Annotated in this window: 56 protein-coding genes (1 of these 56 only partly in view); 37 read left to right on the plus strand and 19 right to left on the minus strand. The window is 44.2% G+C overall.

The annotated features are described in order from the left end of the window. The 4 genes from H7968_RS15055 to H7968_RS15070 all read left to right on the plus strand — a co-directional run. Positions 1 to 541, plus strand: partial view of a sensor histidine kinase gene (locus H7968_RS15055; protein ID WP_227396918.1) — the 3' portion only. 485 nt of this gene lie to the left of the window's left edge; only the last 541 of its 1,026 coding nucleotides appear in the window; its start codon lies off the left edge, out of view; its stop codon occupies positions 539 to 541. Then, positions 538 to 1,170, plus strand: a complete 633-nt coding sequence (locus tag H7968_RS15060) for a response regulator transcription factor (protein ID WP_134373095.1) — start codon at positions 538 to 540, stop codon at positions 1,168 to 1,170. The genes H7968_RS15055 and H7968_RS15060 overlap by 4 nt, the downstream gene beginning before the upstream one ends. Positions 1,171 to 1,241: 71 nt before the next feature. Beyond that, on the plus strand, positions 1,242 to 1,850 hold the full coding sequence (locus tag H7968_RS15065; RefSeq protein WP_227396919.1) for a DUF1349 domain-containing protein: 609 nt from the start codon (positions 1,242 to 1,244) through the stop codon (positions 1,848 to 1,850). Between the two features lie 12 nt (positions 1,851 to 1,862). Continuing rightward, positions 1,863 to 2,342, plus strand: coding sequence for a DinB family protein (locus tag H7968_RS15070; protein WP_227396920.1), 480 nt, complete (start codon positions 1,863 to 1,865; stop codon positions 2,340 to 2,342). A 24-nt stretch (positions 2,343 to 2,366) separates the two neighbouring features. On the opposite strand, the gene H7968_RS15075 is transcribed toward H7968_RS15070, so the two are convergent. Both H7968_RS15075 and msrB read right to left on the minus strand, forming a co-directional pair. Further along, positions 2,367 to 2,933: a beta-class carbonic anhydrase gene (locus H7968_RS15075; protein WP_227396921.1), complete on the minus strand. Its 567-nt coding sequence runs from the start codon at positions 2,931 to 2,933 to the stop codon at positions 2,367 to 2,369. Positions 2,934 to 3,626: 693 nt separating this feature from the next. After that, positions 3,627 to 4,781 carry a peptide-methionine (R)-S-oxide reductase MsrB gene (gene msrB / locus H7968_RS15080; RefSeq protein ID WP_227396922.1) on the minus strand — a complete coding sequence of 385 codons (1,155 nt, stop codon included), beginning with the start codon at positions 4,779 to 4,781 and terminating at the stop codon, positions 3,627 to 3,629. 178 nt (positions 4,782 to 4,959) lie between these two features. Here msrB and H7968_RS15085 point away from each other — a divergent pair, with 178 nt between their 5' ends. The 5 genes from H7968_RS15085 (at position 4,960) to H7968_RS15105 (ending at position 9,939) form a co-directional block, all read left to right on the plus strand. After that, positions 4,960 to 5,442, plus strand: a complete 483-nt coding sequence (locus H7968_RS15085; protein ID WP_134373110.1) for a GyrI-like domain-containing protein — start codon at positions 4,960 to 4,962, stop codon at positions 5,440 to 5,442. Between the two features lie 132 nt (positions 5,443 to 5,574). Continuing rightward, complete coding sequence (gene queF / locus H7968_RS15090) at positions 5,575 to 6,072, plus strand: preQ(1) synthase (RefSeq protein WP_134373113.1); 498 nt, start codon at positions 5,575 to 5,577, stop codon at positions 6,070 to 6,072. A gap of 507 nt (positions 6,073 to 6,579) precedes the next feature. After that, positions 6,580 to 7,272, plus strand: coding sequence for a DUF421 domain-containing protein (locus tag H7968_RS15095; protein ID WP_134373116.1), 693 nt, complete (start codon positions 6,580 to 6,582; stop codon positions 7,270 to 7,272). 198 nt (positions 7,273 to 7,470) lie between these two features. Then, positions 7,471 to 8,316 (plus strand): YitT family protein, encoded by an 846-nt coding sequence (locus H7968_RS15100; protein ID WP_134373119.1) that lies wholly within the window; start codon positions 7,471 to 7,473, stop codon positions 8,314 to 8,316. A 489-nt stretch (positions 8,317 to 8,805) separates the two neighbouring features. Then, a complete protein-coding gene (locus H7968_RS15105) occupies positions 8,806 to 9,939 on the plus strand; it encodes a nitric oxide synthase oxygenase (RefSeq protein WP_227396923.1) in 1,134 nt (377 codons plus the stop codon). Positions 9,940 to 9,965: 26 nt separating this feature from the next. Here the strand turns inward: H7968_RS15105 and H7968_RS15110 are convergent, their stop codons facing one another. The 8 genes from H7968_RS15110 to H7968_RS15140 form a co-directional block, all read right to left on the minus strand. Continuing rightward, positions 9,966 to 10,754, minus strand: a complete 789-nt coding sequence (locus tag H7968_RS15110) for an anti-sigma factor (RefSeq protein WP_227396924.1) — start codon at positions 10,752 to 10,754, stop codon at positions 9,966 to 9,968. Continuing rightward, on the minus strand, positions 10,747 to 11,310 hold the full coding sequence (locus H7968_RS15115) for an RNA polymerase sigma factor (protein ID WP_227396925.1): 564 nt from the start codon (positions 11,308 to 11,310) through the stop codon (positions 10,747 to 10,749). The genes H7968_RS15110 and H7968_RS15115 overlap by 8 nt, the downstream gene beginning before the upstream one ends. Positions 11,311 to 11,774: 464 nt before the next feature. Then, on the minus strand, positions 11,775 to 12,782 hold the full coding sequence (gene mreBH, locus H7968_RS15120; RefSeq protein ID WP_227396926.1) for a rod-share determining protein MreBH: 1,008 nt from the start codon (positions 12,780 to 12,782) through the stop codon (positions 11,775 to 11,777). Positions 12,783 to 13,064: 282 nt separating this feature from the next. Further along, positions 13,065 to 14,735, minus strand: coding sequence for a methyl-accepting chemotaxis protein (locus H7968_RS15125; RefSeq protein ID WP_227396927.1), 1,671 nt, complete (start codon positions 14,733 to 14,735; stop codon positions 13,065 to 13,067). A gap of 11 nt (positions 14,736 to 14,746) precedes the next feature. Then, positions 14,747 to 15,724 carry a BMP family lipoprotein gene (locus H7968_RS15130; protein WP_227396928.1) on the minus strand — a complete coding sequence of 326 codons (978 nt, stop codon included), beginning with the start codon at positions 15,722 to 15,724 and terminating at the stop codon, positions 14,747 to 14,749. Positions 15,725 to 15,857: 133 nt separating this feature from the next. After that, entirely contained in the window at positions 15,858 to 16,385 is a 528-nt protein-coding gene (locus H7968_RS15135; RefSeq protein ID WP_227396929.1) for an acyl-CoA thioesterase, read from the minus strand. Positions 16,386 to 16,489: 104 nt separating this feature from the next. Next, positions 16,490 to 16,618, minus strand: a complete 129-nt coding sequence (locus tag H7968_RS18055) for a hypothetical protein (protein ID WP_264476762.1) — start codon at positions 16,616 to 16,618, stop codon at positions 16,490 to 16,492. Positions 16,619 to 16,718: 100 nt separating this feature from the next. Continuing rightward, complete coding sequence (locus H7968_RS15140; RefSeq protein WP_227396930.1) at positions 16,719 to 17,951, minus strand: aminopeptidase; 1,233 nt, start codon at positions 17,949 to 17,951, stop codon at positions 16,719 to 16,721. Positions 17,952 to 18,155: 204 nt separating this feature from the next. Between H7968_RS15140 and motA the strand changes: the two genes are divergently transcribed. The 6 genes from motA to H7968_RS15170 all read left to right on the plus strand — a co-directional run bounded on the left by motA (position 18,156) and on the right by H7968_RS15170 (position 25,086). Further along, entirely contained in the window at positions 18,156 to 18,956 is an 801-nt protein-coding gene (gene motA / locus H7968_RS15145) for a flagellar motor stator protein MotA (protein WP_227396931.1), read from the plus strand. Then, complete coding sequence (gene motB / locus H7968_RS15150) at positions 18,943 to 19,785, plus strand: flagellar motor protein MotB (RefSeq protein ID WP_227396932.1); 843 nt, start codon at positions 18,943 to 18,945, stop codon at positions 19,783 to 19,785. The genes motA and motB overlap by 14 nt, the downstream gene beginning before the upstream one ends. Before the next feature lie 187 nt (positions 19,786 to 19,972). Beyond that, positions 19,973 to 21,352 (plus strand): alanine/glycine:cation symporter family protein, encoded by a 1,380-nt coding sequence (locus tag H7968_RS15155; RefSeq protein WP_227396933.1) that lies wholly within the window; start codon positions 19,973 to 19,975, stop codon positions 21,350 to 21,352. Between the two features lie 195 nt (positions 21,353 to 21,547). After that, positions 21,548 to 22,546 (plus strand): class I SAM-dependent methyltransferase, encoded by a 999-nt coding sequence (locus tag H7968_RS15160; protein ID WP_227396934.1) that lies wholly within the window; start codon positions 21,548 to 21,550, stop codon positions 22,544 to 22,546. An 87-nt stretch (positions 22,547 to 22,633) separates the two neighbouring features. Further along, positions 22,634 to 23,146, plus strand: a complete 513-nt coding sequence (locus H7968_RS15165; RefSeq protein WP_319799507.1) for a type 1 glutamine amidotransferase domain-containing protein — start codon at positions 22,634 to 22,636, stop codon at positions 23,144 to 23,146. Positions 23,147 to 23,310: 164 nt separating this feature from the next. Continuing rightward, positions 23,311 to 25,086, plus strand: a complete 1,776-nt coding sequence (locus H7968_RS15170) for a methyl-accepting chemotaxis protein (RefSeq protein ID WP_227396936.1) — start codon at positions 23,311 to 23,313, stop codon at positions 25,084 to 25,086. Between the two features lie 60 nt (positions 25,087 to 25,146). Here H7968_RS15170 and H7968_RS15175 read toward each other — a convergent pair whose 3' ends face one another. Both H7968_RS15175 and H7968_RS15180 read right to left on the minus strand, forming a co-directional pair. Then, positions 25,147 to 25,371 carry a DUF1128 domain-containing protein gene (locus H7968_RS15175; protein WP_227396937.1) on the minus strand — a complete coding sequence of 75 codons (225 nt, stop codon included), beginning with the start codon at positions 25,369 to 25,371 and terminating at the stop codon, positions 25,147 to 25,149. A 67-nt stretch (positions 25,372 to 25,438) separates the two neighbouring features. Further along, positions 25,439 to 26,800, minus strand: coding sequence for an alanine/glycine:cation symporter family protein (locus H7968_RS15180; RefSeq protein WP_227396938.1), 1,362 nt, complete (start codon positions 26,798 to 26,800; stop codon positions 25,439 to 25,441). A gap of 185 nt (positions 26,801 to 26,985) precedes the next feature. Between H7968_RS15180 and H7968_RS15185 the strand changes: the two genes are divergently transcribed. From H7968_RS15185 to H7968_RS15195, 3 genes are read left to right on the plus strand one after another with little or no spacing between them, the layout of a single operon-like run. Beyond that, positions 26,986 to 27,459 (plus strand): low molecular weight protein-tyrosine-phosphatase, encoded by a 474-nt coding sequence (locus H7968_RS15185; RefSeq protein ID WP_227396939.1) that lies wholly within the window; start codon positions 26,986 to 26,988, stop codon positions 27,457 to 27,459. Continuing rightward, the gene (locus H7968_RS15190; protein WP_227396940.1) at positions 27,460 to 27,852 is read left to right on the plus strand and encodes a methyl-accepting chemotaxis domain-containing protein; all 393 of its coding nucleotides are present in this window, start codon (positions 27,460 to 27,462) and stop codon (positions 27,850 to 27,852) included. A 23-nt stretch (positions 27,853 to 27,875) separates the two neighbouring features. Next, complete coding sequence (locus tag H7968_RS15195; RefSeq protein WP_227396941.1) at positions 27,876 to 28,823, plus strand: YihY/virulence factor BrkB family protein; 948 nt, start codon at positions 27,876 to 27,878, stop codon at positions 28,821 to 28,823. A 481-nt stretch (positions 28,824 to 29,304) separates the two neighbouring features. Here H7968_RS15195 and H7968_RS15200 read toward each other — a convergent pair whose 3' ends face one another. Together H7968_RS15200 and H7968_RS15205 are read right to left on the minus strand one after the other, a co-directional pair. Further along, a complete protein-coding gene (locus H7968_RS15200) occupies positions 29,305 to 31,224 on the minus strand; it encodes a heavy metal translocating P-type ATPase (RefSeq protein ID WP_227396942.1) in 1,920 nt (639 codons plus the stop codon). Between the two features lie 583 nt (positions 31,225 to 31,807). Beyond that, the gene (locus H7968_RS15205) at positions 31,808 to 32,986 is read right to left on the minus strand and encodes an MFS transporter (protein WP_227396943.1); all 1,179 of its coding nucleotides are present in this window, start codon (positions 32,984 to 32,986) and stop codon (positions 31,808 to 31,810) included. A 115-nt stretch (positions 32,987 to 33,101) separates the two neighbouring features. Between H7968_RS15205 and H7968_RS15210 the strand changes: the two genes are divergently transcribed. Further along, on the plus strand, positions 33,102 to 33,485 hold the full coding sequence (locus H7968_RS15210) for an OsmC family protein (RefSeq protein WP_227396944.1): 384 nt from the start codon (positions 33,102 to 33,104) through the stop codon (positions 33,483 to 33,485). 725 nt (positions 33,486 to 34,210) lie between these two features. On the opposite strand, the gene yfkAB is transcribed toward H7968_RS15210, so the two are convergent. Then, the gene (gene yfkAB, locus H7968_RS15215; protein WP_227396945.1) at positions 34,211 to 35,335 is read right to left on the minus strand and encodes a radical SAM/CxCxxxxC motif protein YfkAB; all 1,125 of its coding nucleotides are present in this window, start codon (positions 35,333 to 35,335) and stop codon (positions 34,211 to 34,213) included. A 133-nt stretch (positions 35,336 to 35,468) separates the two neighbouring features. Here yfkAB and H7968_RS15220 point away from each other — a divergent pair, with 133 nt between their 5' ends. From H7968_RS15220 to H7968_RS15260, 9 genes are all read left to right on the plus strand, one after another. Further along, positions 35,469 to 35,651 carry an SE1561 family protein gene (locus tag H7968_RS15220; protein ID WP_134373240.1) on the plus strand — a complete coding sequence of 61 codons (183 nt, stop codon included), beginning with the start codon at positions 35,469 to 35,471 and terminating at the stop codon, positions 35,649 to 35,651. Positions 35,652 to 36,299: 648 nt separating this feature from the next. Then, a complete protein-coding gene (locus H7968_RS15225; RefSeq protein WP_264476763.1) occupies positions 36,300 to 37,835 on the plus strand; it encodes a fumarate hydratase in 1,536 nt (511 codons plus the stop codon). 92 nt (positions 37,836 to 37,927) lie between these two features. Then, positions 37,928 to 38,695, plus strand: coding sequence for a delta-lactam-biosynthetic de-N-acetylase (gene pdaA, locus H7968_RS15230; protein ID WP_406566418.1), 768 nt, complete (start codon positions 37,928 to 37,930; stop codon positions 38,693 to 38,695). Between the two features lie 303 nt (positions 38,696 to 38,998). Continuing rightward, complete coding sequence (locus H7968_RS15235; RefSeq protein WP_227396946.1) at positions 38,999 to 39,865, plus strand: DNA-3-methyladenine glycosylase family protein; 867 nt, start codon at positions 38,999 to 39,001, stop codon at positions 39,863 to 39,865. Between the two features lie 4 nt (positions 39,866 to 39,869). Further along, complete coding sequence (rlmD, locus tag H7968_RS15240) at positions 39,870 to 41,237, plus strand: 23S rRNA (uracil(1939)-C(5))-methyltransferase RlmD (RefSeq protein ID WP_227396947.1); 1,368 nt, start codon at positions 39,870 to 39,872, stop codon at positions 41,235 to 41,237. A gap of 235 nt (positions 41,238 to 41,472) precedes the next feature. Further along, a complete protein-coding gene (locus tag H7968_RS15245) occupies positions 41,473 to 42,477 on the plus strand; it encodes a macro domain-containing protein (protein ID WP_227396948.1) in 1,005 nt (334 codons plus the stop codon). Positions 42,478 to 42,571: 94 nt separating this feature from the next. Next, the gene (locus H7968_RS15250) at positions 42,572 to 43,225 is read left to right on the plus strand and encodes a vWA domain-containing protein (RefSeq protein WP_227396949.1); all 654 of its coding nucleotides are present in this window, start codon (positions 42,572 to 42,574) and stop codon (positions 43,223 to 43,225) included. Positions 43,226 to 43,474: 249 nt separating this feature from the next. Continuing rightward, positions 43,475 to 44,866: an aldehyde dehydrogenase gene (locus H7968_RS15255; RefSeq protein WP_227396950.1), complete on the plus strand. Its 1,392-nt coding sequence runs from the start codon at positions 43,475 to 43,477 to the stop codon at positions 44,864 to 44,866. A gap of 68 nt (positions 44,867 to 44,934) precedes the next feature. Next, positions 44,935 to 45,876 carry a phosphotransferase enzyme family protein gene (locus tag H7968_RS15260; RefSeq protein ID WP_227396951.1) on the plus strand — a complete coding sequence of 314 codons (942 nt, stop codon included), beginning with the start codon at positions 44,935 to 44,937 and terminating at the stop codon, positions 45,874 to 45,876. A gap of 21 nt (positions 45,877 to 45,897) precedes the next feature. Here the strand turns inward: H7968_RS15260 and H7968_RS15265 are convergent, their stop codons facing one another. Continuing rightward, the gene (locus H7968_RS15265) at positions 45,898 to 46,818 is read right to left on the minus strand and encodes a TIGR01777 family oxidoreductase (RefSeq protein WP_227396952.1); all 921 of its coding nucleotides are present in this window, start codon (positions 46,816 to 46,818) and stop codon (positions 45,898 to 45,900) included. A gap of 97 nt (positions 46,819 to 46,915) precedes the next feature. Here H7968_RS15265 and recX point away from each other — a divergent pair, with 97 nt between their 5' ends. After that, positions 46,916 to 47,728 (plus strand): recombination regulator RecX, encoded by an 813-nt coding sequence (gene recX / locus H7968_RS15270; RefSeq protein ID WP_227396953.1) that lies wholly within the window; start codon positions 46,916 to 46,918, stop codon positions 47,726 to 47,728. Positions 47,729 to 47,953: 225 nt separating this feature from the next. Here recX and H7968_RS15275 read toward each other — a convergent pair whose 3' ends face one another. Beyond that, entirely contained in the window at positions 47,954 to 48,610 is a 657-nt protein-coding gene (locus tag H7968_RS15275; protein WP_227396954.1) for an SDR family NAD(P)-dependent oxidoreductase, read from the minus strand. A 105-nt stretch (positions 48,611 to 48,715) separates the two neighbouring features. On the opposite strand from H7968_RS15275, the gene H7968_RS15280 reads away from it, so the two are divergent. Both H7968_RS15280 and H7968_RS15285 read left to right on the plus strand, forming a co-directional pair. Beyond that, complete coding sequence (locus H7968_RS15280; protein WP_134373295.1) at positions 48,716 to 49,054, plus strand: YfhH family protein; 339 nt, start codon at positions 48,716 to 48,718, stop codon at positions 49,052 to 49,054. Further along, positions 49,054 to 49,323 (plus strand): YfhJ family protein, encoded by a 270-nt coding sequence (locus tag H7968_RS15285; RefSeq protein WP_227396955.1) that lies wholly within the window; start codon positions 49,054 to 49,056, stop codon positions 49,321 to 49,323. The genes H7968_RS15280 and H7968_RS15285 overlap by 1 nt, the downstream gene beginning before the upstream one ends. A 46-nt stretch (positions 49,324 to 49,369) precedes the next feature. On the opposite strand, the gene H7968_RS15290 is transcribed toward H7968_RS15285, so the two are convergent. Then, a complete protein-coding gene (locus H7968_RS15290) occupies positions 49,370 to 50,353 on the minus strand; it encodes a metal-dependent hydrolase (protein ID WP_227396956.1) in 984 nt (327 codons plus the stop codon). A 194-nt stretch (positions 50,354 to 50,547) separates the two neighbouring features. On the opposite strand from H7968_RS15290, the gene mutY reads away from it, so the two are divergent. From mutY to H7968_RS15320, 6 genes are all read left to right on the plus strand, one after another. Beyond that, positions 50,548 to 51,663 carry an A/G-specific adenine glycosylase gene (gene mutY / locus H7968_RS15295; RefSeq protein WP_227396957.1) on the plus strand — a complete coding sequence of 372 codons (1,116 nt, stop codon included), beginning with the start codon at positions 50,548 to 50,550 and terminating at the stop codon, positions 51,661 to 51,663. Further along, positions 51,660 to 52,406, plus strand: coding sequence for an enoyl-[acyl-carrier-protein] reductase FabL (gene fabL / locus H7968_RS15300; RefSeq protein WP_227396958.1), 747 nt, complete (start codon positions 51,660 to 51,662; stop codon positions 52,404 to 52,406). Before mutY ends, fabL begins: the two co-directional genes overlap by 4 nt. A gap of 58 nt (positions 52,407 to 52,464) precedes the next feature. Further along, positions 52,465 to 52,647 carry a gamma-type small acid-soluble spore protein gene (locus tag H7968_RS15305; RefSeq protein ID WP_134373303.1) on the plus strand — a complete coding sequence of 61 codons (183 nt, stop codon included), beginning with the start codon at positions 52,465 to 52,467 and terminating at the stop codon, positions 52,645 to 52,647. A 165-nt stretch (positions 52,648 to 52,812) separates the two neighbouring features. Then, positions 52,813 to 53,061, plus strand: coding sequence for a YgaB family protein (locus H7968_RS15310; RefSeq protein WP_227396959.1), 249 nt, complete (start codon positions 52,813 to 52,815; stop codon positions 53,059 to 53,061). Between the two features lie 925 nt (positions 53,062 to 53,986). Further along, positions 53,987 to 54,532, plus strand: a complete 546-nt coding sequence (gene ntdP, locus H7968_RS15315) for a nucleoside tri-diphosphate phosphatase (protein WP_227396960.1) — start codon at positions 53,987 to 53,989, stop codon at positions 54,530 to 54,532. 61 nt (positions 54,533 to 54,593) lie between these two features. After that, the gene (locus tag H7968_RS15320) at positions 54,594 to 56,339 is read left to right on the plus strand and encodes an ABC transporter ATP-binding protein (protein WP_227396961.1); all 1,746 of its coding nucleotides are present in this window, start codon (positions 54,594 to 54,596) and stop codon (positions 56,337 to 56,339) included. 237 nt (positions 56,340 to 56,576) lie between these two features. Here the strand turns inward: H7968_RS15320 and H7968_RS15325 are convergent, their stop codons facing one another. Next, positions 56,577 to 57,662 carry an FUSC family protein gene (locus H7968_RS15325; RefSeq protein WP_227396962.1) on the minus strand — a complete coding sequence of 362 codons (1,086 nt, stop codon included), beginning with the start codon at positions 57,660 to 57,662 and terminating at the stop codon, positions 56,577 to 56,579. Positions 57,663 to 57,671: the final 9 nt, after the last annotated feature.

Here is a 57,671-nt window from a genome sequence, read left to right on the forward strand (position 1 = left end):
ATCGATGCTGATGTCAGCGATTAATGAGGAGGAAAGCGCGCGGGAAAATCGTCAGCTGCAAATGGTGGAGAAGATGATTCAGCAGTCTCAGATTGAGATGCGTGCGCTGCTTTTACATTTAAGACCGGCTGCTTTAAAAGGTAAAACATTGGCGGAAGGTATTGAAGAACTGCTGACTGAGCTTCAGCTGAAGGTTCCATTGAAGCTGACCTGGAAGGCTGAGCCGCTTGAACTTGAGAGAAGTGTGGAGGATCATCTGTTCCGTATTTTACAGGAATCGATTTCAAATACATTACGTCATGCTGAGGCGGAAATTCTCAGCGTTTTATGCATTTTACGGGATGATTATGTCATTCTGCGAATTACGGACGACGGTAAAGGTTTCACGATTTCAGAGGATAAAGCAGGCTCATATGGTCTTGCCAGCATGCGTGAACGCGCTGCTGAAATTGGCGGGAAGTTAAAAATCGTCTCTCTTCCTGATCAGGGAACGCGTCTTGAAATCAAGGTACCTTTTAAAAGAAGGGAGGAAGCGGAATGATACGGGTATTATTCGTAGACGATCACGAAATGGTCCGGATTGGCGTGGGATCTTATTTAGCGGCTCAGCATGATATTGAAGTGGTGGGCGAATGTGACGACGGAGAACCGGCTGTGAAAATGGCATTAGAGCTGAAGCCGGATATTATTTTAATGGACCTTGTCATGAAAAAGATGGATGGCATCGAGGCGACCTCACAAATCATCAAAAAGTGGCCGGAAGCAAAAATCATCATTGTCACAAGCTTTTTAGACGATGATAAAGTTTATCCTGCACTTGAAGCAGGAGCGGTCAGTTACTTACTTAAAACATCGAAAGCAAAAGACATAGCAGACGCGATCCGGAAAACGCACAACGGAGAAACGGTTTTAGAGCCTGAGGTAACCGGAAAAGTCATGCAGCGTATGAGAGGTGGAGTACCTAAATTGCTGCATCAGGATCTGACGGACCGTGAAAAAGAAATTTTACTGCTCGTTGCAGAAGGAAAAACAAATCAGGAGATTGCTGATGAGTTATACATTGCCTTGAAAACCGTCAAAACCCATGTCAGTAACATTCTTGGGAAGCTTGAAGTTCAGGATCGAACACAGGCTGTTATATATGCATTTAAGCATGATTTGGTAAAATAGGTAAATGATGATGTTAAGGACTTTTGTTTCTGGGTAAACAAATACAAACGCTCTTGAAAGGAGTCCTATGCATGCATTCCTTATTGGAAAATCAGGCGAAAGACTGCTGCTGGTTGAACGAACCGCCGGACTACGCGCTTGAAGATAAAGAATTAATCGTCAAAACAAAAGAAAAAACAGATTTCTGGAGAAAAACGCATTACGGCTTTGATCGCATGGATGGACATGTCTTTTATAAGGAAATCATAGGTGCATTTGAAACAGAAGCCGTATTTACAATGAAGGATCCGAAAAGCCGGTATGATCAGGCGGGCCTTTTTATTATGGTATCAGATGACTGCTGGCTGAAAGCGTCACTTGAATATATTCCGGAAAAGCATTCTTTCCTGGGAGCCGTAGTGACTAATAATGGATTTTCCGACTGGTCATCGTGTAATGTGCCGACACCGGAGAACGGGATTAAGCTCGCGTTCAAAATTTCCCGTGAAGGTGGCAATTACCGGATCTGGTCTAAGCCTGCAGAAGGTGACCATGAATACCAGCAGTTAAGAATTGCCCGTCTCCATGAGGATGACCATAATGGCAAAGTAAAACTCGGCTTATACGCATGCAGTCCATCACCAGGCGGAGGTTTCACCACAGTTTTTCACTCCTGGACCGTTCAATTAGAAGTGAAGTAAAGGAATGATTGGATGATTACAATAGAAGATTGGTTTTCCTATCATAAATGGGGCACGCAGAAACAGCTTGATCATTTGAAAACATTACCTGAAGAGATTTACACAAGAGAAATCCAAAGTGTATTTCCATCCATAAAGGAAGTGTTCGACCACGTCTATGTAGTGGATTATTTGTGGCTGGAGCGGATCAAAGGAGTAGAAAGACCGGAGGCTCCAGCAACATCACTCAGAACTGTCGAGGAAGCATCAGCCGCTTTTAAGGAGCTCCACCAGCAATACGATCAGCTACTGACAAAGATTGACCCTGTTACGGTTCACTCCTTTGTTACGATGAAAGGAATACCGATGACAAATACGATAGAGGAAATGGTGTACACAGTCGTCAATCACGGCTCCTACCATAGAGGAAACGTGACAGCCATGCATCGTCAGCTTGGATATAGCGGGGTTGTATATGATTATATTTATTATTTGAATGAAAAAAGAAGCTGAAATCAGATCAGCTTCTTTTTTTCATTAAGCTTTTACATAACCCTCAGACACCAGATCAAGACGGCCTGTTTCAGGATCGATAACAAGTCCGTGGACAGGAACTTTGGCATCCATCAGCGGATGATTACGAACAAGCTCTGCTGTATGCTTCACGCTTTCAGATACGTCATCAAAACCTTTCAGCCACTCGTGTAAATTGATGCCTGAATATCCTAATGTATCAATTGTTTCATCAGAAATACCACGGTTCTTCATTTTAGAAATCATGGATTCACTGTTTACCGCACCCATACCGCAATCGTAGTGGCCGATAATCAGTACTTCATCTGCCTGAAGCTCATAAACTGCAACAAGAAGGCTTCGCATGACGCTTCCAAACGGGTGAGTAATCACGGCTCCGGCATTGCGGACCATTTTGACGTCACCGTTTTTAAGGTTCATCGATTTAGGTAAAAGCTCTAGAAGACGTGTATCCATGCATGTCAGGATGACAAGCTTTTTGTCAGGGAGCTTTGTCGTGGCGTATGTTTCATATTCTTTTTCTTTAACGAATGTTTCGTTATAGGTAAGCAGTTCGGATAATAGTGTCATGTAAATCCTCCTTGTGTAGATGTGGATTGAGTCGTTGCAGTTGATCTTCCTTCTTTATTGTAAGTAAAGATTTGGGTTCTGTCGAATGTATTTGGAGAACCGGAGCGGATTCTTTCTTCCGTGGCCGGATGTTGAATCCGTCTTTGCTTCAGCTGTTTTTACCTGACCGTTTCCTCAATAGGAGTTGACAGGAGAACAAGGATTTAAAAAGCGGGCAGAAGGCATCCTTCGCTTTCCTTTGTCTAGCTGCGGCGACTAGCCCCTCGAGGTCATAAGTCAAAGATGAACGAGGGCAAAGATCAGCCCTCTTTTCATCTTCGCCTTATGCTTGTCGGGGCTGGACGAGTCGCCTCCGCTTTTCTAAGGCCGCGCGGTGAGCCAGCTATTGCTGCGCAATACGCTGTCTCACCTGTCGCTTCACTGCCGCAGGAGTCTACGGATGCCTTCTGCCCTGGGTTTGTGCAGTAGATTTCGGTTTTTTTGGAAAGATAGTTGGTTAAGTTCAAGAACTGACCCAGATTCTCAGTAGTTTTTGAGAGAGTGGTTATATAGATGGAGAAGGTTGTTAAAAAGATAGAAAGAGTTGTCTAATAATCAGAATAAGTTGTTTGATAATCAGAAAGAGTTGTCAAATAAGTTTCAGTCATAAAAAAACCTGAATGCCGTTTGTCGGGCATTCAGGTTTTTCTGCAATCAGGATTCAAACAGGTATGAAAATTCTCCGTAGCCTTCTGCTTCCAGGTCTTCAGCAGGGATGAATCTCATGGCTGCTGAGTTCATGCAGTAGCGGAGGCCGGTTGGTTCGGGTCCATCTTCAAATACGTGGCCGAGATGAGAGTCGGCGTATTTACTGCGGACTTCGATTCTCATACCGAAAATTCCCGGATCTTCAACTTCTACGATATTTTCAGGGACGAGTGGTTTCGTAAAGGAAGGCCAGCCCGTTCTGGAATCGTATTTGTCTGTAGAACTGAATAATGGTTCCCCTGATACGATGTCTACATAAATGCCGTCTTCGTAAAATCCGTCATACTCGTTATCAAAAGGGGTTTCTGTCCCGTCTTCCTGTGTCACTTCATATTGAATGTCGGTTAGCATTTCACGCAGTTCCTCGTCAGTATAGCTGACATTATAAGGACTGTTTTCTTCCTGTTCTTCTTTTGTTGGCAAATCACCATTTCTTTCATCGGCTGTCCAGTACTGATTTAAGAATTGATCCCGACCGGAGTTTGCACGGTACAGTTCATATCGTCCTTCATTTTTAATGTAATAATCCTGATGATATTCTTCTGCAATATAAAATGTGGAAGCATCTGTAATCGGAACGATGATCTCAGCATCGAATCTGCCGGAATCGATTAATTCCTGTTTGGAAGCTTCAGCCGCAGCTCTTTCTTCATCATTCTTTACAAAGATTTCAGGACGGTATTGCTTTCCACGGTCAATAAACTGACCTTCTGCATCTGTCGGATCAATCTGTTTCCAATAAACATCAAGCAGATCCTCGTAACTGATGACGCTTGGATCATAAATGACCTGCACGGCTTCTGTATGACCGGTTTCGCCACCGGCTACTTCACTGTATTCAGGGTTTTCTTCTTCTCCACCGGTATAACCGGATACCGCATCACGCACACCGGCAAGCTTTTCAAACGGTGGCTCCATACACCAGAAGCATCCGCCGGCAAAAATAGCGACTTCTTCATTAGGTGCAAGGTCCGCGCCTGAGCTTGCTTCACTGCCGTATGACCGGTTCAGCAATTCATCGGAGAAGGCGAAAAAGAGGCCTGCAGCAGCTACAACCAGCCCCACACTGATTAATAGCCAGTTTTTCTTTTTTCTTTTCATTCGCTCACCCCATTAGTTTTAGATGGAAGTGAAATGTCCAACTCTTAAGTAAAACATAACATATTTACAGATTCTTTAATAAAAATAATGCTCAGACCCTATCTTTAAGTATTCAGAATTTGCTAAAATATAAGAAAATAGTTCACGGTACGACTCCCCAGGCGAAAGGAGCGCGAATATGAGTGATTTCGAAATCGTTAGAAAATCAAGCTTTTACTTTGTCGGCATGAAATGGACAGGCACATATGAGGCTGCTGCACACGGAGATATTTTCCCGGTCATTGAAGAATGTCAGAAGAGGATAAAGGAACTTGACCTTGCGAGTGAGGAATCAGATTATATCGGTCTGTCTTATCAGGATCGTCCGGATGGATTTACGTATTACTTTGGAGTGGAGGCACTTCGCACACAGAAAATCCCACCCGATATGCATCGGATCATCGTGCCATCCCATCATTATGCCGTCACAGAGCACAATGGACAGCAGGCATGGAAAAGCTATGAAAAACTATACCGCTGGGCACAGTCACAGGGCATTCAGCTGAATCAGGCAGGTCTCGATCATATCGAAGTCTACTCAGCAGATTACAACCCTTACAAAATGTCACCAACCCTGAAAATCGGACTGCCCGTCAAACAACGAAATCTTGCAAATACATGACAGGATGAGTAAAATAAATGCTGGAATTACTTAAGAAGCATCTGGAACGGGATGTTTCTTTTTTGTCTGTATAAAAGGTGGAGTAAGGGTCTGTCCCTAACGCTGCAATATTATAAAACAGGAGGTACAGCCATGTCAGGCCGTAATGAGAAAGAATTGGAAGGTGTTAATCTTCTTGGAAATCAGGGAGTGGAGTATTCATTTAATTATTCACCGGATGTGCTTGAAGCGTTTGAAAATAAGCATGTGAACCGGGATTATTTTGTGAAGTTCAATTGTCCTGAGTTTACTTCACTTTGCCCTAAAACAAATCAGCCGGACTTTGCGACGATCTATATCAGTTATATTCCTGATCAAAAGATGGTGGAGAGTAAGTCACTGAAGCTATATTTGTTCAGTTTCCGTAATCATGGTGATTTCCACGAGGACTGCATGAATATCATTTTGAATGATCTGGTTGAATTGATGGATCCTCGTTACATTGAGGTGTGGGGTAAGTTTACGCCGCGTGGCGGAATTTCGATTGATCCATATACGAATTACGGGAAGCCGGGTACGAAGTATGAAGAGATGGCGTATCACCGCCTGATGAATCATGATATGTATCCGGAGAAGATTGATAATCGTTAATGAGAGCCGGGCCGTATTCCCCCCTTCGCTTTCAGTTGTCTAGCTACGTCGGGCAGGGACTAGCAAACTTCCCGCCCCCTCGTCCGATAAGTCAACATCAGCTCACTCTGTTCGCTGTGTTTCCTTTATCTCCGTCGGGGCCAGTCCAGTTTGTACGTCCCTAAACGCCCGTCTCCGCTTTTCGTTGGCCGGGCGGTGAGCCAACTCTCGCTTCGCGCTACGTTGTCTCACCTGTCGCTTCTCTGCTGCAGGGAGTCTCCGGATGTGACCCGGCCCTTTGGTTTTTTCGATTTCTTTAATAGAATAAATTGTTGAGCCGGATTCCATTTGCTAACTTAGCAGTGAGATCCGGCTTTTTGTCTGCGTATTTTTATGAACAAAGCAGTTTTTTAGTTGATGAGAAGAATTAAGTCATGAGGGTTTTACTTATTTCACTAATAGATTAAAGAGCTGACTGAATGATAAATATCTTTTTCGGCAACGCTTGTTAGAAAAGGCGGTTAAGCGATGAACGAATATTTGATCGTAATCATAAGAGCGGTTTTGATTGTGTTGGTTTTGTTTGTTTGTACAAAGCTTCTTGGGAAGAAACAGATTTCCCAGCTATCTTTTTTTGAATATGTGACGGGCATTACGATTGGCAGTATCGGTGCGGAGGTGATTACTGGTCTGGATCGAAACTTTTATCATGGGGTTCTCGGAATTCTGGCTTTTATTGCGATTCCGCTGCTTGCTGATTTCGGTTCTTTGAAAAGCAAGAAACTGCGTGACCTCATAGAAGGAGAGGGGACGGTAATGATTCAGCGTGGTGAGATCATTGAAAAAAATCTAAAAAAAGAACGTTATACATCGGATGAGCTGCTGGAGCTTTTGAGAAAAAAAGAAGTTTTTGAGGTGTCTGATGTTGAGTTTGCGATCCTTGAACCTTCAGGAGATCTGAATGTTCTCCTGAAGGATGAAGCGAAGCCGCTTACAAAAAAAGATGTTTTCGGCACGCAACCCCAGTCAGGAGAGCCTGTGGTTTTGATTATGGATGGAAAGCCTATGGATAAGGCACTTCAATCGATAGAAAAAACGAGAGAGTGGATGACAGAGGAGCTTGCCAAAAGAAGGCTGCTGATGAAAGATGTTTTTCTTGCCCAGATGAATGGTGATGGCAGAATGTACTTTGATTTATACGATCATCAGGAAAAAAATTAAATCCGGCTGTCTTTATAAAAATGACAGATTCCCGCATATATCAGCGTTAAAATCGCTTACAATTGCATAATCATACGACCGGCAGAATCATTAAAAAAGACTGATAATACCTTGAGCCCGAACCTCTTTACATGCTGATTTACAGCGCGTATAATGCGTTTTTGTGAATTGAAAATTGCATAGAGGGAGGCATTTCGCATGAAAAAATTAATGAGTTTCCTATTGATGAATCTTGGAGCATTTTTTGTTGCTGTTAACGTTCATTTTTTCTTATCCCCGAACAGCCTTGCAACCGGAGGCGTCAGCGGAATGTCCATCGTATTAAATTCTCTTTTTCCGGGATTATCGATCGGACTGTTTATGATTATTGTTAATATTCTATTGTTTATTTTAGGCGTTATTTTTCTTGGCTTTCAATTCGGTGCCAAAACGATTTATACAAGCTTTGCATTATCAGGTTACGTCTGGCTCCTTGAATGGATCGCGCCGATGACAGCGCCGCTCAGCGATGATATTCTGATTCAGCTCATTATCGGTCAGTGTATTGCCGCAACAGGAATGGCGATTGTGTTTCACCAGCGTGCTTCAACGGGCGGTACAGATATTATCGCAATGATTTTAAACAAATATATCAAAATTGAAATTGGGCGTGCAGTGCTCTTTTCAGACCTTGCCGTCGCACTATCTTCATCTCTGCTGTTTGGTCCACAAACGGGTATGTACGCATTTTTCGGCGTTATTTTAAATGGCTTAATGATCGACTATACACTTCAGCAATTTAACGCAAACAAAGAAGTCGTCATCATCAGCCAGAAGAGCGCACTCATCCGTGCATTTATCGTAGGTGAACTCGGCCGTGGTGCCACTATCCACACAGCTAAAGGTGCCTTCAATTACGAACAAAAAGAAGTCATCACTACCATATTAGGACGAAAAGATCTGTCACGTCTAAAAAACTATATCGGCAAACAGGACGAAAAAGCCTTTATAACCGTCCACAACATGAACGAAATCCTCGGCCAGAACTTTAAACGTCTCGCCTGACTCTAAACCACAGCAAAAAAAGCTGTGGTTTTTTCATTTGTTAATTTCTAATTTTGAAAAAGATTACTTAATCAAGAGCCAGTCGAGTGGAAATAGACTCGAGGGCTGGACTCACCTGACGGAAAGGGTCAGATGAAACCGAATGTGCGCAGCACAGGCGGGTTCACCGCCCGGCCTTAGAAAAGCGAAGGCGACTCGCCCAGCCCCGACAAGCATAATGCGAAGATGAAAAGAGGGCTGATTTTTGCCCTCGTTCATCTTTGACTTATGACCTCGAGGGGCTAGTCGCCGCAGCTAGACAAAGAAAGCGAAGGATAAGTCCGGCCCGGTTTTATAATGTATAAACGTTATCCAAATCCTCCAACAAACATGCACAAACTATATATGTTTATAAATGTCAATCTATCGACAATTACCCACACAATAGTGTAGATTGTCACAGATTCATGTTAAGATTGCGAATAGACAAAAAGTAAAGAAGGGCTGCACATGAACGACTTATTCAACAAAGCAGAGTCCTTTATCAAGCAGTACTACAGAGAGAAAAAACTGCCGGATTCCGCTCGGAAAAAAAGGCTAAATGAAATCAAGGAAAGTATTATGTCCTCCGGTACTTACGAACAAACCTATGATGAAATCGAGTTTGGTGCGAAAGTCGCCTGGAGAAACAGCAACCGCTGTATAGGCAGACTGTTCTGGAACAGTCTGAACGTTTTTGATGCGAGAGAAGCCGCATCTGTTGAAGATGTAAAACAGGCATTATTTAATCATATTGATTATGCGACGAATGACGGAAAGATCCGTTCGACAGTGACTTTGTTCAAACCAAGAAGAGCTGATGGATCTGATCCTCTCCGTATTTATAATCATCAGCTGATTCGTTATGCAGGATACAAACAGGAGGATGGATCGATCATTGGGGATCCTCATTCTGTGGAGCTGACTGAGTTCTGTAAGAATCTTGGTTGGGAGGGAAAAGGCACTCCATATGATGTGCTTCCTATTGTTATTCAATTGGATGGGGAGTCACCAGTGTATTTCGAAGTACCTTCTCATTTGATAAAAGAAGTTCCGATCATGCATCCTGAGTCTGATGCGTTTAATAAGTTAGATCTGCGCTGGTATGCGGTGCCGATTATTTCAGAAATGAAGCTTGAAATCGGCGGGATTGAGTATGTCACGGCACCTTTTAACGGCTGGTACATGGAAACGGAAATTGCGGCCAGAAACTTTGCGGACGAAGATCGTTATAACCAATTAACGCAAGTAGCAGGTGCATTTGGGCTTTCAACGGTCTATCAGTCATCGATGTGGAAAGACCGGGCGATTATTGAGCTATGTACAGCTGTTATGTATTCGTTTAAAAAAGCGGGAGTCAGCATTGTCGACCATCATACGGCAAGTCAGCAATTTGCAAGATTTGAGGAAAGGGAAAATGAGGAGGGGAGAGAGGTGACGGGAGACTGGACCTGGCTCATTCCGCCTGTATCTCCGGCATCGACGCCCATTTTTCATAAACAATATAATAATACATGGAAATCCCCAAACTTCTTTTACCAGCCATCTGTAATGGATACAGCTGCTAAGAGCGGGTGCCCGTTTTTCCAATCCATAAAAAAATGACTGCCCATGAGGCAGTCGTTTTTTTATTAAATTTCTGAAGCCATGACAACGTCACCTAAAGGTGTTTCGCTATTGGCATCGGGTTCCTGTGAAATGGCAATCTGGTTCCACTGCTCAAGGTCAAAGTCATTAACGTCCATTTCAAAAACAACGGTTCCTGTTCCTGATTCATTGGACTTAAATGTACCTGCACGTTGAGGTGCTTCATCATCAATCAGCCAAACCTGATACACTTCTTCTTCCTGAAGCGGTCCAAGGGAAGAGGCGTTAATGACGACATTGATTTCAGATCCATTCCGGACGATAGAGGCTGTTCCACTCGGTCCGTTCTCACCTTCGATCGGTGTAAGCTGAACAAACTGCAGCAGTTCATCAATAGATTCCTGTGTCTCAGCGAGTTCAGTAGACTGGGTCTGAAGTTCACTGAACAGGTAGGCGTTAGCCCCTAATGACAGTAATAACACAGCAGCTGCAGGAATCAGCCATTTGGAGCCTGCAGGACGTTTTTTCCTATCCGCAACAAATGGGACCGGTTTTTCAAGCTTCTTTTCTACCGGTTTCTCATGCGAAATAGTCTTGGATTCAAGCGGTTTTTCCTCCGCAAATACATGGGTTAATACCCGTTCCCTCATGCCTTCAGGTGGTTCAATCTCCTCTGATTCGTAAGGCAGATCATCAGCCAGCGCATTCCATTCTGCCAGTTCTGTCTGACATTCTTCACAGGAGGAAAGGTGTTTTTCAAACTGTTCTTTTTCTTCGTTGGTCAGATGACCGTTAAAATAATCAATCAGATGATCACAGTGAACATTAGACATTTGCCTTTCCTCCTTCCTCGTCGATGTATTTTCGTAAATGTTTTAGTGCCAAGCGTATCCTTCCTTTAACGGTTCCAAGTGGCAGCCCGGTCTGTTGAGCGATCGCGTCCTGGGTGAGCCCCTTGAAATAAAATAGTTCAATAATCGTGCGCTGCTCTTCTTTTAATCGGGCAACGGCTTTTCTAACGGCTTGGTTTTTCGTCTTTTCTTCCAGAATATCATCAGGTGTTTCGGCAGTTTCCTTCAGTGAATCCCGCTCTTCGAATTCCACTGTCGGCTTAGCCGCTGACTTTCTGATCAAATCGAGGGCTTTGTTGCGGGTTATGGTTAACAGCCAAGAAGAAAATTTCCCTTTCGATTCATCATATTCAGCGTTTGTTCGCCATAGCTTTACAAACACTTCCTGAACCGTTTCTTCTGCAAGGGTGCGGTCTTTTGTCATTCTGTAAGCAAATGAGTAAACAAGCTTTTCATAGCGGTCGTATAACTGTGCGAGTGCTTCCTTATCATTTTGCCTCAGCCGGACGTAAAGTTCTGTATCTGTTAAGTTCGGCATAGCAGACTCCTTTACACGATAATTGACTTCTGATTCTATTCTATATGAATAGGACTGCCAACTCAATTTATCGTTACATGGCTAACGGTTGTATATTGATTTTGGATCATAAAAAAGTCAACTTTTACCCGTTTTTGTTAAAAAATAAACAGGGGAGTGGGTTAATTGTGTGTGTGTTAGATAAACCGGGCCAGATTCCCCCTTCGCTTTCCGTGGCCGCGCGGTGAGCCAGCTAGCGCTTCGCGCTACGCTGTCTCACCTGTCGCTTCTCTGCCGAGGGAGTCTACGGACGGACCATGCCCTTTTTGATGCGAACGAATTATTATCGTGAAAAAGAAGAGGTAAAAAAAACGGATCAGGTTCCATCGCTCTCGGCGCTGCGATAAAGCGGATCATAAATGTCATGTCGTTTAACACAAAAGAAAAAGCCGAAACTCTCATAAAAAGAGTTCCGGCTAAAAAGTTTATTTTCCTGCTTTTTGCAGTTTATCGATAACAGATAGTGATTTACCTGTTCCGATTGCGACTGATTCAAGCGGGTTTGGTGCGATGTGGACGGGAACGACGATTTCTTCGCTCAGCCATTGCTGAACACCGTTTAGTAACGCTCCTCCACCTGTCAGGATGACGCCGCGGTCTACGATGTCTCCACTCAGTTCAGGAGGGCAGTTTTCGAGTGTTGCACGGATGGATTCAAGAATGCTCATAAGGGATTCCTGAATGGCCGCCTGAATTTCAGTGGATTGCAGTGTGATTGTTTTTGGAAGTCCTGTCACGAGATCTCGTCCACGGATTTCCATTTCTGTTACGCTATGTTCGATTGGTGCGTGTCCGATTTCCATTTTGATCTGCTCAGCTGTACGTTCACCGATTAGCAGGTTATAGGATTTGCGGATATGCTGAATGATGTCTTCATCCATTTTATCGCCGGCAACGCGGATTGTATTGCATGATACGACGCCACCGTATGAAATGATGGCCACTTCGGTTGTACCGCCACCGATGTCAACAACCACGTTGGCAACAGGCTCGCCTACTGGAAGGTCTGCCCCGATCGCAGCTGCAACAGGCTCTTCAATAAGATGCACGTGTTTAGCACCACTGAATTTCACCGCATCCTGGATGGCACGGCGCTCAACAGATGTTGCTCCGGATGGCGTACAAACGACTACGCTTGGCTTACGAAGTGAAAAGCCCATCTTTTTGCCGATTGAAGACATGATGTGCTTGAGCATTTCAGTCGTTACATCAAAGTCAGCGATAACACCGTCTTTTAGTGGGCGAACCGCTACAATATTACCTGGTGTTTTACCGATCATATTTTTTGCATCTGTTCCAACTGCGAGTACTTTATTTGTATTCACATCAATTGCCACAACAGATGGCTCATTCATGATGATTCCTTTACTCTTACTGTATACAAGTATATTTGCTGTACCTAAATCGATACCGATTTCTGCATTTGATAACATGTCCTATTCCTCCGATGTCACGTATTCGTCCATGTATAGAAACGTTCTCCGAGTAGTATAGACTATTTAAGAGGTGGATTGGAGGGACGAAGGTAGTAGCGGCGCGAATATTACAGGAATGTGATAAGCGTAACAATGTAAAGCGTTCACTATTATCTTGATTTGAAAGGATTGGGCAATTATATGAAAAGGGAGGCTGTAACAAAAGAATAATCATCCTGTAACGTAATAAAACCCTTTCCGCTCATAGACGGAAAGAGTTTCAATATGCTTTATCTGTCTTTATTCACCACGATTGGGTATTTTGAATTGGTTCAGCTGTGACTGCATTCTAAGACTCATTTCCTGCAATTGATGAATGGCCTGACTGACTTCTTTGAATGCGAGCTGCTGTTCATCAGCTGATGCGGAAATTTCTTCGGTACCTGCGGCGGTTTGTTCTGTTACAGCCGAGATATTTTCGATTGCACTTGTCACATCCACAGTGTAAGTCATGGATTCCTGCATGCTGTTATCCAGGGTGCTGAGCTCACTGTCAATAGACTGAACGCGCGAGGCAATCTGTTTGAACGATGATTCCGTTTCATTCATGGAAGAGAGCTGATGTGAAGAAAGCTTTTCTCCCTGAACAGCAGCTTCAAGAATTCCATTCATGCCATTTTGAATATTCATGACCATTGAAGTGATTTTGTCCGTCGCATCTGATGAATGATTAGCTAACTTTTTCACTTCATTTGCCACAACTGCAAAACCTTTCCCCTGTTCGCCGGCACGTGCTGCTTCAATGGCGGCGTTAAGAGCAAGCAGGTTCGTCTGATCTGCAATCTCTCTCACGAATTCAGCTGCTTCCTGAATTTCACTCGTAAAGGCTGAGAATGTTTCAAGTTCTTTTTTAATCGAAGAGGAGGCAGTTGCCGCTTCCTTTGTAAAATGCTTTTGCTGCTCCAGTGATTCCTGTCCGTCTTGCACAGCTTTCAGTGCTTCGTTCCCTTTGACAGCAGAGCGGGAGGTAAGCTCTTCACTTTGCTGGAAAGTCGACTGCAGCACGGTCATCCGTTCAGATGTATCCTGGATATCTTCAGAGATTGATTGACTTCCTTTTGCCAGTTCTTCCGTGGAAGAAGCAATCTGACTGCCGCTTTCCTCTAAATGAACAATTTTTTTCGATACATCTTCTGCGAAATCAGCAACCTGATCACTCACTTCATGAATGGAAAGGACCGTATCACGCAGGTTTAGCATCATATTACTGAAAGCCTGGTTCAATAGGTTAATCTCAAACTTTGATTTTTTTTCTGTTTCTTCAATTTCTACTGTCAGATCACCTTCAGCCACTCGAGAAGCCTGATTCAACATACGGTTGAGTGGGTCCGTGATACGCTTCGAAATGATCATGGACGTGATAAGCGAGACGATGACAATAACAGCAACCGCTGATAATGAAAAGATCACAATAAATGAAATTTGACGTGCGGTTTCATTAACGGAAGCGGCGTACCAGTCATCAGCAAGGACGGTCAGCAGGTAGAGATCATTCAAGATGCCACCGACTCTTGCTGACTGACGGTTTGTTTCACTGACATTACCCTGATCAAGCGCTTCTCCAGCAGCTAAAGTCAAATCATTGAACTTTGATTGAATGATACCTAATTGCTCTGACTGTACGCCATCTGGCAAACGTGACAGCAGGTCTTCGATAAAGCTTTCTGTTTCCATCAGCTGATTTTGCGTGTTCAGCCGATTGTTCTCTGTCGGACTTAAGCTGAAATTGGCCAGTGACTGTTGAATAATCAGCATATCGCTGTTTAAAGCTTCTATATCCGTTAAAATATCAACGTCATTTTCACCCGCAGAGCTCATGCTGACCATTTGCCAGACAATGAATAAAATAATCGCGGTTGAGAGAATGAGTGGGATGAGGGCCAGTAAAAATAATCGTTTTTTTAATGTCATGGTTTACTCCTTTACTTCACAGTTTCAGGAACGTCGATATCGCCGGAAATGATTTTTTGACGGACGTCAATGAGCATGGCTTTCCCGTTCATATCTGCTTCAAACAATCGGATCTCAGCCAATCCGACGCCATCTTCTTTTAACCCGAGTTCATAGCTTTCTTCCGGCAGTTCGCCTGAAATCAGATCATTAACAAGCTCGTAAACAGCGATATCCACATTTTTCATCATGGATGTCACCACAGATTTTTCAGCGGTATAGAACTGATCAGTATCAACACCTGCCGAGAAAATGCCGCGATCCTGTGCTTCAAGAATCGCACCGGTTCCGGTATAACCGGCAGCCGGATAAATAAAGTCTGCACCAGCTTCGATCTGCTTTGCCGCTATGGAACGGCCGAGGTCTGCATCACCGAAATCACCTGCGTACTCAGTAATGATCTTAATGTCAGGGTTTACATATTTGGCTCCGGCTGTGAAACCTGCTTCAAACCGGTGAATAACCGGTGCATCAACCCCTCCTATAAATCCAAGGGTGTTGGTCTTCGTTGCCATCGCAGCAACCACTCCAACAAGAAAGCTGCCTTCGTGGTCTTTAAAGGTCATTGAAATGACGTTATCGATTTCAGAAGTTCCATCTATCAGTAAGAATTGCTGATCCGGATAAGCCTCTGCTGTTTTCTCCAGTGCTTCCTGCACAGAAAAGCCCAAACCGACAATCAGGTCGTAATCTCCTTCAACAAGCTCCAGAAGTTTTTCCTCATAATTGCCTTCCGGGGCTTCCCGGTAATCAAATAAAATATTCAGCTCGTTCCGCGCGCGCTCAAGGCCGCTGAACGCTGCATCATTAAAGGAACCGTCGCCAAGACCGGTATCTGATAATAAAATGCCAACTTTTGCGTCAAAGAGTGTACGTGTATCAGCAGCCTGAGACACACATCCGCTGAGAATCAATGCGATAAACATCAGTGGAATCTTCCATTTTTTCATTTGTGACTGAACCTCCTGTAAATAAACTTAATCATGCGAAAAGAACTAGTAAGATGAATTGAATCTTTAGTACCTGTTTAATATCGGCAAAAAACCTCTGCCATTTACACTTTGCAGAGGTTTTACGAAAAATTTACGCGTTATTCTTTTTCTTCAGTGCATCAGGAGAGAAGAAGGAAGCGAGCTCCTGACTGTGCATTTTCCTTGCTTTCCGGTGAGCCGCACGGTTTTCAGCTGTTTCATTTAACCAGATTTCCTCTTCGGTTTCAGGGACGATTTGTGGAACTTTTGCCGGTTTGCCGTCCTCGCCAAGCGCAACGAAGGTGAGAAATGAGATGGCTGCAACCGCCTGTTCGCCCGTCAACAGTTTTTCTCTTGTCACCCGGACAAACACCTCCATGGAACTCGTTCCGGTATAAGACACAAATGCTTCTAGTGTCACAGCATCCCCGACACGGATCGGCTTCAGGAAGTCTACTGAGTCAGTTGATGCCGTCACTACGGGCTTCCGCGCAAGCTTAATCGCCGCGATGGAGGCAACGTTGTCGATATATGCCATCAGCTTGCCGCCAAACAGTGTCCCGTGATGATTCGTATCAGGAGGGAGGACATTGCTCGTCTGGATGGTTCTCGTCTCACTCATGAATTTCTTTTCAGTCATTACAGCCAGCCCCTCTCGCAATAGGATAAAAATGAAAAACCGGATTCCGTCTCAGACTGCAGACGAAGCAGTACTAAAACAGAATCCGGTTTAAAAATTGGTCATTATGGCAGAGGATCGATTTTTTCAGCATCCTTTGTGTTTAAAGGTAAACGCAGAAAATACATAATTGCTCCTCCGACAAGGCCGATTAAAGCACAGAAACCAAGAAGAATCGTTGTCATATATAACATAAGCGGCAGCCTCCTTTCACCGTACAGGGTACATTCTCATTCTAAGTATAAAGGATTTGAATGTGAATAGGAAACGCTTTTTCAGTGAAACATGATTTCCTTAAAATGCCCAGTCTCCGTTGCGGAATACAGGTTCAACCGTACCATCCTCTAAAATGCCGTCGATGTTCATCTGATCAGAGCCAATCATGAAATCTACGTGTGTAATACTTGAGTTCAGTCCTTTTTCAGCCAGTTCATCCTGACTCATTGTTTTTCCGCCTTCCACACAGAATGCGTAAGCACTGCCGATGGCGAGGTGATTCGAAGCATTCTCGTCGAACAGCGTGTTAAAGAAAAGAACGTTAGACTGCGAAATAGGGGACTGATGTGGTACAAGCGCCACTTCTCCAAGACGATGCGAACCTTCATCGGTGCTGATCAGATTTTTCAGGATTTCTTCTCCTTCATCTGCCTTCACATCGGTGATACGGCCGTTTTCAAAAGTAAGGGTAAAGCCGTCAATAATATTACCGCCATAGCTGAGTGGTTTTGTGTTCGTAACATGACCTGATACGCCATCCTTGTGAGGTACCGTGAATACTTCTTCCGTTGGCATGTTGGCCATAAACGTATTGCCTTTTTCGTTCACACTGCCGGCACCAGCCCAGATATGCCCCTTAGGAAGCTCAATTGTCAGGTCAGTTCCAGGTGCTGTGTAATGCAGCTTACTGTATTTCTTATTATTGAGATAATCCGCTTTTTCATGCAGCGTTTCATCGTGTTTCTTCCATGCTGCAACAGGGTCAGCCTGATCCACACGGACTGCTTTGAAAATGGCTGTCCAAAGTGCATCGACTGCTTCCTGTTCATCCAGCTCCGGAAATACTTTCTTCGCCCAGCCGACAGATGGAGCGGCAATAACGGTCCAGCTCACTTTATCAGACTGGATATATTGACGGTACTTTTCCATTGCTTTACCTGCAGCGCGCTGGAAATCGGAGATGCGCTGAGACTCAACGCCTTTCATCAGATCAGGACTTGCTGACACGATATTCATAAAAGCTGCGCCTTTTTCAGCAAGCTGTTCGCGTTCCTGACGTTTCCAGTCCGGAAATTCCCCGAAAGAATCTGCAGGAGCAAGCGTATAGCGAAGCTTCGATACTTCATCATCTGACCAGTCAACAAATACCTGACGTGCACCGGCTTCATAAGCCTTTTTCGTTACAAGGCGGACAAATGGTGCATTGTCAATGGAAGCCCCGATATATAAATACTGATCTTTCTGTATGTTTACTCCTACCTTTACAGCCAGGTCTGCATATTTCTCAAACATTTCTGAATGACTTGTCATTGTGAAATCTCCTTTAATTATGTATTTAGTACACTTCATATTTTATCAGTGTGTTTGAAAAAATCAAAAAATACTTTACCCGTGTAAGCAGCCAATGAGTTAAGGCATTTTAAACGTAAGTGTAATAAAGTTCTAAAGACAAAAAGGAAGTGACCGATATAAGCAATAGAGATAGAGAAAAATTGTGATTGTGGGTGAATTGATTTGGATAAATCCTCTCTTTTTGGTGTTATTTTAGGTTTTCTGGCGATTGGATCCGGAATTATACTGAAAGGTGCGCCACCAGAAGTACTGTTAAATGGACCGGCTTTCCTGATTATTATTATGGGAACAGTAGCAGCAGTAACGATTGCATTCCCAATGAGTGAATTGAAAAGAGTGCCAAAGCTGTTTGGTATTTTATTTAAAGAAAGCAAGGGAACGGATGTACAGGATGTTATTCAAATGTTCGGCGAATGGGCTGAACTGGCGAGAAAAGAAGGACTGCTGGCGCTTGAATCAAAGACCGCTGACATTGAAGATTCTTTTTTGCGGAATGGTCTTGGACTCGCAATCGACGGTCAAAACGCCGATTATATCAGAGATGTATTAACAGAAGAAATTGATGCGATGGAAGAAAGACACCATTCAGGAGCTGCTATTTTCACTCAGGCAGGGACATATGCACCAACTCTTGGTGTACTTGGAGCGGTAGTTGGTCTGATTGCTGCACTTGGTGACCTGAATGACACCGAAGCACTCGGTCATGCGATTGCCGCTGCATTCGTTGCTACACTCCTAGGGATTTTCACAGGTTATGTATTATGGCACCCATTTGCCAATAAGTTAAAGCGTAAATCGACAAAAGAAGTTATGGTTAAAAATATGATGATCGAAGGGATCTTGTCTGTCCTTGAAGGAGAGGCACCGCGCGTCATCGAACAAAAACTTGCCTCTTACCTGCCGGCAAAAGAACGCGAGCAGCTTATGGCTGAAGGCGGTGTGAGACAAAATGCCGAAGCGTAAAAAAAAGAAACACGAAGAACATATTGATGAATCGTGGCTGATACCGTATGCCGACATCCTGACACTCCTTCTGGCACTGTTTATCGTATTATTTGCAAGCAGTACCGTAGATCAGGAAAAATTCACCCAAATGTCTGAGGTATTCAGGGAAATCTTCTCAGGCGGTGAAAATGTGCTTGATTATTCAAGTCTTTCAGAAAGCTCAGCAACAGCCGATAATCCTGAACAGACAACGGAAACGGAGCCGACAGAAGGCATGACGGAAGAAGAGATGATGATTCAGGAATTTTTGAGTGAACAGACGGAGAGGGAAAATGCAGCCGCCGCTGATATGGAAGAACTGCAGGAAATACAGCAGCAGATTGATTCCTATATTGCCGGTAACGGTCTGGATGATCAGTTTGCGACTGAACTGACAGATGAAGGATTGCTGTTAACGATTCGTGATAATGTCCTGTTTACTTCCGGGTCAGCTGATGTGAGAGAAGAATACAGAGATGTCGCACGGGAGGTAGCTTCACTCCTGGAATTTGATCCTCCACGTAATGTCATTATTTCCGGACATACGGATAATGTTCCGATCAGTACGGCAGCATTCAGTTCAAACTGGGAATTGAGTGTAATGCGTGCCGTAAACTTTATGAAGCTGGTCATTGAAAATCCGAATCTGGATCCGCGCTGGTTCAGCGCAAAAGGGTTTGGTGAATTCCAGCCGATTGCCTCCAATGATACTGAAGAAGGGCGCGCGCAAAACAGACGGGTGGAAGTGCTTGTCCTGCCGCGTGTGACCAGTAACGGAGAAATGAATACTGTAAGTTCAACACCTTAAACCGCTGATGATTCAGCGGTTTTTTGGCATCTTGATTTAAAAAATATCTTTGATTTGTATCACCTGATTGATCTCCTTTATTCAAAATGAAACGGTCGATATTCCAGTAAACATACAAAAAATCTGTTTACTCCCTTTTTTTCTAGGGAAAAGAAACACAACTGTCATTTGGAAGGGAGAGATTTTTTTGGATGCTTTTGTTGATGGAGTCGTTGAATTCTCAGGGTGGTTATGGGGGATTCCACTTATCTCTATCCTGCTGATATCGGGCCTGTATATGACATTCAAGCTCGGTTTTTTTCAATTCAGACACCCGATCTACATAATGAAACAAACCTTTGGAAGTGTTACGAAAAAGCCTAAGGGTGAAGGTACGGTCACTCCTTTTCAGGCTTTAACCTCTGCATTATCTTCCACAATCGGGGCTGCAAACATTGTCGGTGTACCGGCAGCGATTATGTTTGGAGGTCCGGGTGCGGTTTTCTGGATGTGGGTCATCGCTTTAATCGGCATGTCACTGAAATTTTCAGAGAGTGCACTTGCCGTTCATTACCGTGAAAAAAACGAGAAGGGTGAATACGTTGGAGGCCCGATGTATTACATGACAAAGGGGCTCGGAATGAAATGGCTTGGAATCTGGTTTTCATTCGCCCTGATGCTTGAACTGATTCCAAGTGTCATGGTGCAGGGGAACTCGGTTGCAAATACAGTCCAGGAGTCTTTTGGTATTCCGGTGTTATGGACAGGAATCGGGATTGCTGTATTGATCGGAGTCATTGTCTTTGGTGGTATTAAACGGATTGGACAGGTCACGCAGGTGGTCGTTCCGTTTATGGCGCTTATTTATGTAGGGGGAGCACTTGTGATTCTCTTTATGAATCTCGATGCGCTACCGGAATTTTTCACGCTCATTTTTTCCAATGCTTTTTCACCTGCACCTGTTATTGGAGGATTTGCGGGAGCTGCACTTGTCGATGTCATCAGATGGGGGTTTGCGAGAGGATTGTACTCGAATGAAGCAGGCCTTGGGACAGCACCGATGGCTCACGCGGCTGCTACGACAGATCACCCTGTGCGTCAGGCGTTCTGGGCGGTATCAGGGATCGTGGTAGATACATTAATTATTTGTACGGCTACAGCCTTTGTTGTGCTATCCTCAGGTGTCTGGACAGGGGAAACTGCAATGGAGAACAGCAGTGCCTTAACCACGATTGCATTTGCCAGCTATTTTGGCGATTTTGGCAGTATACTCGTCACGATTTCGCTTGCCTTCTTTGTTATTTCCACTATTCTGGTAGTCATTTTCTATGGGGCGAAGCAGGCAGAGTTTTTATTTGGCCTGAAAGCATCGTATGCCATTCAGGTTGTCTACCTGATTGCCATAGTATTCGGAGCGGTAGGCGCTGCCGAAGTGATCTGGAACTTCCTCGACATTATGCTGGCCGCCATTCTGCTACCTAATATTCTGGCGATCCTGCTTCTGAGTAATAAAGTTAAGGAACTGAAAAACGAATTTTTTACGTCAGAGCAGTATTATCTCAAGGATGTGGGGAAAAACAAAAAATAGTCATGTGATCTGATCACGCAAAGCGTTGATCATGATGTTTAGCATACTCAGATTCGCACTGAGTATGTTTTTTTTTCTAAAATATGAAAACAAGTGTTTCTAACGGATGAGTTAAGGATACACAGTATAGAAGAGCGAAATAAATTTAAAGTGAAGGGCAATACAGGAAGATTGATGTAATGAGGAGGGGCTTAGATGATCAAAGAGCTGAACAATATGTGGAAAGCAAGAACCTGGATGAAAACCAATGTCCCGTTTTTATACAGCTGGCATGCCTATGTTGGATTCGAGCTGGGCTTATTCGATGCTTTTAAACGTCCTGTGAGAGTTGAGGATGTTGCAGATGCCTATCAGCTTGAAACTGATTTACTGGCACAGTGGGTGGAAGTAGGCCTCTCATTAAAGCATCTAAAGCGTGATACGAAAGGAAGGGTTCAAATTGCCCGAGCCTGGAAGCTTCCGGGATCAAAGAAAGACAGCCCATCCTCAGGTGATCTGCTGAAAGAAATGATGGAACTTCATATTCCTTCACTTCTCTCATATCCTGAGCTGATGACAGAAAAAAAACGCCATCACTTCGATTCTGAAAAGCATGGCTCCACGGTGGCGAAAACCTCCACATTACTTGAACTTCTTGCCTTTCATCTTATCAATAGAAACGTGAAAAAACATAATGTTTCATCCATACTTGATATCGGGTGTGGTGAAGCAGGGTATTTAATAAAACTGTCTAAAAAGCATCCGGATGTGAAGCTGACCGGTATTGAAATTAATCAGGAAGTGGCTGAATCTGCAGAAAAAGCAACGCGTTCCTACGATAATATACAGATTGTTCATGAAGACATTCATCAGTACACACCGGATCAAAACTATTCATATGTGATGGTGAATAATCTTCTTCATTACATTAATCCTGAAAAAAGAGAGCACTTTTTCAAACGACTTAACGAGCTTACAGAAGATCAGGGTATCATTACCATTATTTCCCCACTTCAGAAAGCAAGACATGGACAGCAATTCTCAAGTGCATTTAACAGCTTCTTTATGACATTTGACAACTTATATCCGATTCCTTCTGAAGAAGAGCTTAATCTTATTGCAGAGAATACAGGTTTTCGCTCAGAAAAACCCGTCCCGATTATCAGAGAAGGCGGCTGGTTTATTACAAAGTGGCAAAAGGTTTCATCGACCTAGATTGATTCGAAATCCGAAGGTTTAGTCCATACAAAATGTGGAATAGTACATTTGTGAACAGATTTCAGAAAAAGGGAGATGTTTTCTTTGGCTAAAATTGCAACGTTAATGACGAATCAGTTTGAAGATGTGGAATTTACAAAACCTGCAGAAGCTTTTGAGAAGGAAGGCCATGAGGTCGTAACCATCGAAAAAGAAGCAGGTAAATCAGTCACAGGAAAACAGGGAGATGCGACCGTAACGATTGATCAGTCAATTGATCATGTATCACCTTCAGATTTTGACGCGCTGTTTATTCCAGGTGGTTTCTCTCCGGATTTACTAAGAGAAGACCAGCGCTTTGTCTCATTTGCCAAATCCTTTATGGATGATAAAAAACCTGTCTTTACAATCTGTCATGGACCACAGCTGCTGATCACAGCGAAGTCACTTGAAGGCAGAACAGCGACGGGATACAAATCAATTAAAGTTGATATGGAATATGCCGGAGTGAACTACAAGGATGAGGAAGTAGTCGTCTGCGGAAATCAGCTTGTAACGAGCCGGCAGCCGGATGACATACCGGCATTTATTAAAGAATCACTTAATCTGTTAAAATAAAGGCGATGAAGTCGGGACCCTTCTTTGAAGGGTCCCGACTTTTACGTTCAAAAAGATAAACTATTATCGTGTGAAAACTTGAAATTTGCTAAAACACTCGTAAATTAGTCCGATATACATATATAATAGGGGTAGTTCTTTGAGATTAGAGATGGGGGATCAGATTGAAGAAACTCAAATGGAAATTGCTATCATTATTTTTAGTCTTAATTGTTTTAATCGGGGGATTAGCAGCGTTTAATATTTACTCAATCTCATCAATTAACCAGCAGACAGAGAAAGTATTAAGTGAAGATCTTACGCTACTGGAAATTGATCAGGAAATGAGATTTAATGTTTCCCAGCAAATCGCTTTAACGAGAGGGTATGTGCTTTACGGGGAAGCCGATTACAAAAACCGTTTTGAAGAGCTTGCACAAAAAAATGCAGAGTTTGCTGAAATTCTTCAATCTCATAATGTCAGTAATGATGTCAAGTCCGTCCTCACGATTACCCGTGTATGGGAAGACGGCATTCGGGATCGTGTATTCAGTATGTACGATAACGGCAGGGAAGAGGACGCGAGAGTTCTATTCCGGGCGAATTTTGAACCGACTGCAAGAGGGATCATGGACAGTCTGGAAAAAGTGTCTACTGAGCGGAGTGGAATCATGAATACTTCTGCAGATCAAATCATCGAAACCGGGAATCAAACCATATTATTAACAATGATTATTAGCGGTATTGTGATTGCAACGGCAATCGTACTAAGTCTGGTTTCAGCTTCCAAAATTACGAAACCGATTATTTCTGTAACAAATAGAATGAAAGCGATTGCGGCTGGTGAATTACCTGCGGAATCCTTACAGACAAAAAGTAAGGACGAGGTTGGACAGCTGGTTCATACTGTCAATGAAATGAATAGTCAGCTGCGAAATCTAGTATCTGATATAACGCTTGTATCCGGTTCAGTTTTAACAAAGGGCAGTCATTTATCAGAAAGCGCACAGGAAGTCAGAGAGGGAAGCAGCCAAATTGCTGTGACCATGAATGAACTGGCGGTTGGTGCAGGTGTTCAGGCAGAGGCATCTTCATCATTAAGCGCAAAAATGATTGCGTTTACAGAGCGCATACGTTCTTCAGCTGAAAAAGGGAATGAAGCACAGGAACGAGCCGAAGAGATGTATTCATACACATCATCAGGCGGAAAGAAAATGGCTGAGTCTATTCATAAAGTGAACCAGATTAACGACAGCTTTAAAAATGCAATGGAACGTGTTAACGGACTAGACGACCAGACAAAAAACATTTCAAAGCTCGTTCAGGTGATTCAGGAAATTGCTGATCAGACCAACCTGCTGGCGTTGAATGCTGCCATCGAATCGGCAAGGGCAGGTGAACACGGCAGAGGATTTGCTGTAGTGGCTGATGAGGTAAGAAAGCTCGCTGTTCAGGTATCAGCTTCAATTACGGATATCACATCGATCATTACAACCATCCAGAAGGAATCCAAGGAAACCGTTGAAGTACTTGGAAATGGTTATGAGCTTGTCAGCAGCGGAACCGCCCAAATGGAAGAAACGGCCGAATCTTTCGGATTGATTGAACAAAAAGTAAATGATGTATCAGGTAGAATGAAGGAAATTGCCTCTTCATTGTATGAAATTGTGAATGGTACAGAAGAAATTAATCATGATATTGAACAGATCGCTGCAATATCTGAGGAAGCAGCTGCAGGAATTGAAGAAACGACTGCGAACGCCGAGCAGTCAAGCGCAACGATGAATAACGTCTACCACGCATCGGTTGAGCTGATCAGTGAAGCGCAGGATCTCCAGAATACACTCGGGCATTTCAAGCTCGAAAAGACTGATCATCAGCTTGATGTTTCAAAAGAACAAGCAGACGAGCAAACAGAAATTGACGATTCTAATGAGATTCCAGAGGATAAAGTGTCATAAAAAGGGGTTGCACAAAAAAAGCGTAACGGGTCAATTGATCCGTTACGCTTTTTACATTTGTTACACTTTTCTCAGATTGCTAAGCTCTTCAGCAATGGCCTGCATTTCACTCGGGCTGAATGTTTCACGTTTCATCACCATGGTATGAAGATCGCGAAGCTCTTCATACATCTCCTCATCGAAATGGGAGACCTTAATCGCACCAGCGTTAACGATGCGAAGACGTTCTTTTATTTCATTAATCATAAATTCAGCATTTTCAACGGATTTGGAATCCAGATTCATCTTGATCAGTCCTTTCAGCAGTTACCATCCATCTTTCCATGCTTTTCAGGATCTGTCAACACACGCTTTATGCTGCATTTTTTGCTTCTGCTTTTTCTTCTTTGATCTTTTGACGGATCCGTTTTGTTTCATAAGCTACGACGCCTGACAGTCCGAGAAGTCCAATCAGGTTCGGGAACGCCATTAATCCATTCATCACATCAGAGAATGCCCATACGACATCCAGTGTAGCTACTGCACCCAGCATAACAGCTACTACAAACAGTAAACGGTACACAATATTAAATTTCTTCGTACCAACAAGATACTGGAAGCATTTCTCACCGTAATAAGACCAGCCGATAATGGTTGAGGAAGCAAAGAAAATCAAACCGATCGTAACAAGAATTGGTCCGATATCACCAAGGAAATATTCAAATGAAGCGGATGTTAGTGCCCCACCCTGCAGGTCTCCACCTTCATAAAGTCCGGCCATGACAATTGTAATCCCGGTAATGGAACAAATAATCAACGTGTCGATTAAAACCTGTGTCATGGATACAAGACCCTGACGTCCGGGCATATCTGTTTTTGCGGCAGCAGCAGCGATTGGAGCTGATCCAAGTCCTGCTTCATTCGAAAATACACCACGCGCAACGCCGTATCGGATAATCGCCCCGATGACACCACCTGCAATCGCTTCATTTCCAAAAGCAAGCTGGAAGATGGTTGCGAAAGCACCTGGAACAAGTTCAAAGTTAAGAACCATCACAATAAGTCCCGCCAATAAATAAAAAGCGGCCATAAATGGCACGAAAATAGAGGTTACTTTACCAATACTCTTAATACCACCAAGAATAACAAGGGCAGTAAAAACAGTAAGAACAATGCCGGTTACCCATGTCGGGATGCTGAATGTGTCCTGTACAACATCAGAAACGGAGTTCGACTGAACCATGTTTCCGATTCCGAAGGCAGCAATGGCACCAAATAAAGCGAAAAGAACACCGAGCCATTTTTGTTTCAGTCCACGTTCGAGATAATACATCGGACCGCCAGACATTTCACCATCTTCATCCTGTACACGGTATTTTACCGCCAGAACGGCTTCTGCATATTTTGTTGCCATTCCAAAGATCGCTGACAGCCACATCCAGAATATAGCTCCTGGACCACCCAGCGCAACGGCAGTAGCAACACCTACAATGTTTCCCGTTCCAACTGTGGCAGCCATTGCTGTCATCAGTGACTGGAAGTGTGAGATGTCACCTTTGGATTTTGTGTCCTGATTTCGTGAAAAAGCAAGTTTGAGTGAATACCCGGTCAGCCCAAATTGCACGAGTCCGAGGCGGAACGTCAGGTAAATCCCTGTTCCCACCAGCAGAATCAGCAGCGGCGGCCCCCAGACTAGCCCGCTGATTTCATTAAGAAAATCTGTTAAGCCTTGCATCTAACTCCCCCTTTTTCTTTTACAGGCTATAAATATGAACAAAATATGTACGCCTTACATTAAATATTCCTGAAATGAGCCCCCTATTGTCAAGGTTTTTTTCTGAAAGGTCAGGCTATTTCATGTTTTAAAAGAACGTCTTAAGGAAATATAAAGAAAACATTCACCTTTTCAGGAGGGACCTTATGAAACGTGTATTATTTGTGTGCCTCGGTAATATTTGCCGGTCACCTTTGGCTGAGGCCGTGATGCGTCAAAAAGTCGCTGACCATGGTCTGGCAGATAAAATCGAAGTTGCATCAGCAGGAACAGCAGGATGGCATCAGGGTAATCCACCGCATGAAGGGACAATCCGGGTTTTGAAAGAGAACAGTATACCACATGAAGGCCTCACATCCAATCAGCTTACACGGCATGACCTGGAACATTATGATTACATCGTTGCACTGGATCGTTCCGTGTCTGAGGATCTTAATAAACTCTCAAGGGCAACACAAAAAAATCCTAAGTATATCCTGCTGCTTGAACTCATAGATGCGGGAACCCTGGATGTGCCGGATCCGTATTATACGAACAATTTTCAGGAAAGTTATGATTTAATAAATAGAGGGTGCGATGCTCTTATCGAAAAAATTAAAGATGATCATGGAGGCGATTAAATGGCGAATAACAAACTGCCGGCAGGTATTATCATTGGTGCAATTGCAGGGGGACTGTTAAGTATGCTCGATCCCGCAACAAGAAGAAAAACTTCTTCAGCACTCATAAAATCAAAGGAATCCATTTCGTATTACAGCCGTCATCCACAGGAGCTGGCGGATCGTGCAGCTCAAAAAGCGGATCACTGGAAACAGACAGCAGAAAAAATTCAGCAGGACATTGCTTATTTATCTGAAAAATACGAGGAAGTAAAAGACATGGTACCTCAGCTGCAACAGATGGTAACTGAAACAAAAGATGCTTTTACTGAAAGTGAGCCTCGTGAAAATACGAATGCTCACCCGGTACACCTGGATCAAGGGGATTCCTATCCTGAAAAAAAGACCGTTTAAAGTCTGAAATAAGGAGGGGCGCAATGTCTGAAACCATAAAAAGTGATGAAAAAAAAGAAAAAGAATGGAAAGAAGGAGAGCAGAACGGTCATCTTGCAGATATGACTGAGGCTGTACATAAATCAGGCAGACAGGGGAATTATCAATCATTATCCGGATTTGTTCAGGAAGTGTTTAAGCGTTTCACACAAAGTGAAACAACCGGGCTTGGCGCACAGCTCGCCTACTTTTTCCTGTTATCCCTATTTCCATTGCTGATCTTTGCCATGGCGCTCCTTCCTTATCTGCCGATTACACAGCAGGATATGTTGAATATTTTTGCGCAATTTGCGCCTGGCGAGACAATGGCTTTAATAGAGTCTACAGTCTCAGAGGTGGCAACCGGTCAGAGCGCAGGATTGTTGTCAATTGGTCTATTAGGAACACTGTGGTCTGCATCGAACGGAATGAATGCATTAATGCGTTCCTTTAATCATGCGTATGAAGTTCACGAAACCAGACCTTTTTATATCGCAAGAGGCTTGGCCGTTGTCTGGACGATCGTGATGGTTCTCATTGTGGTAGTTGCCTTACTTCTGCCGATTTTTGGCCAGCAGCTTGGTCAGTTAATATTTGCTGCCTTTGGGATGGATCAACAGTTCCTGACGATTTGGAATTTTGTCCGCTTCGGCATTACGCCATTTGTGTTACTTGTTGCATTTACAGGGCTTTATGCATTTGTACCTAACGTGAAAATCAGTTTTATTTCGGTGCTCCCGGGTGCAATCTTTGCAACAGCAGGCTGGCTGATTACATCCTTCCTGTTTGCATTTTATGTAGGGAATTTCGGTAATTACTCATCAACTTACGGAAGCGTAGGGGGGATTATCGTCCTGATGATCTGGCTGTATTTATCCGGCATCATCATCATGGTCGGCGCGCAGATCAATGCCACAATGGCTGCGAAAAGAAGACATCGTACAGCAACATAAAGAAACATAAAGAAGATGTATCTTTCATAACCGAGCCCAGGCCCTATTTCGATTTGCAGAACGGGGCTCGGGACTGCCAGTTTTGTCTCAAATGCAGGGTTTTCTGTTGAAGGAGAGGCTGTTTTTGTCGTAATCCTGTTTACAGAGTGTGGAGTTGTCGAATAAGAGGACAATCATATTGATAGAGCCTTCGTTTCTGTCACAAGCAAAGCTATTTGTGTCATAAGCCCGCTCATTTCTGTCGATCGGTGCTGGCGCTGGCCCAGTTTAGCTTGAGGAGCGTGGACTTAGAGCCTAAGCTGCCCGTGCTCCATCTCCAATTCCGAAATCAGGAACTGACATGATCCAGGAACCTGAGCCTGGAAACTAGCCAACTGCATTTTGCTACAGGCGGGCTCATGTGACGCTTTTCTATCAAAAAGAGTCCAATGTGTTCGACACAGAAAAAGATGCTGGCGCAAATACCAGCATCTTTTTTATATCAGCTTTTTAACAGTCGTAAGCCGTTTAAGATCACCAGAATGGTACTGCCTTCGTGTCCAATGACGCCAAGAGGCAGATCGACTGCCTGAAACAGGTTTGAGACAACGAGAATGGTGATGACGGACAGGCTGAAGACAATATTCTGCTTTACAATGCGGTGCATTTTACGGGACAGTTTGATCGCTTCGGCAATCTTAGGTAAGTCGTTTTTAACGAGAACGACATCAGCTGTTTCAAGTGCGGCATCTGATCCTGCACCCATCGCAACCCCGACAGTCGCAGTAGCAAGGGCCGGTGCATCATTGATTCCGTCACCAACCATGGCAATCGACTGAAATTCTGCTTTCAGCTTTTTAATTTCTTCCACTTTCATCTCAGGAAGACACTCCGCTTTATACTGATCGACGCCTGTTTCCATCATAATGGTTCTTGCTGTCGAATCGCTGTCCCCTGTTAGCATAACGGTTCTGATACCTAAGGATTTGAGATATTTGATGGCTTCAATCGTTTGTGGGCGGACCTGATCTTTCAGGGCAATATAACTGAGCACTATTCCATTTTTCTCAATAAAGACAATGGTTTTTCCTTCAAGAGAATATTTCTCAGGTGTGCCCTTGTCAAAGGTTTTTTTCAGCTCAGGTGAAAACCAGTCTGCTTTTCCGATCCTCCATTGCCCCCCGTTAAAGGTTGCTTTAAGACCGAAGCCAGTTACATCTTCAACCGATTCAGGCTTTTTAAATGAGACAGCGTGCTGACGTTCTGCATAGGAAGCAATGGCCTGGGCGAGGGGATGGTTAGATTGTTTTTCAATACTTGCTACAGCTGCAACGATCTCCTGCTTATCCTGATCCTGTCGGATATACCAGTTTGTTACCTCAGGTTTCCCCTGTGTTAATGTTCCCGTTTTATCAAAGGCGATGGCTTTAATGGTGGTCAGGTTTTCAAGATGGACCCCACCTTTAAAAAGAATGCCCTTCTTCGCTCCGTTTGAAATGGCGCTGAGACTCGCAGGCATTATGGAGGCAACTAACGCACACGGGGATGCCACCACTAATAAGACCATAGCTCTGTAAAAAGTCTCCTCATAACTCCAGCCAAAAGCCAGGTAGGGAAGAAAAAGCATGATCCCGGTAAATAATAGAACACCTTTTACATAAGTGCCTTCAAACCGTTCAATAAATAATTGGGAAGGCGGCTTTTCACTTTGCGCAGACTGAACGAGTTCAATGATTTTCTGGAACATGGTTTCATCACTTTTTTTAGTGACCTTTATTTCAATCAGTCCGGTCAGGTTCACCGTACCCGCCATAACCTGCATTTCCTTGTCTTTTGAAACCGGAATGGATTCTCCGGTAAAAGCGGCTTCGTCGATAGTTGTTCTTCCACTCAGAATGATTCCATCAGCTGGCACCCGTTCACCAGGTCTGACAATGATTTGGTCTCCCGGTTCAAGTGAGTCTGCCGAAACCTTCCGTTCAACACCATTCTCTACGATCCAGGCTTCCTGCGGCTGCAGATCCATAAGGGAGGAGATCTCATTCCTGCTCTTATTCATCGTATACGTTTCAAGTGCACCGCTTAAAGCAAAAATGAAAATAAGAATAGCGCCTTCAGTCCAGTAGCCGATAATAGCGGCACCAGTTGCAGCGGTAATCATCAATAATTCAACGTTCAGCTTTTTATCTTTTAGTGTTGCCTGAATCCCTTCGATGGCTTTATGATATCCTCCAATTACGTAGGCCGACAAATAAAGGCCAACCCCAAAAGAAATCAAATCTTCTCTCATAACCAGCCATGCCAAAAGAATTAACATCCCGCTCACTAGTGCCATGATCAGTTCGAGATGCTTAAAAAGGAAAGACGGCTGATCTTTTAAATACTCAGCTGGCTTTGGAAGTACATGAGCAGTGCTTCTCATTAAACCACATCCTTTTTTGAATTGAGAAGAAGAATCAAAATCAATTGTCCTTAAAAATAGCGAAAGCTGCTGTCACAGACAGCAGCGGAAAAACGTGGGATGTATTTGTTTACATTATTATAACACTTTTCTGAAAATTATTCTAATGTAAATAAACAAATTTTAGAAAATCAGTTGTATAGTTTTGGGAGGTCTTTAAATAGTTGTTTGATCTTATGAGGGGTTAACACTTATCTGAAGAGCTATTGGTAAAAATTATATACAAAAGTGCCGGAGCTAGACATCAAGAAAAGCGTAGGCGACTCGTCCAGCCCCGACAAGCATAAGGCGAAGATGAAAAGAGGGCTGATCTTTGCCCTTGTTCAGCTTTGACTTATGACCTCGAGGGGCTAGTCGCCGGAGCTGGACACAAAGAAAAGCGTAGGCGACTCGTCCAGCCCCGACAAGCATAAGGCGAAGATGAAAAGAGGGCTGATCTTCGCCCTCGTTCAGCTTTGACTTATGACCTCGAGGGGCTAGTCGACGCAGCTGGACAAAGAAAAGCGAAGGAATGCTCCGGCACGATTAATGAAAATATTCCGGGTTATTTCGAAGCCTGATACACTCTCTTTTTCTGAAAAGAAAAGGCAACGAGGCAGAGACAGATGGTCAGTAACAGGAAGGTGATGAAATAGAAAAAGCCATCCGTTAAAAACTCGATGATCAAGCCTCCAAGAACTGGTCCGCCTATGCTGCCAAGACTGAAGGCAATACCGCACATAATGTTTCCAGCCGGGAGAAGCTGTTTTGGCAGAAGATCTGTCATATAGCTGATCCCAAGCGAGAAAGTTGAACCGGTTGCCATTCCGGCGATAAAAAATGCTGCGATCAAACCGACTGTTGAGTTTCCAGCCATTCCGGCAAATATAAAACTGATTGCCCCGACAAAAAGAGCAGCTAACAGCGTTTTATGTCGGCCGATTTTGTCGCTGATCATCCCTAACGGAAGCTGAAATACGATGGCTCCGATTGAAAAAGCCGGCAGAATATAGGCAATGGCACTTGAGTCAATACCATTACGAATTGCATAAATCGGGAAGTTCCCGTGAAGAGAGGCTTCCAGAAATCCGTAGCTTAGCGGGGGCAAAAATGCGACCCACGCGTATTTCCAAACGTTCCGGAACCGTCTGATCGTGCCGAGAAAGGAAGCAGATCCGGTATCACCCTGTTCAGGAAATTCATTTCTCAGCAGAAAAACAAAGCCCCATGTGATAAAGGTCAGAATGCCCGATACAAAAAACGGGAGTGACGGACTGATATCGATCAATGAACTCATGGCAGGGCCAATCGCAAATCCGAGTGAGAAAAAGAGTCCGTAAATGGCGATATTCCTTCCGCGTCTATTTTCATCCGAAAAAGAAGTAATCCATGTCTGTGTGGACAAATGCAGCATCTGATCACCGACACCAATGAGCAGCCTGAGAACAAACCAGAACCAGAAGGACTGCCACAGTGGAAAAGCGAGTAAAGATAATCCGACTGTCATTCCCCCGATGATGATCAGCGGTTTATAGCCAAACCTTCTTAAAGGAGCCTCCATCAGAGGTGAAGCAATTAATATCCCTATATAAATCCCGGTTGCATGCAGGCCGTTCATAAAGGAAGAAACGCCGTCCTGCTCGAGGATAATAGCGATTAAAGGTAATAACATTCCCTGTGAAAAACCTGAGATCGCAACGATTCCAACAAGGATCCAGAATCGTATAGCAGGTGAAACATACATAACCAAAACTCCTGACATCATAATTGTACCTGTATAAGCAGATCAATCGTGTTTCTGAATGCACAACGATATAATCTTACTATAATTAGTGTCAATTAAGAAGGAGTTGGATCAAATGGAATTTAAAATGAAAGAAGGCGGCTTTACAGCTGATTTTGAGTATGGCGAGCTGCACGTATCAGGAAACGAGGAATATGGATTTCGTCCTTATCAGCTGCTCGTATCTTCAGTCGCAGTCTGCAGCGGAGGCGTCTTGAGAAGCGTGCTTGGTAAAATGAGAATGGATTTTTCTGATATAAATGTTAAGGCAGAGGTTGAGCGGAATGAAAACGAGGCCAACCGTGTGGAAAAGATCCACCTGCATTTTGTACTGACAGGAAAAGATCTCAATGAAGACAAGGTGAAAAAAGCGCTGGAATTAACACGCAAAAACTGTTCAATGGTTCAATCTGTAAAGGACAGCATTGAAGTAACAGAAAGCTTCGAAATCAAGGCATAACAAAAACCCGGTTTGTTCTTTTAATAAAGAATAAACCGGGTTTTTATGGTATTCGACTTTCAATTAGTATCTCCATAAAATCGCACTATTTTATTTTAGCGCTTCTCATCACTCTCCTCCCGCAGGATTGTTTTGAATGATCTGAAGCAACCCTCCTTTTGATTTTCTAATGCGAGTATAGCACTTAATCTGAATTGTGTAAATATTCAGATTAAATGTTTTTTAAAATGAGGAAAAGGTCCTTGTCATTGAAAGCCGGACCGGACTCATCCTTCGCTTACTTTGTCTAGCTGCACGGTGAGCCAATTTGGAGGTTCGAAGGATTTTGTTTAAGGTTCACGGGATTTTGATGAAGTTTCGAAAGAATTGGTGTGTGGTTCGTGAGATTTTTGGGGAGGTTCACAGAATCTTGATCATCTTTCGCAGAATAGGGTCATTTAATCTGTTTAAATGTGTGCGTTTCACAGATTGAGTCCGGTCTTAATGAAGTTAATGTTAATTTTCATAAATAAATAGGCTAAGGTGAATGATTGGTAATGAGGTTATAAGACTGCTGGACGAAAAGAAATGTCGATCGAGTGGAGGTTTCTGTTGATAGGATACTTTTTGGTGCCGGTCGCTTTTTAGAGTGAGAAACATTTGTTGATAGAAGTAGCATTGTCGTGAATTACAAAATTCCTTGAAATACATCCTACAAAATCAAAAAACCGACCAGCTTGTGCTGATCAGTTTTTTGAGAGTAGTGCTGTGCGTTTTGTGAAGTCGGTGTTTTTATAGTACATGTCTTTGACAAGCAGGTTTGGACCGAGACAGCTGACGGAAGGGCAGTGGCAGTTGATGGAGGCTGCATCTTTAGTGGTAAGCCATTTTTCGAAAATATCAGGTAGTCTGTCTGTTTGGATATTGCCGAGTGCCGGCGTGTTGTTGAAATCGGTTACGATCACATCTCCATCAAAGACATTTACATTGAGACGGGAGCGGCCATCCGGGTCATTGCGGACGGTGACATTTTTTTCGTTATAAAGTCTGCTGAGGAGTGCCTGGTCTTCTTCGGATGTATTGCACGCATAAAAAGGGAGTGTCCCAAACAGCATCCAGGTGTTTTGATCACGGATATCAAGCAGGTGTTCAATCGCTTCGCGTGTTTCTTTTAGCGAGAGTGTTTCAAGTGATTCTGCGAACGAGCTCGGGTACATCGGGTGAATTTCGTGACGTGCACATTTCATGTCATCCACAACTTCACGGTGAATTCTTTCAATGTGTGGAAGTGTTTTTTTGTTCAACATGGTTTCAGCAGATATCATGATCCCTTCTCTGCTCAAGGCACGGCTGTTTTCGATCATTCTTGTAAACAGGGCTTCCCGCTGCGATTCCGTTGGCTTACGTTCCATCATGGCAAATCCGGTTTGCACAAATTCTTCAACCGTTCCCCAGTTGTGAGAGATATGTAATACATCCAGGTAAGGAATGATTGGATCGTAACGGTGAAGATCAAGCGTCAGGTTTGAGTTAATTTGTGTTCGAACGCCTCGTTCATGTGCGTAACGAAGCAGTGGAACGACAGTGTTCTCTACGGATTTTTTGGACATCATCGGCTCCCCGCCGGTAATGCTGAGTGTTCGAAGGTGTTCAATTTCATCCAGACGGCGTAAAATCAGATTCATATCCAGCGTTTCCGGATCCTTGTGGGAAAGCGTATGACCCACGGCACAGTGAGCACATCTCATATTACAAAGAGTCGTTGTCGTAAACTCCACATTGGATAAAGTCAGCTTTCCGAAATCTTTTATATCTTCATAGGCTTCCCATGGATCATAGGAAGGCGTAATCGGTTGTTTTAACGTTGTCATCTCTTTTTCTTCCTTTCTTAACAAAGGTTAGTATGAAAACAAAACGCTATAATGTCAATGAACATTCATGGAAAAGTTGCACAACGAATCCGAATCCGTTACGATAATGGAGGATTTGAAAGGAGGGGTAAATATGGGTAATGCCATTCATGATAATGACTCACAGGTGCTTTATCTAAAGCAGCGTCTATCGATGTTTTTAGAAGTACTTGAGTCAGTGGACCCTGAAAGTACTGATTTGGAAGATATTGATCGTATGATTCAGATGGTAGATGATTTGGAATTAAAAGTACAGCAGTTCAAGAAATCTGAGTAACTGCTTATTATGGATATGTAAAAGCTGACCGCATGAATGGATGACATTTGTGCGGTTTTTATATTAAAACCGGGCAGGTGCCATCCTTCGCATTACGCTGTCTCACCTGTCGCTTCACTGCCGCAGGAGTCTACGGATGGCACCTGCCCTCTTTGAGAAATATAATCTTTTCTTCACAAATAAAAATATATATTCAAACCATCCAAAGCTTTAAACCTCTCTGTTTGACGCGGATCAAGCTCAATTAACAACATTACCTTCTTCGCGTCACTCTGTTCCTTTTACAAAAAGAAATCAATGGTCACCTTTCATGAGGGTCGGGGAACATCCGCAGACTCCTGTGGCGGAAAGGGACAGGTGAACCCGACTGTGCGAAGCGCAGGCGGGTTCATCGCCCGGCCACGGAAAGCGGAGGATGTTCCCCGACCCGGACTCTTATAGAGTGGTCAAATAAGTGGGTAAAGTAGTTAAATAATCCCTAAGAGTGGTCAAATAACCGCAAAAAGTGGTTAAATAACCGCAAAGAGTGGTCAAATGCTCTCCGTAAGAAAACCTCAATATCAAGTAACCGTTTACAATCTCTCTTTTATTCGTTAAAGCGCCGGGTTATAATGGAATCGTTGATTTTATTGGGAGGGGACTACATAGATGAATGTGCAGACGCTTGAGAACAGCTTGTATGATTTAATTGTGGAAACATCGACGAATTTGCCGAAGGATGTGCGCCGTGCGATCCGTAAAGCGAAGGAGCAGGAGAATGCCGGGACGCGGGCAGCGATGAGTCTGGCGACGATTACGCAAAATATTCAGATGGCCGATGAGAAAGTGTCGCCGATCTGTCAGGATACAGGATTACCGACATTTAAAATTAAAACGCCAGTCGGAGTGAATCAGCTGGAGATCACAAAGGCGATTAAAAATGCGATGGTCAGAGCGACGAAGGATGGGAAGATGCGTCCGAACTCGGTAGATTCGATCACAGGTGAAAACAGCGGGGACAATCTTGGTGAGGGTCTTCCTGTGATTAAATATGAGCAGTGGGACAAGGATACGATTGATATCCGTCTGATTTTAAAAGGAGGCGGATGTGAAAATAAAAATATTCAGTACAGCCTTCCTTGTGAGCTGGACGGATTAGGCCGTGCGGGTCGTGACCTGGATGGTATTCGTAAGTGTATCATGCATTCTGTGTACCAGGCGCAGGGGCAGGGCTGCAGTGCCGGCTTTATTGGTGTCGGGATTGGTGGAGACCGCTCGTCCGGTTATGATCTGGCAAAAGCACAGCTATTCCGTTCGTCTGATGATGTGAACCCGAATGAGGACTTGAGAAAGCTTGAGGAGTATGTGATGGAGCATGCCAACGAGCTTGGCATCGGCACGATGGGTTTTGGCGGTGAGACGACGCTTCTTGGTTGTAAAGTAGGGGTCATGCACAGAATTCCTGCGAGCTTCTTTGTCTCTGTTGCTTATAATTGCTGGGCATTCCGCCGCTTAGGGATTACTGTGGATGCTGGCAGTGGCGAAATTCAGGAATGGCTGTATCAGGAAGGGGATAAAATCTCATTTGATGCAGAGCAGGCTGAAACACCTGATGAGCAGCCGGAAGTCGTGAAGCTGACTGCACCGATTTCTGAAGAACAGATCCGCAGCTTAAAGGTTGGAGATGTTGTTCAGATTGATGGCATGATGTACACGGGCCGAGATGCGATTCATAAATATTTAAGCGATCATGATTCACCTGTTGATTTGAACGGTCAGGTCATTTACCACTGTGGACCGGTTATGCTGAAAGACGAAGAAGGCAACTGGCATGTCAAAGCAGCCGGCCCGACAACGTCGATTCGTGAGGAGCCTTACCAGGGTGACATCATGAAGAAATTTGGCATCCGCGCTGTCATTGGTAAAGGCGGGATGGGTCCTAAGACGCTAAAAGCGCTTGAAGAGCATGGCGGCGTTTACCTGAATGCAATTGGTGGAGCGGCACAGTATTATGCAGATTGTATCCAGGGAGTAGAAGGCGTTGACCTGATGCAGTTTGGCGTACCGGAAGCGATGTGGCACCTGCGAGTGAAAGGCTTCACGGCGGTTGTCACCATGGATGCGCACGGAAACAGTCTGCATAAGGATGTTGACCAGTCATCACTCGAAAAACTGTCACGCTTTAAAGAGCCGGTATTTAAATAATGATTTGTATGAAGCACTCACTTCAGGTGGGTGCTTTTACTATGTATCGAAGCGCGTGTTCCGCACATCCTGTAAATGAAAGGAGGAGGAACATGAAAAAATCGATACTGGGAATAGTATGTGTCATGTTATGTCTGAGTATTCCTTTAACCGCAGCCGCACAGCAGGTTTATTCGTGGGGGTTTAAACGCAGTGTAAATGGTGAGCAGCCGGATGCAGGTGCTGAGTATAATGAGGTACTGAAAAAGCATGACGCCTTTTATAAAGGGTCGCCGGATGAAAAGGTTGTGTATTTTACGTTTGACAACGGCTTTGAAAATGGCCATACAGAAAAAATTCTGGATGTGCTGAAAAAAGAAAAGGTTCCAGCCACGTTCTTTTTAACAGGTCATTACCTTGAAAGTGCAGAGCCGCTTGTGAAAAGAATGGTGAAGGAAGGGCATATTATCGGGAATCATTCATGGGGACATCCGAACTTCTCGACCATTTCGGAAGGGGCGATGAAAGAGGAATGGGCGAAGGTGAAAAAGAAAACCGAAGAGCTGACAGGTCAGAAGGAGATGCATTATGTGCGTCCGCCTGAAGGAGTCTTCAACGAACGTTCCCTTGAAGTGGCAAACGCAGAAGGCTACACGCATGTGTTCTGGTCGCTTGCTTGGGTGGACTGGTATCACGAAAAGCCGCGTGGCGGGGACGTTGCCTACAACGAAATCATGAAGCAGCTGCATCCGGGAGCCGTAATCCTGTTGCACACTGTATCAAAGGATAATGCAGACGCGATTGAGCGTGTCATTAAGGATATGAAAAAGCAGGGTTATACGTTCGAGTCACTGGATCATTTGACTGGGAAGAAGAGCTGAGTAAATGACTGAGGGCCACTCTTTGAGGGTGGCTCTTTTAAATTTTGGGGGTTGGTGCGAATTGTACTGTTCCGGTCTGATTTTCAATCGATTCGAAAATTTATTGTTCTGTTTCAAAATTTATATGTAATGAATCAGATTTTTATTGTATCGTTACACGTCAAAAGCAGATTTTTTGTCATGTTCCCCACCTGATTTTACTCGTTCAAAGTGGCTAATTGTACCGTTTCAAAAAAGGATTGTATCGTTTGCCTATTACCCTCCGTCCAGATGCTATACTTATTCAAAAAGGATGAATCACAGATGTGGCATGAAGAAGTAGAAATAGCAGGACCTTACGACTTCGACCGCGTACTTGAGCGGATGAGTCTGGATCCGTTAGTAAAAATGAATAAGGATACAAGAACACTTTTTCTACCGTTTAAAGGTGAGAAAAAGCAGGTTGTGATGATACAGTTTACCGGAACGAAAGAGAAGCCGTCTTTTCGCATTTCAGTTAAAGATCATCACGATCAAGCAGTTGCTTTTGCCAAGCATATCCTGCAAATCGACAAAGGCCTTCATCCAATCAGCGACCATTTCAAAAAAACGAATCTTGCCAGCGTATTTGAGGCGCATGCAGGAACACCGCTTGTACTGGAGCCGTCTCCATACAGTGCACTGTTAAAAAGTGTGATTCATCAGCAGCTGAATATGAGCTTTGCGGCTACATTGACGAAGCGGTTTGTGACGACTTTTGGTGAAGAGATCAATGGTGTCTGGTTTTATCCGGAGCCGGAAATCGTCGCTGCGATCGAACCGGAACAGCTGAGAGCGCTGCAGTTCAGTCAGCGGAAGGCGGAATACGTCATTGGCATTGGTCAAAAGGTGGCGTCCGGTGAGCTGGATTTTCAAGATCTTGAAGAAAAGTCGGATGAAGAAATCATCAAAGAATTAACCGCAATTCGAGGAATTGGCCCATGGACTGCGCAGAGTGTGCTATTATTTGGTTTTGGGCGTATGGATATTTTTCCGATGGGTGACATTGGGATCCAGAACGCGTTGAAGAAACATTTTCAATTACAGGATAAGCCCGCAATAGAGCAGATGGTGGAGTGGCAAAAGGACTGGTCTCCTTATTTAAGCTATGCCTCCCTTTATTTGTGGCGGAGCATAGAAACAGGGAAGTGACGTAATGAAACAGATTGATATACAGGTAAAGCAGGAATTTCCGCTGACGATTAAGCGTCTCGGTATTAACGGTGAAGGTGTCGGTTATTTTAAAAAGCAGGTTGTGTTCGTACCGGGTGCGCTGCCTGGCGAAGAAATTGTCGCTGAAGTAACGGATGTCAGACCAAACTTTGCCCAGGCAAAAATCAAGACGATCAGAAAACCTTCACCGGATCGTGTGGAAGCCCCATGTCCGGTTTATGAAGCATGTGGAGGCTGTCAGCTGCAGCATGTCACGTATGAGCAGCAGCTTGCGTTTAAAAAAGACCTCATCCATCAGGCGATTGAGCGTCATGTAAAGGACTTGTTGGACGTTCCGGTGAAAAACACGATTGGCATGGAAGATCCGTGGCACTACCGGAATAAGAGTCAGTTCCAGACAGAGAAAAAGGGGAAGAAGGTCGTGGCTGGTCTTTACAGCATGAATTCCCATCAGCTCGTTGATATTAAGGAATGTATCGTGCAGCGCAAGGAAACGAATAAAGCAACGCAGGTTGTGAGAAAGCAGCTTGAAAAGCTTGAGATTCCGATTTATAACGAGCGCACGAAAAACGGTGTCGTCAGAACGATTGTTACACGTGTTGGCGTTGAAACGGGTGAGGTGCAAATCGTGCTGGTGACAGCAACAGACGACCTGCCTAATAAAGAAAAGCTGATCCGCAACCTTGAGACGAAAATGCCTGAAGTGAAGTCGATTATGCAAAATGTTAATCCGACTTCAACGTCAGTCATTTTCGGGAAGAAAACGATCCTGCTGTCAGGGAAAGAAACGATTGCTGAAAAGATGAACGAATTTACGTATCACCTTTCAGCGCGTGCGTTTTTCCAGCTGAATCCGACGCAGACGATCAAGCTGTACGATGAAGTGAAAAAAGCAGCGGACATGACAGGTAAAGAAAAGCTCGTTGACGCCTACTGCGGCTCAGGCACAATCGGTCTCTGGTTATCAAAAGGAGCATCAGAGATCCGCGGCATGGATGTCGTGAAGGAATCCATTCTTGATGCCAGAAGAAACGCCGAGCAGCATGGCGTGAAAAACTTCGATTACCAGACAGGTACAGCAGAGGAATGGATGTTCAAATGGCAAAAAGACGGCTTTAAGCCGGATGTTGTCGTCGTCGATCCACCGAGAACGGGTCTTGACGAGAAGCTGATCAGCACCATCCTTGCAGTGAAACCAAAAACTTTTGTCTACACCTCCTGCAACCCGTCAACACTCGCAAAGGATTTAAAGCTTTTATCTAAAGCTTACAAAGTGGAATACATCCAGCCAGTTGACATGTTCCCGCAGACGAGTCAGGTTGAGAGTGTGACGAAGCTTGTGTTGAAGTAAGACGTCAATATAATGTTTTTTTAATCCCCCGGAGAATGGTTCGGGGGATTTTTTCGTCTTTAACTTAATGAGCTAATGAGAAAAAGTGGACACAACTGGAAGGTTTTCGTCATACTTAAATTAGTTGACGCTATAACAGACTTAAATCAAAGTACGATTTTTACATAAATCAAAACAAGCCACACTTTAAAAACTTGAACAACATACATAACTTCAACGAAACGGAGTGAAACCAATGCCTTTTACCATCTTCAGACAGGACATTACAAAATTGAAAGTGGATGCGATTGTTAATGCTGCCAATAAGGGGCTGCAAATAGGTGGCGGTGTTTGCGGGGCGATTTTTAGAGCGGCTGGGTCGTCAGCGCTTCAGGCTGCCTGTGATCAGCTCGCTCCAATCAAAACGGGTGAGGCTGTGATCACGCCGGGTTTTGATCTGCCAGCAAGGTTTATTATTCATGCGGCAGGTCCTGTATTTAAAGAATCTGAAAAAGAGCGGAGTGAACAGCACCTGCGTCGTGCTTACGTTAATTCACTGGAGCTTGCTGTCCAAAATGGTTGTGAGAGCATTGCGTTTCCGCTTATATCAAGCGGAATTTATGGTTATCCGAAGGAAGAGGCGCTAAAGGTGGCAACGACTTCGATTCATGATTTTCTTGTGGATCATGAACTGGATGTCACGCTCGCTGTGTTTGATAAGTCAGCTTTTACAATCAGCAGTGAGTTGATGGGTGAGGTCGACAGCTATATTGATGAGCATTATGTTGAAGAATACACCGTTTCAAAACGCAGGCTGCTCAAGCTGGAACAGCAGTCTATTTATGAAATGGAGGATAGGCTGGAAGACAAGGAAATTCAGTTTAACAGCGCGATGCCGCTTGATGAATGGGTTGAGAATCTGGAAGAGCCATTTTCGGTTGCGCTGTTGAAAAAAATTGATGAAAAGAAGAAAACAGATGTAGAGGTTTATAAGCGGGCGAACATTGACCGGAAGCTGTTTTCGAAGATCAGAACCGGTAAAGGATATGTGCCGAGTAAAAAAACGGTGATCGCACTCGCGGTAGCGCTTGAACTTTCCCTGGATGAAACGAATGATCTTTTGAAAAAGGCTGGTTTTGCATTGTCTCATAGCCACAAATTTGACGTTATTATTGAATACTTTATCACTAGTGGCAAGTACGATATTTTTGAGATTAATGAGGTACTGTTTAAATACGACCAGGCACTTTTAGGCAGCTGAACATCTCACTTACCAATGTCGCTTTTAAAGCGACCGCTCGTTTTTGAAAACCCGGTATCCTTAAGTCATCACAAAGCTTAAGGAGGACACTGCAATGAAAAAGGGATTAACTGAATTAGTCTTTATCATGGATAAAAGCGGGTCAATGAGCGGACTTGAAAAGGACACGATCGGCGGCTACAATGCGATGCTTCATAAGCAGCGGAAGGTAGAGGGGGAGTGCCGTCTAACGACTGTGCTGTTTAATGACGGTTATGAGCAGCTTCATGATCGGAAGGATATCAGACAGGCACATGAAATAACGGAAAAGGAATACAGGGTAGGCGGGTCAACAGCATTGTTGGATGCCATTGGCCGGACGATTGACACGATTAGTGTTACACAAAAATATGCGGCTGATCATGAGCGTGCTGAAAACGTCTTGTTTGTCATCATCACAGATGGCGAGGAAAACAGCAGCCGGGAATATTCTTCTGCAAAGGTGAAGGCGCAAATTGAATGGCATAAGGAGAAAGAAGGTTGGGAATTTATTTTTCTTGGTGCCAATATTGATGCTGTTCAAACAGCGGGCCGTTACGGTATCGCGCCGGAGCGGGCAGTTGATTATCTCGCTGACAGCGCGGGGACGGAGCTGAATTTTAAGGTCATGGACCAGACGGTTACCTCCTTTCGCAAAGCTGGAAAGGTTGAAGCATCGAACTTTGAGGACATTCAAAAGGATGTGAAAAGCAGAGGCGGCAGGAAGTGATTGGAGTGCGATTTTGTTTGAACTGTCCTGAAATCGGATAAAAACAAATATTGATGATAAAAGAGCCTGTCATTTAGAGGCTCTTTTTTTATTTGAATTTTATCTTTAAGCGATATGGAACGCTTCATTATCCACTTGTATCGCGCGATTTGTTAAAATGATTAAGACAAACATGAACCGACAGACTAACAACGTAACCAGACTCGTATCTGAACGAAACTGATACCTGCTGGAAGAGGAGGAATCGCATTGAGTATAAAGACCGAACAGGACGTTCTTGATTTGATTCAAAAACAGAAAACGTTTTTCCACAGCGGGGTAACGAGAGATGTATCTTTTCGCATTAACCAGCTGAAAAGACTGCAGGATGCGATCAGGGAAAATGAACAAAAGATCCTGGATGCACTGAAAAAGGATCTCGGTAAAAATGAATTTGAAGCTTATGTGACCGAAATCGGGTTCACGTTAAAAAGTATTAAATCCATGATTAAAAATGTGAAGACATGGTCGAAGACAGAAAAGGTGAAAACGCCGGTATTTCAGATGCCATCAAAAAGCTTTATTGTAAAGGAACCTTACGGCAGTGTGCTTATTATCGGTCCGTTTAACTATCCGTTTCAGCTGTTGATCGAACCGCTGATCGGCGCGATGGCTGCAGGGAATTGTACGGTATTGAAGCCCTCTGAAAGTACGCCTGAAACTTCAGCGGTTGTCAGAGATATGATTAAAGAACATTTTGATCCTGCTTACATTTCAGTGATTGAAGGGGAAAAGGAAGAGACGTCGCTTCTGATCAATGCACCGTTTGATTACCTGTTTTTCACGGGCAGTGTGCCGGTTGGGAAGATCGTGATGGAGGCTGCTTCTAAAAACCTTGTACCCCATACGCTGGAGCTCGGCGGCAAAAGTCCTGTCATTATTGATGAGACGGCTGATCTTGAGAAAGCGGCACGTCGCATTATGTGGGGCAAACTGATTAATGCAGGACAAACGTGTATTGCTCCGGATTATCTGGTCGTCCATGAGAGCGTGAAGGCTGAACTTGTGGAGAAGATGAAGCAGACTGTACAGGAATTTTACGGTGAACAGATTCAGCAGAATCCGGAGTACGGGCGCATCGTGAATGAGAAACACTTCGACCGGCTTACAGACATACTTGAAAAAGACCGTGGCGCAATCGTTTACGGCGGCCAGCATGACCGTTCGGATAAATTTATTGAGCCGACGATTCTTGATCAGGCGGACTGGTCATTTGCTGCGATGCAGGATGAGATTTTCGGTCCGATTCTGCCCGTTTTGACTTATACCGATCTGAACGCAACAATAGAAATGATCAACAAGCATCCAAAACCGCTCGCATTGTACGTATTTACAGAAAACAGCCAGACTGAAAATGAAGTGCTGTCACGCATTTCATTTGGCGGCGGATGTGTCAATGATACGCTCAGTCATGTATCTAATGAATATCTACCGTTTGGCGGGGTGGGGCATTCAGGTGTGAACGCTTATCACGGCAAGCACAGCTTTGATACATTTACACATCGCAAGAGCATGATGAAAAAGAGTACGAAGGTTGATATTAAGCTCGCATTCCCTCCGTACAAAACAAGTCTTGATACTATAAAAAAATTGCTCGGATAAAAAATCAGGCTGGAACAAAGCGCTTTTATCAGCGTAAGTTCCAGCCTTTTTCTAAATGGGGTGTGGAAATGAAGGAAGTTGTCGCACGGTGGCTGGGCATTCATGAAAATCAGATCAAGCCGACGATAGGCGGTTATCAGAATGATGTCTATAAGGTTGAGCATGAACAAGAGCAGCGGATCATCAGGCTGAGACATCAGAATGAAAGATCGAAAACAGAAATCGAAGAAGAGCTTTCATTCATTCGATTATTAAATGAGCATAGGGTTCATGCTGCTGCCCCTGTGAAATGGAAGGGACAGAACATTCACGAGCTTCAGATAGGTGATCGCCTCTATCACGCGGTTCTGTTTGAACGGGCAGCCGGGACCTTGATGAGAGTTCTTGATAAAAGCTGGAACGATGACTTTTTCAAAAAGTGGGGGACATATATCGGAAGCATGCATCTTGTATCTGATCAGTTGAACACCAAAGGGTTTCAACGGAGAAAAAGAACAGTCGAAAACCCGGACCCTGAAAACATCCTGTCAAAACTGCCGGAGGAATTTCGGGCATGGCCATCAGAAAACCTGAAGCAGTTCACACAGACCCCGACTTCAAAGGAAACACACGGATTCATTCATCATGATTTTCACCAGGGAAACCTGTTCGTAGATGGAGATTCCTTTACCGCCTTTGACTTTGATGATGCGATGATGGACTGGAAGATGTATGATCTCGCCGTCACCTTCTATCACGCGATCTGGCAGGGGAAATCGTTCCGTCCGGAGGAAAAGGATTTGCCAAAACGATTGTATGAGGGACTTTTAAACGGATACGCTTCCGTTCATCCGCTGACCGGCGAGATGGTCAGGCAGATGGAACCGGCGCTTGCGATCAGAGATGCTTTTTTATATCCGGTCTTCTCGGAAAAATGGACGATGACAGCCTGGAAAAAGACATTTTTAGCGGATATGGAAAACAGGCTGAGACTTGGCGTTCCTTATATTGAAGAAAAGGAATATAAATAGCCTTGAGGTCAAAATTTGACCTCAGGGCTGAAATTGTAACTTTTCATAAATCTCACGCAGTGCATCATGCAACAGCGGATATTTAAAGGTGAATCCGTGCTCCTCTAAGACCTTCGGCAGCACTTTTTGTCCTTCTAATACGAGTGCACTTTTATCTCCGAGTGCAAGCTTCAAGGCGAATCCCGGAACCGGCATCCAGTGAGGACGGTTCAGCACCTTTCCGACCGTTTCACCAAATTCCTTCATCCGCATCGGGTTTGGAGCGGTCACATTAAACGGTCCTTCAAGCTTTTCATTTTCAATCGCAAACAGCACAGCGCGGGCAACATCCTCGTGATGGATCCACGACAGCCACTGTTTGCCGCTGCCAACTGTACCACCAGCCATCATTTTATAAGGAAGAACGATATTTGGCAGCGCGCCGGCCTCTTTACCTAAAATAATGCCAAAACGTGCACAGGCAACACGGACGCCTTCATCCTCTGCCAACAGTGCTTTACGCTCCCAGTCAATCACGGTCTTGGCTAGAAAATCCGTGCCGCGTTCTTCGGATTTTTCGGTGTAGATTTTTGTTTCAGAAGCAGGGTAACAGCCAATGGCGCTTGCGTTGACAAGAACTGAAGGAGGCTGATCCATAGACCGGATGATACGCAATATTTCATCAGTCGCTTCCATCCGGCTGTCATAAATCTTCTGTTTCTGATCTTCCGTCCATCTGCCGTTATTGATGGACTCCCCGGCAAGGTTCACAATCGCATGAATCTCAGGTAATCCTTCCTCAGGCTTCGCACCGTCAGCCAGCCATTTCACATAGGTCACACTTTGTTTAGCCGGCTTATCCGGATTTCTCGTTAGAATAAAGACTTTGTGACCTTCATCTGTTAACAAGCGGGTTAGCGATTTACCTGCAAAACCCGTTCCTCCACTGACAAGAATATTCATCGGGCATCCCTCCACATTTATCTACTCTACTATTTCCCTCTTTCCTTTATAAAAACCTTCTTTAAATGTGTTACAGTTTGAAAAGGAGGTGCTGTTCATGCCGGTTATCACGAAAATCACCAGACAAAAACGCAATGAAGAACGGTACAATATTTTTCTTGACGGTGTCTACGCATTCAGCGTGGATGAAGCAGTCCTTGTTCAGTATCAGCTGCAGAAAAACAAAGAGCTGACTGACTTTGATATCGGTGAAATAGAGTATGAGGATGAGATCCGTAAAGGCTTTAACAAAGCGCTCGTTTACCTGAGCTACCGAATGCGTTCTGAAAAGGAAATCGAGGACCACCTGAAGGAGTATGAAATGGGGGATGCTGCGATCAGCGAAACGCTGCATAAGCTCCGTCATTACGGCTATGTAAACGATCAATCCTTTGCACAGGCATTTTATAATACACAGATCAATACAACGGATAAAGGCCCGATCCAAATAAAAAACGGATTGCGCGAAAAAGGAGTATCCAACGACATTATTGAGACGGTCATCAGCGAAACGCCTGAAGAAGAATGGAATGACCGTGCGATTGGCATTATGGAGAAGGTCGTGAAGAAAAATCAAAAGCTATCCCCGCTCCAGATTAAAAAGAAGGCACAGGACACCCTTGCCCGCAAAGGCTACAGCGGACAAACCGTAGCTTTTGTGCTGGCAAACCTGACCATCGAGCGGGACGAAGACGACCAGAAGGCAGCCGTCCTCACCCAGGCTAAGAAAGCTCACAACAAATACAGCCGTAAATTTGCAGGCTTCGAATACGAACAAAAAATGAAGCAGACCCTTTACCGTAAAGGGTTTTCAATGGATGAAATCGAGTGGGCGATTGAGGAGTTAAATGCTAACGAAGACATGGATTAAATAAAAACAGGCCACGCCCATTGCTTTGCTGCGAGCAATAGGCGTGGTCTGTTTGTTTTAAAAGAGGTTAGGCCAAATGGCACGATTTTGCGAACCGAGATTAAAATTCTGAGAACTTATCCTGAAAGCTTGCGAACCAAGGTCAAGATTCTGTGAACCAACCCGGAAACTTTGCGAACCTCAGTCAAAATCCTGCGAACCAGAATTCGAACCTACCTCGCCACGTCAAACTTCAATCTCATCCTCATCCCGCATCCGCTTAACAATCACTTCGGCGACTTCCTTCGGTGAGCGCATCTTCCCCGGATTTTTCACGTGATCCGACTCATCCCAAAACGGTGTATTCATTCCACCCATATAGGCACGGACAACGCGAATGCCAGCTGGCTCAACTTCTTTTGCGAGGCTTTCTGAGAATCCACGAAAAGCAAATTTTGACGCTACATAGCCTGACTCATTCACTTTACCGCGCAATGCAGCAGTGGAAAGAATATTTAAAAACGTACCTTTTCCGGAGGCTTTCATCTCTGGTAAAAGGACCTTCGTCAGCAGCATCGGCCCTTTGACGTTCGTATTAAACATTTCATCCCATTCATCCGGTTGTGCTTCATCGAGTGAGCCAAAATGACCGACCCCTGCATTGTTGACAACGAGCTCAACGGGCAGGAGGTCTTGTGACTTCAACTGTTTATAAAGTTTCCCGAGATCCTCTTCTTTTGTAATGTCGCATCGTATCGCAGTCCCGCTGATCTCAGCAGAAACCTCATTTAGCAGCTCGGCACGTCTGCCGACAAGTACAATATGATAATCATTGCTTAACAGCTTTGCGAGTTCTTTTCCAAGGCCTGTTCCGGCACCTGTGATGATGGCAGTTGGCTTCATGTAACATCCCACTTTCAATAGAAAATCTTTTCTGCTTGAGTCTAACATATCTGACGGTTTGTTTCGCTGATACTTTCGTTTATACTTTGAATGAGGTGTTGAATCATGACAACAGAAAAACGCTACAGTACAATGACTGAGCAGGAATTAAAACAGGAAATTGCCACATTAAAAGAAAAGGCGCGTAAAGCTGAACAACTTGGGATCGTCAATGAATTTGCCGTACTTGAACGAAAGGCGATCATGGCAGAAGCGTATTTATTAAATCCGAAAGATTTTAAAAAGGGAACGGTGTATGCAATTAAGCATGATCCGGGTGTGTATTTTAAAATAGATTATCTGAACGGTGTTTTTGCCTGGGGGTACCGTCTCGGCGGTGAGAAGGAGCTTGAGGCGCTTCCGATTTCGTTATTGGAGCAGTCATCGAAAGGAGGAGAAGCCTGATGGACCATCAAAGAAATGAACTCATCCAATTACTGCGCTCGAAAGATACAAATATCTCATACGAAAAAGCAGGCATGCTGATTGATCTGCTGAAAGAGGATTTCGAGGCAACTTACGCCAAAGCGGGATATGAATATCAGGGACAGGAAATGGCTCAGCGCGTGGTAGAACAATGGATTCAAAGCTATGGCGGAAGAATTCATGAAATTGCCGCGATGAACGAAAGGTATGCAGCTATTCTAAGCGGGGATGATGATGTAAAGCAGTAAATATCACAATGAAAAAGGGGCCTCCATTGCTGGAATGCCCCTTTGGTTATTCGTTAGGAAGAAAATCGAGTTTCTTCTGCAGCTTTTCTTCACTGAAGATCCAGCCGGTGTAAGAACTTAAAATAGCAAGCTCTTTATCCATTTGAACAACAGCTACAAATGGATAGTGGTCGTTACTGCGGTATCTCAGGTCAATAAAACGCACTTCATACTGATCATCGCTTTCAACGAGCTCCCAGCGGTACAGTGGTGAAAAAGACAGAAAAGCAGAGACGTTTCTATCCGTTTTTGCTTTGGCGAAAATCTCATTGTCCGGTACTGACTTCCGCTTAAACTTATCATAAATCGTCACAGATCTTCCGTAGGCTCTTCCTACATAAAAATGTTCCTTTGTTTCAGCGGCAATACGCCACTGATAGAAACGGATCGTAGGTGCAATGATCACGTTTTCTGCATCCGGAATCCGTTTCCTGATGGAAGATCGGACAGCTGACTGGAGCATAAACCTGATGACATAGTAGCCGGCAATGATGGCGTACATGATCAGAAATGTCGGAACCGGATCAGCGCCGAATCCCCAGATCATGAGTCCGATTACATGTATACCGAAGATGATCGGATCAAACGTATTGATCACACCAAGTGCCACCCATTTAGAAGAAAATGGACGTAGAGCCTGGGTGCCATAGCTATTAAAAATATCGACAAACACATGAAGAAAGACAGCTAAAAATGTCCAAAGCCATAGGTGAAGCAGGTTGGCTTCCGGGAAAAACGGATAAATCGCTGCCGTAATGGCAATCGGCCAGAGCATAACAGCCGGAATGGAGTGTGTGATTCCTCTGTGGTGCCGGATATAAACAGCATTGTTGCGCAGTTTCAAAACGGTATCTGCGTCCGGTGCCTGAGATCCTATGACAACGGCGATCAGAACGCTTTGTGCTGTTGCGGGGTCATTTGCGACGACAGGATCAATCGCTGCAAGTCCGCCGATTGCAAACCCCATGACGATATGGGTTCCTGTATCCAAGACAACCCCTCCCTTCATGATGTAAAGTCTATGTTTTCATTATTATTGCTCATATCAGACTGATCTTGCAATAAGAAATCGGTCTATTTTTCGAAGATGTGCCCGGGGTAAATGGGAGATTGATTTGTGAATAAGCCAGTCCCAATACTTATATTCCCCCATATAACGTGAACTAACATAAAGGATGGATAATTGTGAATGAAGAACTAAAAAATCAGCTGCAGAATACAGACGTTCCCCGGTTTCAGGCGGATCTAATCGGATGGTTTGAAAAAGAAATGCGGGACCTGCCGTGGCGCGAAAATCAGGATCCTTACAAGGTCTGGGTATCAGAAATCATGCTTCAGCAAACAAGAGTAGATACGGTGATTCCTTACTTTAACCGTTTCATGGAACAGTTTCCGACCGTACAGGCACTGGCAGAAGCACCGGAGGAAAAGGTCTTAAAGGCATGGGAGGGGTTAGGGTATTATTCCAGAGCCCGTAATCTCCAGGCTGCCGTAAGAGAAGTTCATGAAAACTATGCAGGTGTAGTTCCTGATACGCCTGAAGCCATCTCTTCATTAAAGGGAGTAGGTCCGTATACAGCCGGTGCAGTACTCAGTATTGCCTATAACCGCCCCGAACCTGCGGTAGATGGAAATGTGATGCGGGTGTTATCGAGAATTCTGTCTATCTGGGACGATATCGCCAAACCTTCGACTAGAAAAACCTTTGAACAGGCAGTGAGACATTTAATTTCAAAGGATAACCCGTCATACTTTAACCAGGCGATGATGGAGCTCGGCGCGATTGTCTGTACGCCAACATCACCATCATGCCTGTTATGTCCGGTTCAGGACCATTGTGAAGCATTCAGGCAGGGAACCCAGCGCGAGCTGCCGGTAAAAACAAAAAAGAAATCATCAAAAGTCATTGAGCTTCTGACTGCCATCGTTCAAAATGAAAAGGGTGAAGTATTAGTGACACAGCGTCCGGAGCAGGGACTGCTTGCAAACCTGTGGGAATTCCCAAGCTTTGAAAAGCTGCCTGAATCAGAAACGGCTCAGCAAACCGTTCAATTCCTTGATTCAGATTTTTACGTAAAAGCGGAAGTCAAAGACACGGAATGGATGAAACAGGATCACGTTTTCACACACCTTGTCTGGAAAATGAATGTGGTCACAGCGGAATCAATCAATCCACAGATCTCACTCCCGGAAAAAACGGAGTGGGCCTCATTAGACAGGATTCATGAACTGGCGATGCCGGTTTCACACAGAAAGATAGCAAATGAATGGATAAAACGTCACAAGGAGAGAGACAAATGACTAATAAAGTAGCGTTAGTAACAGGAAGCAGTCGTGGAGTTGGAAAAGCAACAGCTATTGCACTGGCTAAAGAAGGATACGACATTGTCATTAACTATGCACGCAGCAAAGGAGCGGCGCAGGAAACGGCCGCTGAAATTGAAGCACTAGGCCGTAAAGTGCTGATCGTTCGTGCTAATGTGGGAGATAACGAAAAGATCAAGCAAATGTTTGATCAGATCAAAGAGCATTTCGGGCGTCTTGATGTATTCGTCAACAACGCAGCATCCGGTGTACTCCGTCCTGCAATGGAGCTTGAAGAATCTCACTGGAACTGGACAATGAATATTAATAGTAAAGCACTGCTGTTCTGTGCCCAGGAAGCGGTCAAGCTGATGCCGGAAGAAGGCGGGAAAATCGTCAGCATTTCTTCACTCGGATCGATCCGCTATCTCGATAATTATACGACAGTCGGCGTTTCGAAAGCCGCGCTTGAAGCCTTAACACGCTATCTTGCCGTAGAACTTGCGCCAAAGAAAATTGTGGTAAACGCCGTATCAGGCGGTGCAATTGATACAGAAGCACTGACTCATTTCCCGAACCGCGAAGAATTACTTGAAGATGCGCGGAGCAAAACACCGGCAGGCCGCATGGTAGAAATCGATGACATCGTCAAGACCATTAAATTCCTCGTATCAGATGACTCGTCGATGATCTGCGGCCAAACCATTATCGTCGATGGCGGCCGTTCACTGCTCGTATAAATCATGAATAATTCTCACCTGAAACGGTCATATTAATGTTCGTGGAGGTGAGAAAACCATGAAAAAGCAAACAAACAAAACACAAACAGGTACAAACGTTGAAGAAGTACAAAAGCAAAACGCTGCTGGTCAATACGGTGCTGAATTTGCATCAGAAACAAATGCTGCAGAAGTAAAAAGACAAAACCAGCAATCAGAAAGCAAAAAGAACCAGCCTGCAAACAACAAGCAATCACGATAACAAAAAAAGAAGCTGACAGTCACTCACTGTCAGCTTCTTTTTAGTGTTCAGGAGTCTCAAGACGCGGTTGCGGCATATGTCGAACATTCACCGTCATCCGACAAAACTAGTCAAAGGGATTCGAAATCAAAAGTGGAATCACTTATACTCAGGAGGGATTTCACCATGAATTTATTCAAAGAAAAAGTACATCAGCAAATGGAAATCGCAGAGGAGCTTCTTTATCTATACGCTGAAAAAGAAAAGAAGAAAAAAATGATGGATTTTTTAGCGTCGATGAACATTGAGGAATCTGCTGAACATATCGGCTACCAGCTGAGAGAGCTTGATCAGAAACTCAAACAAGTGCAGGAAATGTTTGATAAAAGAATGAACGAAGTAATCGAGGCATACCACACCAAACCTGATTTGTGACTTAGAAAGATCATGCTTTAAGCAAAAGCCGGGCAGGACATATCCTCCGCTTTCCTTTGTCTAGCTGCGGCGACTAGCCCCTCGAGGTCATAAGTCAAAGCTGAACGAGGGCGAAAATCAGCCCTCTTTTCATCTTCGCCTTATGCTTGTCGGGGCTGGACGAGTCTCCTCCGCTTTTCTTGGTGGCCGGGCGGTGAACCCCTTGTGCTCCGCACAATGGTTTCACCTGACCCTTTCCGCCACAGGAGTCTCCGGATATGTCCTGCCCTATTGATTATGAATGACCAGCTGATTTTACACAGATTATCGTAATGGCTTGTTCAGATTAAAATCAACTTATAAACAACTAGTTAACCCTCATTAAAATCCATGTAGTTCTTGGTGTCAGTTGTTGAACTTTCTATGATTTATTAACCAGCTTTATCTTGAGCATGTTTTCCACAATCTTTTGATTAAATATATTCTAAGAACTATTTTGAATTAGTTCAACGGTCGAGAATTCATCAGAGGGCTTGACTCACCCGAAGACTCCTGGGGCAGTGAAGCGACAGGTGAGACAGTGTAGTGCGGAGCACTAACTGGCTCACCGCGCGGCCATGGAAAAGCGGAGGCGGGCGTTTAGGGACGTACAAACTGGACCGGTCCCGACGGAGATAAAGGAAACACAGCGAACGTAGTGAGCTGATGTTGACTTATCGGACGAGGGGACGGGAAGTTTGCTAGTCCCTGGCCGTCGGAGCTAGACAAACGAAAGCGAAGGGTGAGTCAAGCCCGGTTTTATCTTCAATACTCAAAAGAGTCACCCGTATTCGTCCGGGTGGCTCTTTTATTATGAAAAGGGTATAATGGGACAATACATACATGAGCGGACCTGTATCCAGTACAGGAAAATGTAAATCACGCAGTTAAAGGCAGGAGATGGAGGATGACGCTACCAGTTGAAGGGCAAAGTATTCAAATTCACAGCTATAAGCATGATGGACTGATACATCGGGTCTGGCAGGAAACGACTGTTCTGAAAGGGACGCGTAATATTGTCATTGGCGGTAATGACCGGACGATCGTCACTGAATCTGACGGGCGTACCTGGCTGACGCGCGAGCCGGCGATCTGTTATTTCCATGCTGAGCACTGGTTTAATATTATTTGTATGCTTCGTGACGACGGGGTTTATTATTACTGCAACATAAGTTCTCCGTTCGTATTCGAAGATGGTGCTTTAAAGTATATTGATTACGATCTCGATATTAAGGTGTACCCGGATATGTCCTATACACTTCTTGATGAGGACGAGTATGAGGAACATCGTAAGCTGATGGGTTATCCAAATGTGATTGACCGCATCCTGCAGCGTAACGTGGATAAACTGATTCGCTGGATTAAGCAGAGGCGCGGACCGTTTGCGCCGGATTTCATTGATGTATGGTACAGCAGATATCTCTTTCAGAAGAGATATCGTTTAAAAGAATAATGAGTTATTTTTCCTGTTGAGCTTCAACAGGTTTTTTCATGGCTGAAAGAGAGGGATTTTGATGGATAGTATCAAAAGATATATGAAATTTGTCGCACCGTATAAGTGGCAGATTATTTTCACACTGATCATTGGTGTAATTAAGTTTGCCATTCCACTGCTGATTCCGGTTTTAATTCAGTATGTCATTGATGATATTATTGGTGGCAATATGACCACGGATGAGAAATTGAATCAGCTTTACTGGCTGATCGGAGGAGCCATGGTGCTGTTTGTTATTTTGAGACCACCTGTGGAATATTACCGCCAGTATTTTGCACAGTGGACAAGTAATAAGATTCTGTTTGATATAAGGGACCAGCTGTTTTCGCATTTACAGAAGCTGAGTTTTAAGTACTACGCCAACACGCGCGCGGGAGAAGTCATTTCCCGGGTAATAAATGATGTCGAACAGACTAAGAACTTTGTCATGACGGGTCTGATGAACCTTTGGCTTGATATTGCAACGATTTTAATTGCGATTTCCATCATGCTCACCTATGACGTGAAGCTGACGCTCGTTTCACTCATTGTGTTTCCTTTTTATGCATTCTCAGTTCAGTTTTTCTTTGGAAGACTGCGTTCTCTTACACGCTACCGCTCACAGGCGCTTGCGGAAGTTCAGGGGTATCTCCATGAACGCGTACAGGGGATGAGCGTGATTAAAAGCTTTGCCGTGGAACCCCACGAACAGAAGAATTTTGATAAGAAAAACGGTAACTTTCTTGATAAAGCCATCGATCAGACGAAGTGGAATGCCAAAGCTTTTGCAGTGGTGAACACCATTACAGATATTGCGCCGCTTATCGTGATCGGGTACGCAGGATATAACGTCATTAACGAGAATCTTTCTCTCGGTGTCATGGTTGCATTTATTGCTTACGTCGAACGTCTTTACAATCCGTTGAGAAGACTTGTGAACAGCTCAACAACGCTGGTCCAGTCAATTGCTTCGATGGACCGTGTATTTGAACTCGTAGATGAAAAGTATGATGTGGATGACAAACCAAATGCCTCGGAAGTAAAGAATGTACGTGGAGAAGTGTGGTTTGACCATGTCTCTTTTGCCTATGATGAAAAAGAGGAAGAGGTATTAAAGGATATTCACCTGCACGTTAAGCAGGGTGAGACGATTGCATTTGTAGGGATGAGTGGTGGAGGTAAATCAACCATTGTCAGTCTTATTCCAAGGTTTTACGATGTGACAAAAGGACGTGTATTGCTTGATGGGATCGACATTCGTGACGTACAGGCGAGAAGTCTGAGAAATCAAATTGGAATGGTCCTACAGGATAATATTCTATTCAGTGAATCTGTGATGATGAATATTAAGATGGGGAATCCTGAAGCGACGGATGAGGAAGTCATTGTAGCGGCTAAAGCGGCCAATGCACACGACTTTATCATGGATCTGCCTGAAGGCTACCATACAAAGGTAGGAGAGAGAGGCGTGAAATTATCGGGTGGACAGAAACAGCGTGTTGCAATCGCCCGGGTCTTTCTGAAAAATCCGCCTATCCTCATTATGGATGAAGCCACATCTGCACTTGATCTGGAGAGCGAACACCTGATTCAGGAATCCATTGAGAAGCTGGCGAAAGACCGGACCACCTTTATTGTGGCGCACCGGTTATCAACGATTACACATGCAGACCGGATTATCCTGATCAATCACGGGAAAATCGCCGAAAGCGGTACCCATGCACAGCTCATGCAAAAACAGGGCCTTTACTATAACCTGTTCCAGGTACAGCAGCTTGGGGATTAAAAGTCTTATGTATATTTCGTAATAAATAAGCGATCAGATATCACGTCTGATCGCTTGTTTCTAAATATGAAATTAAAGTATTCTGCTGAAAATGTATCATTCATTATAAAGGGCAGGAGGTATCCGTAAACTCCTGTGGCGGAAAGGGACAGGTGAAACCATTGTGCGGAGCACAAGGGGTTCACCGCCCGGCCACGGAAAGCGAAGGGTACCTCCTGCCCGGTTTAAATCATAAAATTATTCCGCATCCCGCTCAGGTAAAACGATTTCCTGGTCATCCTGATGATAGGATTGCATGCTGGCAATCAGCGTGTCGAGGTGGGATAAATGCTCTTCGTATTCAAGCATTGATGACAAAACGTGTAGCAGGTGGAATCCGCTGCTGTCATCCTCATCCCTTGCTTTATTCACTTCCTCCATGAAGATATCCGTTAATTCCTTATGATTCATACACGTATGATTCAACTGTTCATTTTCATTAACCGGCTTGATTTTACCGGCAAAACGAAGGAGCAGCTGTTCATGATAGCTCATGAGGCAGTCAAGCTGTTCCTGAATGATCAGCTGTAAGGCTTCAGGCACATGGCTGATATCATTTTCAAAACGGTGCAGTCGCTTTAAGATATCAAAGCTTCTGCGCATAGTGGAAATCATCTGGCGGTAGACCACAAGTTTTCTTGTTTTCGCCACTGAATTTGTCTTGAGAATTCCGCGTTCCTCTTTGTATAAAAGGTAGATCTGATCAATTTTAATCAGGCGCTCTTTAAATTTTTCAATATCCTTTTTTAACAGCTGGTGCTCAGTGGCACGGCGGGTACTTAATCTGATCCATTTAATCATATCATCTGTTGTCGTAGAAATTTTATAGAATAATTTCGTTTCGTACTTTGGTGGTATGAAAATCAGATTGACTAAGAAGGATGATAAGACCCCAAGCATGATGGCTGTAAAGCGTAATAGAGCAAATGTGATGAAATCTTCGTTCTGAACCTCCATGATGGCAATCAGGGTCACGAGTGCCAGGCCGATCGTTGTCTCAATCCGCAGTTTAAGAATAATGGTGATGGTAATGACTGCAGCAAAGCCGATGACGACAACATGATTTCCGAAAAGCAATACGAAAATAACGGCGACAGCTGCACCGATCACATTTGCCTGGATGTGTTCAAGTATGGAAACGAATGACCGGTATATGGTCGGCTGAACAACAAAAGCTGCTGCGATTCCGGCGAAGATCGGGGAAGGCAGTGACAGCAGTTCAGCTAAATACAGAGCAAGGACGATGGCAATTCCCGTCTTTAAGACGCGGGCTCCTAGCTTCATCGTTTGGTT

This window comes from Jeotgalibacillus aurantiacus, from assembly GCF_020595125.1.
GTDB classification, from domain to species: Bacteria; Bacillota; Bacilli; order Bacillales; family Jeotgalibacillaceae; genus Jeotgalibacillus; species Jeotgalibacillus aurantiacus.

Bases quoted from the DNA above. Each gene is read 5' to 3' on its own strand.
- H7968_RS15060 (WP_134373095.1), top strand. From the start codon at position 538: ATGATACGGGTATTATTCGTAGACGATCACGAAATGGTCCGGATTGGC.
- H7968_RS15065 (WP_227396919.1), top strand. From the start codon at position 1,242: ATGCATTCCTTATTGGAAAATCAGGCGAAAGACTGCTGCTGGTTGAAC.
- H7968_RS15070 (WP_227396920.1), top strand. From the start codon at position 1,863: ATGATTACAATAGAAGATTGGTTTTCCTATCATAAATGGGGCACGCAG.
- H7968_RS15075 (WP_227396921.1), bottom strand. From the start codon at position 2,933: ATGACACTATTATCCGAACTGCTTACCTATAACGAAACATTCGTTAAA.
- msrB (WP_227396922.1), bottom strand. From the start codon at position 4,781: ATGAAAAGAAAAAAGAAAAACTGGCTATTAATCAGTGTGGGGCTGGTT.
- H7968_RS15085 (WP_134373110.1), top strand. From the start codon at position 4,960: ATGAGTGATTTCGAAATCGTTAGAAAATCAAGCTTTTACTTTGTCGGC.
- queF (WP_134373113.1), top strand. From the start codon at position 5,575: ATGTCAGGCCGTAATGAGAAAGAATTGGAAGGTGTTAATCTTCTTGGA.
- H7968_RS15095 (WP_134373116.1), top strand. From the start codon at position 6,580: ATGAACGAATATTTGATCGTAATCATAAGAGCGGTTTTGATTGTGTTG.
- H7968_RS15100 (WP_134373119.1), top strand. From the start codon at position 7,471: ATGAAAAAATTAATGAGTTTCCTATTGATGAATCTTGGAGCATTTTTT.
- H7968_RS15105 (WP_227396923.1), top strand. From the start codon at position 8,806: ATGAACGACTTATTCAACAAAGCAGAGTCCTTTATCAAGCAGTACTAC.
- H7968_RS15110 (WP_227396924.1), bottom strand. From the start codon at position 10,754: ATGTCTAATGTTCACTGTGATCATCTGATTGATTATTTTAACGGTCAT.
- H7968_RS15115 (WP_227396925.1), bottom strand. From the start codon at position 11,310: ATGCCGAACTTAACAGATACAGAACTTTACGTCCGGCTGAGGCAAAAT.
- mreBH (WP_227396926.1), bottom strand. From the start codon at position 12,782: ATGTTATCAAATGCAGAAATCGGTATCGATTTAGGTACAGCAAATATA.
- H7968_RS15125 (WP_227396927.1), bottom strand. From the start codon at position 14,735: ATGACATTAAAAAAACGATTATTTTTACTGGCCCTCATCCCACTCATT.
- H7968_RS15130 (WP_227396928.1), bottom strand. From the start codon at position 15,724: ATGAAAAAATGGAAGATTCCACTGATGTTTATCGCATTGATTCTCAGC.
- H7968_RS15135 (WP_227396929.1), bottom strand. From the start codon at position 16,385: ATGACTGAAAAGAAATTCATGAGTGAGACGAGAACCATCCAGACGAGC.
- H7968_RS18055 (WP_264476762.1), bottom strand. From the start codon at position 16,618: ATGTTATATATGACAACGATTCTTCTTGGTTTCTGTGCTTTAATCGGC.
- H7968_RS15140 (WP_227396930.1), bottom strand. From the start codon at position 17,951: ATGACAAGTCATTCAGAAATGTTTGAGAAATATGCAGACCTGGCTGTA.
- motB (WP_227396932.1), top strand. From the start codon at position 18,943: ATGCCGAAGCGTAAAAAAAAGAAACACGAAGAACATATTGATGAATCG.
- H7968_RS15160 (WP_227396934.1), top strand. From the start codon at position 21,548: ATGATCAAAGAGCTGAACAATATGTGGAAAGCAAGAACCTGGATGAAA.
- H7968_RS15175 (WP_227396937.1), bottom strand. From the start codon at position 25,371: ATGAATCTGGATTCCAAATCCGTTGAAAATGCTGAATTTATGATTAAT.
- H7968_RS15180 (WP_227396938.1), bottom strand. From the start codon at position 26,800: ATGCAAGGCTTAACAGATTTTCTTAATGAAATCAGCGGGCTAGTCTGG.
- H7968_RS15185 (WP_227396939.1), top strand. From the start codon at position 26,986: ATGAAACGTGTATTATTTGTGTGCCTCGGTAATATTTGCCGGTCACCT.
- H7968_RS15190 (WP_227396940.1), top strand. From the start codon at position 27,460: ATGGCGAATAACAAACTGCCGGCAGGTATTATCATTGGTGCAATTGCA.
- H7968_RS15195 (WP_227396941.1), top strand. From the start codon at position 27,876: ATGTCTGAAACCATAAAAAGTGATGAAAAAAAAGAAAAAGAATGGAAA.
- H7968_RS15200 (WP_227396942.1), bottom strand. From the start codon at position 31,224: ATGAGAAGCACTGCTCATGTACTTCCAAAGCCAGCTGAGTATTTAAAA.
- H7968_RS15205 (WP_227396943.1), bottom strand. From the start codon at position 32,986: ATGTATGTTTCACCTGCTATACGATTCTGGATCCTTGTTGGAATCGTT.
- H7968_RS15210 (WP_227396944.1), top strand. From the start codon at position 33,102: ATGGAATTTAAAATGAAAGAAGGCGGCTTTACAGCTGATTTTGAGTAT.
- yfkAB (WP_227396945.1), bottom strand. From the start codon at position 35,335: ATGACAACGTTAAAACAACCGATTACGCCTTCCTATGATCCATGGGAA.
- H7968_RS15220 (WP_134373240.1), top strand. From the start codon at position 35,469: ATGGGTAATGCCATTCATGATAATGACTCACAGGTGCTTTATCTAAAG.
- H7968_RS15225 (WP_264476763.1), top strand. From the start codon at position 36,300: ATGAATGTGCAGACGCTTGAGAACAGCTTGTATGATTTAATTGTGGAA.
- pdaA (WP_406566418.1), top strand. From the start codon at position 37,928: ATGAAAAAATCGATACTGGGAATAGTATGTGTCATGTTATGTCTGAGT.
- H7968_RS15235 (WP_227396946.1), top strand. From the start codon at position 38,999: ATGTGGCATGAAGAAGTAGAAATAGCAGGACCTTACGACTTCGACCGC.
- rlmD (WP_227396947.1), top strand. From the start codon at position 39,870: ATGAAACAGATTGATATACAGGTAAAGCAGGAATTTCCGCTGACGATT.
- H7968_RS15245 (WP_227396948.1), top strand. From the start codon at position 41,473: ATGCCTTTTACCATCTTCAGACAGGACATTACAAAATTGAAAGTGGAT.
- H7968_RS15250 (WP_227396949.1), top strand. From the start codon at position 42,572: ATGAAAAAGGGATTAACTGAATTAGTCTTTATCATGGATAAAAGCGGG.
- H7968_RS15260 (WP_227396951.1), top strand. From the start codon at position 44,935: ATGAAGGAAGTTGTCGCACGGTGGCTGGGCATTCATGAAAATCAGATC.
- H7968_RS15265 (WP_227396952.1), bottom strand. From the start codon at position 46,818: ATGAATATTCTTGTCAGTGGAGGAACGGGTTTTGCAGGTAAATCGCTA.
- recX (WP_227396953.1), top strand. From the start codon at position 46,916: ATGCCGGTTATCACGAAAATCACCAGACAAAAACGCAATGAAGAACGG.
- H7968_RS15275 (WP_227396954.1), bottom strand. From the start codon at position 48,610: ATGAAGCCAACTGCCATCATCACAGGTGCCGGAACAGGCCTTGGAAAA.
- H7968_RS15280 (WP_134373295.1), top strand. From the start codon at position 48,716: ATGACAACAGAAAAACGCTACAGTACAATGACTGAGCAGGAATTAAAA.
- H7968_RS15285 (WP_227396955.1), top strand. From the start codon at position 49,054: ATGGACCATCAAAGAAATGAACTCATCCAATTACTGCGCTCGAAAGAT.
- fabL (WP_227396958.1), top strand. From the start codon at position 51,660: ATGACTAATAAAGTAGCGTTAGTAACAGGAAGCAGTCGTGGAGTTGGA.
- H7968_RS15305 (WP_134373303.1), top strand. From the start codon at position 52,465: ATGAAAAAGCAAACAAACAAAACACAAACAGGTACAAACGTTGAAGAA.
- H7968_RS15310 (WP_227396959.1), top strand. From the start codon at position 52,813: ATGAATTTATTCAAAGAAAAAGTACATCAGCAAATGGAAATCGCAGAG.
- ntdP (WP_227396960.1), top strand. From the start codon at position 53,987: ATGACGCTACCAGTTGAAGGGCAAAGTATTCAAATTCACAGCTATAAG.
- H7968_RS15320 (WP_227396961.1), top strand. From the start codon at position 54,594: ATGGATAGTATCAAAAGATATATGAAATTTGTCGCACCGTATAAGTGG.
- H7968_RS15325 (WP_227396962.1), bottom strand. From the start codon at position 57,662: ATGAAGCTAGGAGCCCGCGTCTTAAAGACGGGAATTGCCATCGTCCTT.